The sequence below is a fragment of the Neisseria maigaei genome (assembly GCF_958267405.1).
GTDB lineage: Bacteria > Pseudomonadota > Gammaproteobacteria > Burkholderiales > Neisseriaceae > Neisseria > Neisseria bergeri.
This window is the reverse complement of sequence record NZ_CATQFT010000018.1, coordinates 1-54,514: the sequence shown is the minus strand read 5'-3', so window position 1 is coordinate 54,514 and position 54,514 is coordinate 1. Positions and strand designations below refer to the sequence as shown.

Genomic DNA, 54,514 nt, shown 5'->3' with positions numbered 1-54,514 from the left:
TGGCTTGTGCGGTTTGCCGGAAGAAGGTGCTCATGAGAAATCCCCTAAATGTCTTGGTGGGAATTTAGGGGATTTTGGGGAATTTTGCAAAGGTCTCAAAAGGAGAAGAAATATTACAAACAGCTGTTCCGTTAATTGAGCAAATCGATGAGTTATTTTTCGGAAAGTTGGATAACGACGAAGAACAATTTAAGCATTTTCTTGTTAGATTAAACAAAGAATAAGAATATTATTTATGTAGTTGTCAATTTTGATAGCTCCATACTATATTTGAAACTCAAAAATAGAGCATAGCTATAGAACAGAAATTTATTCAAGAGAATTATTTACACCAAAGTATTAGAAGTCCTCTGTTTTTATTTTCAAAAAGTAAAACAGAGAACATAAATGGTTGGCTCTTGAAAGCAATGTGTAAAAATTTTACGTTAATATTGTAAAATATAATGATACAATTACTCTGTTATCGGGGTTATTTTTACGTATTTTTAAGGAAGTTATCAATATTTGATTGCAACAAGTTGAAATAATTAGAGTTTTATTTTTTCATTCTTTCTTTATATAGAAACAACCGTTCTGAATTTTACGGTCGGACATCCTCGCGGAGGGAAATGATAAAGGACGGAGAAGCCTTAAACCTTACGGGGCAGGGTTTCTCTTTTTTGCATTTGTGCCGGCTTGTTGCCGCCCCTTGCGTTGGGCGGAACGTTGCGATTGCGCCGTTCGGGCGTTTTGGGGCAGTGATGCCTGCCGCATGTCCCCGCTGTTTTCAGACGGTATAGTGGATTAACAAAAATCAGGACAAGGCGACGAAGCCGCAGACAGTACAAATAGTACGGAACCGATTCACTTGGTGCTTCAGCACCTTAGAGAATCGTTCTCTTTGAGCTAAGGCGAGGCAACGCCGTACTGGTTTTTGTTAATCCACTATATTTTAAAATTCAGGCGGTGTTTCCAAATAGCGTGAAGCAATAGCCGGGCTTCAGCCGGTTTGTTTGAAACCAAAGGTTTGGAATCAAACGCCAAACGCTTGAACCATTATTGCCCGATGCGGCAAACCGGCATCGTCCGGCAATACGGTTGTTTAAAAATAGGAAAATCAGGATGGAAAACCAAAGGCCGCTCTTAGGCTTCGCGTTGGCACTTTTGGCGGCGATGACGTGGGGAACGCTGCCGATTGCCGTGCGGCAGGTATTGAAGTTTGTCGATGCGCCGACGCTGGTGTGGGTGCGTTTTACCGTGGCGGCGGCGGTATTGTTTGTTTTGCTGGCATTGGGCGGGCGGCTGCCGAAGCGGCGGGATTTTTCTTGGCGGTCATTCAGGCTGCTGTTGCTCGGCGTGGCGGGCATTTCGGCAAACTTTGTGCTGATTGCCCAAGGGCTGCATTATATTTCGCCGACCACGACGCAGGTTTTGTGGCAGATTTCGCCGTTTACGATGATTGTTGTCGGCGTATTGCTGTTTAAAGACCGGATGACTGCCGCGCAGAAAATCGGTTTGGTTTTGCTGCTTGTCGGTTTGCTTATGTTTTTTAACGATAAATTCGGCGAATTGTCGGGTTTGGGCGCGTATGCGAAGGGCGTGTTGCTGTGCGCGGCAGGCAGTATGGTCTGGGTGTGTTATGCCGTGGCGCAAAAGCTGCTGTCGGCGCAATTCGGGCCGCAACAGATTCTGCTGTTGATTTATGCGGCAAGTGCCGCCGTGTTCCTGCCGTTTGCCGAACCGGCACACATCGGAAGTTTGGACGGTACGTTGGCATGGGTTTGTTTTGCGTATTGCTGCTTGAATACGTTAATCGGTTACGGCTCGTTCGGCGAGGCGTTGAAACATTGGGAGGCTTCCAAAGTCAGCGTGGTAACAACCTTGCTCCCCGTGTTTACCGTAATATTTTCTTTGCTCGGGCATTATGTGATGCCTGATACTTTTGCCGCGCCGGATATGAACGGTTTGGGTTATGCAGGCGCACTGGTCGTGGTCGGGGGCGCGGTTACGGCGGCGGTGGGGGACAGGCTGTTCAAACGCCGCTAGTTTGCAGGCAACGGAAAATGCCGTCTGAACGAGGCTTCAGACGGCATTTTTATTTGAGGGAAGGATTAGCGCGGATGAACCATATCGGCGGGAACGACCAGTTCGTCAAACTCTTCGCCCGTCAACAAGCCCAACTCGATGGCGGTTTCGCGCAACGATTTGTCGTTTTTGTAGGCGGTTTTGGCGACCTTGGCGGCGTTTTCGTAGCCGATTTTGCGGTTTAACGCAGTAACCAGCATCAGGGAATGGTGCAGGAAATAGTCGATTTTTTCCGGCACGGGTTCGATGCCGACGGCGCAGTGTTCGTTGAAGCTGTTGCACGCGTCGCCCAAGAGGCGGATGGATTGTAAGAGGTTGTAGGCGATAACGGGCATATAGACGTTCAGCTCGAAATTGCCCGACGCGCCCGCCATGCCGATGGTAACGTCGTTGCCGAACACTTGGCAGCACACCATGGTCATCGCTTCGCATTGGGTCGGGTTGACTTTGCCCGGCATGATGGAAGAACCCGGCTCGTTTTCGGGGATTTTGATTTCGCCCAAACCGCAGCGCGGGCCGCTTGCCAGCCAGCGGATGTCGTTGGCGATTTTGTTCAGGCTTGCCGCCAGCGTTTTCAATGCGCCCGAAGCGGCAACGGCGGCATCGCGTCCGCCCAAGGCTTCAAATTTGTTCGGCGCGCTGACAAACGGCAGGCCGGACAATTCGGCGAGTTTGGCGGCGGCTTTTTCGGCGTATTCGGGATGGCTGTTCAACCCCGTACCGACTGCCGTGCCGCCCAAGGCGAGTTCGTACAAACCTTTGAGCGCGTCGTTCAGACGGCCTAAGCCGTGGTCGAGTTGGGAAACGTAGCCGGAAAACTCTTGTCCTAAAGTCAGCGGCGTCGCGTCCTGCAAATGGGTGCGGCCGATTTTGACGATAGGGGCGAAAGCTTGGGCTTTTTTGTCCAATGTATCGCGCAAGGCTTGGACAGCGGGGATGAGGTGGCGGTTGATTTCAATCGCGGCGGCGACGTGGATGGCGGTCGGGAACGCGTCGTTGGTCGATTGCGCGTGGTTCACATGGTCGTTGGGATGGACGGGCTGGTACGCCGCCAAACCCGTACCGGCGATTTCGTTGGCGCGGTTCGCCAGCACTTCGTTCATGTTCATATTGGACTGAGTGCCGGAGCCGGTCTGCCAAACCACTAAGGGGAACTGCCCGTCGAGCTTGCCGTTCAACACGTCGTCCGCCGCCTGCGTAATCAAATCTGCCTGCTCGGGTTTAATCCTGCCGAGGGAAACATTGGTGGCGGCGGCGGCTTTTTTCACCAACGCCAAAGCATAAATCAGCGGCTGCGGCAGGGTTTCGCCGCCGATTTTGAAATTGTTGCGGCTGCGCTGGGTCTGCGCGCCCCAATAGGCTTCGGACGGGACTTCGACATTGCCCATCGTGTCGTGTTCGGTGCGGGTGTTCATACGTTTCTCCTTTTGAAATATGAATAAGAGTGATTCGCAAATATTATAATGGAGATTGGCGGAATGAGAAAGCATCAAGGCGGGAGGGCAAAAAAAATGCCGTCTGAAAAGCGTTCAGACGGCATTTGATGCGACGGCTGCGGTTTACAGCACGGATTTCACCGTATCGGCCACATTGTCCACGGTAAAGCCGAATTCTTTGAAGAGTAAGTCGGCAGGGGCGGATTCGCCGAAGCGGTTGATGCCGACGACTGCGCCGTTCAGCCCGACATATTTGTACCAGCCGTCGGCGTGGCCGGCTTCTACGGCGATGCGCGGCAGGCCTTCGGGCAGGACGGCGGCTTGATAGGCGGCGTCTTGTCGGTCGAAGACGTTGGTGGACGGCATGGAAACGACGCGCACGGCGATGTTTTGTGCGGCGAGGGCTTTTTGCGCTTCCAAAGCCAGCTCGACTTCGGAACCGGTGGCAATGATGACGGCTTGGGCGTTGCCCCGGGCTTCGCTGATGACGTAGCCGCCGCGTTTGATGTCGTTCAGTTGTTGCTCATCACGCGCTTGAAATTTCAGGTTTTGACGGCTGAAAATCAGGCAGGACGGATGATCGGCGGCTTTGACGGCTTCTGCCCAAGCCACCAAGGATTCGGCGGTGTCGCACGGCCGCCATACGTCCATATTCGGAATCAGGCGCAGGGTGGCGGTCTGCTCAATCGGCTGATGGGTCGGTCCGTCTTCGCCTAAACCGATGGAATCGTGGGTAAACACAAATACAGGGTTGATTTTCATCAGTGCCGCCATACGCAGGGCGTTGCGCTCGTATTCGCTGAACATCAGGAAAGTTGCGCCGAAGGGTTTTACGCCGCCGTGCAATACCAAGCCGTTCATAATCGCGCCCATACCGAACTCGCGCACGCCGTAGTGGATGTAGTTGCCGCCTTTGTCGCGGGTAACGGAGACGCTGTTTGACCAGTCGGTCAGGTTGGACGGGGTCAGGTCGGCAGAACCGCCCACCAGTTCGGGCAGCTCTTTTGCCAAGATTTCGATGCTGTTTTGGCTGGCTTTTCGGGTGGCGACGGTTTCGGCTTTGGCGCACACTTCTTTCAATGCCGTCTGAACGTATCCGTCAAAGTTTTCCGGCAGCTTTTTATCCATACGGCGCACGAATTCTGCGGCTTCGGCAGGATATTTGGCTTGGTATTGCGCGAACAGTTCGTTCCATTCCGCTTCCAGTTTCGCGCCTTTTTCTTTGGCATTCCACGCATCGTAAATTTCTTGCGGGATTTCAAACGCAGGATATGCCCAACCCAAATGTTTGCGCGTGGCTTCGATTTCGTCCGCACCCAAAGGCGCGCCGTGGGTTTTGTGGCTGCCTTCTTTGTTGGCGCTGCCTTTGCCGATTAAGGTTTTGCAGCAGATGATGGACGGTTTGCCGGTTTCGGCGCGGGCGGCTTCGACAGCGGCTTGAATGGCGGCGGTGTCATGACCGTTTACGTTGGGAACGACGTGCCATCCGTAGCTTTCAAAGCGTTGCGGGATGTTTTCGGTAAACCAGCCGTCCACTTTGCCGTCGATGGAAATATTGTTGTCATCATATAAAACAATCAGTTTGCCCAAGCCCAAAGTGCCGGCGAGCGAACAGGCTTCGTGCGATACGCCTTCCATCAGGCAGCCGTCGCCCATGAAGACGTAGGTGTAATGATCGACGATGTTCAAACCGTCTTTATTGAATTCGGCGGCCAGGATTTTTTCCGCCAATGCCATACCCACCGCGTTGGCAATGCCTTGTCCCAACGGACCGGTCGTGGTTTCCACGCCGTCGGTGTAGCCGTATTCGGGGTGTCCCGGGGTTTTGCTGTGCAGTTGGCGGAAGTTTTTCAAGTCTTCAATGCTCAGATTGTAGCCGGTCAGGTGCAGCAGGCTGTACAACAGCATGGACGCGTGGCCGTTGGAGAGGACGAAGCGGTCGCGGTTGTAGAATTTGGGGTTGGCGGGGTTGTGATTGAGGAATTTCGTCCACAATGTTTCCGCCATTTCCGCCATACCCATAGGCGCGCCGGGGTGGCCGGAGTTTGCTTTTTGAACGGCATCGGCCGAGAGGAAGCGGATTGCGTTTGCCAGTTGAGACATTTTGTATTTTCCTTGCTGGTGTTTTGGATAAGTGGATAATCGGAAGGCGTTGATTATCGCCCGATTCGCTTATGCTTTCAAGGAAAGGGCGGACGCGGGGGAAGTCGGCGGCAGGGGGCGGGCGGGGAAGGGTTTTCGATTTGCGGGCGAAGCCTGCCATTATTCCTTTTGAAATAAAGCGTTATAGATTGTTTGCCGGATTGTTGATAGCGTTTGTTTATGAGCCTGCGCCGACGGTTCTGCCGATATGGGGGTGTCGGTTTTTTTAGTCTTTGTTTTTTAACCGTATTCGGATTTTGTTCGGGCGGTACGGAAAAATCCGGGCGTTTTGATGCGGATGGGAAATGTATTCGCCACATACATCCGGACGGCGCATAAAGTTGTACAATAGCGGAAATATATTTTGGGAAAAACGGATTTTCTCAAAACTTGAAACACAACGCCTTAAAAAACAAAAAAAATGCCGTCTGAAAAGCAAACGGCGGCGGTAACGGGCAAACCATCAATCAAAAATCTAAGGAATGCAGAATGACCACGGAAAACCAACCCGGCAATCCGGAATCCGGAATCGGCACGTCCGAACAAACAAAAGCCGCGCCGAAAGCGAAAAAAACATTCGATCCGCGTGCCAGCGTGATTCAAATTCATCCCGAAGGCGAACGCATCCATCCCAAAAAGGCGGAAGGGCGGTTCGCCAAACTGCGTATCGCCGCCGTATTGGCGACGCAGTTTGTGTTTTACGTCATTCCGTGGTTCAACTGGAGTGGCAGGCAGGCTGTTGTTTTCAATATCCCCGAACGGCATTTCTTCATTTTCGGATTGTCGTTGGGGATGGGCGATTTGATTTACCTTGCCCTGCTGCTGATGATTTGCGCCTTCGGGTTGTTTTGGTGGACGACGATTGCAGGACGACTGTGGTGCGGCTATTCCTGCCCGCAAACGGTTTACACCGAAATTATGCTGTGGATCGACAACCTGGTCGAAGGCGACCGCAACAAACGGCTGAAGCTGGAAAAATCGCCGTGGAATTTCACCAAAATCCGCATCAAAGCCACGAAATACCTGCTGATTTTCCTTGTCTGCGCGTGGACGGGCATCACGTTTGCCGGCTGGTTTGTCCCTATCCGCCGGTTCGTTCCCGATTTATTCACCGGAGCAGCAGGCGGCGGCGCGGTGTTTGCCGCAGCGTTTTACGGCTTTATGACCTTCTTCTTCGCCCACATTATGCGCGAAAAAGTGTGCCTGCATATGTGTCCGTACGCACGTTTCCAAAGCGCGATGTTCGACAAGGACACGCTGATTGTTTCTTATGACGCGGAACGCGGCGAACCGCGCGGCGCGCGCAAGAAAACGGTCAACAAGGAAGAGGCGGGTTTGGGCGACTGCATCAACTGCGCGATGTGCGTCCAAGTCTGCCCCGTCGGCATCGACATCCGCAACGGACTGCAATACCAATGTATCGGCTGCGCCGCCTGTATCGACGCGTGCGATGAGATTATGGACAAAATGGGCTATCCGCGCGGATTAATCCGTTATACGACCGAAAGCGCGCTGGAACACGAATATTCTGAAAAAGACATTAAAAAACGGCTGCTCAGACCGCGCGTGGCAGGTTACGGCGCGGTGTTGGCAGTGGTTGTCGCCGCCTTCCTAGTCGGTTTGTCCACGCGTAAAATGGTCGAAGTCGATATTTTGAAAGACCGTGGCGTAATGGTGCGCGAAAACGCCAAAGGCTGGCTGGAAAACGCATACAGCCTGCGTATCATCAACAACAGCGAAAAAGAACAGTTGGTTAGCGCAAGTGTCAAAGGCTTTGACGAAATCGCCCTGACCGGGCTGCCCGAAGGCGGTATCAAGGTTGCCCCGCGCGAAACGGTAACCCTTCCCGTCCAAGTGTCCACCATTCCGGAATACGCGGACAAAGGCAGCCACCCTATCGAATTTACTTTCCAATACCGCGAAAGCGGCGCGCCCGACGGCAAGCCGGTCGTCTTGGAAGAAGATGCAACCTTTATCGGAGAATAACCGTGTCTCAAAACACTCCAATCAAACCTTGGTACAAACACGTCTGGCCGTGGGTCTTGATGGCGGGGCCGATTTTTGTCGTCATTGCCAGCGTCGCTATGTTTTTTGTCGCGCAGCAGCACGCGACAGATTTGGTTACGGACGATTATTATAAAGACGGCAAGCATATCGACATCCAGCTTCATCGGGATGAAGAAGCCGTCAGACGGCATATCGGGGTGCAGGTTCTCATTTCCCCCGATATGAATGCGGCAAAAGTGTTTGTCGGCGGCGAGTTTGACGGGAATCAGCCGTTGAAGCTGCTGCTGATGCATCCGACCCGCAAGGCGGACGATCAAACCGTCGCCCTCAAGCCTGTCGGCAGCGCGCAGAACGGCAGGGCGGAATATGAGGCGGTGTTCAAAACCCTTCCGCCGACCAACCACTGGTATGTGCGCGTGGAGGACGCGGCAGGCGTGTGGCGCGTCGAGAACAAATGGATTACCAGCCAAGGCAATGCGGTCGATTTGACTCCGATGGACAAGCTGTTCAATAATGCCGGGGGCAAATAAAAAGCCGTGTTTTCATTGCATTGGTTTGTTATATGCAATGTCGGGCAGGCATTGTTTGATTATTCGGCGTGATGGTCTGATTTGTCGGACGAAAATAAATGTATCTCATCCCATTTATTTTTCAACACTATTCCGGAACACAACCTGAAAAACGCCGTTTGAAAGCCCTTCAGACGGCATTTGTGTTGTATGCCCGACATAATGCGGAAGGCGTTTTGTTCACATATAGTGGATTAAATTTAAACCAGTACGGCGTTGCCTCGCCTTGCCGTACTATTTGTACTGTCTGCGGCTTCGTCGCCTTGTCCTGATTTAAATTTAATCCACTATAAAAACGTTTTTTATTTCTCTCCGTTTTTTCAACACTATTCCGGAACACAACCTGAAAAACGCCGTCTGAAAGGCTTTCAGACGGCGTTTTGTTTGCAAATCAGATCCTACCTGATGTCAGCGTCCGAGCGTTGCAACAGGTTCGCTCCCCGTCAGCAGATATTGTATCGTCTCGCGGACGGTGCGGATGGCATTGCCGAAGGGGAGAGGGTCTTTACCCCTGAAAAACAGGCCTTTATCTACTTCTCCACGAAATGCGGCGGCAAGCTGGATGTCGATACAGAACTGTCCTGCTTTAGAGAGTCCGTCGCGCAGGCCGCAGCTGGTCAGGCAGTTTAAACCTTGGGTACAGCGGCGCGGGTCGGCTTTGGCGTTTGCCTGAAGTTTGCTTTCACGCTTGATGTAGCTGTCTAGGAATTTGGTACGTACGCCGCGTGCCGGCAAACCGGCAACAGACATAAATTCGACTACTTTTTCAGTTTCCGCACCGGCGAGCGTTTTTTTGAAGTTGAGGTGCGCATCTCCTTCTTCGGTAACGGCAAAAGCCGTACCGATTTGAACGGCGGAGGCTCCCCAGTTCTTTAGGGCGGTTTTGACTTTTTCAAAATTTGCCATGCCTCCCGCAAGAATAAGCGGGATTTTTTCGCCCTCCAGCCCCAAATTTTTAAACACTTCAAACGTTTCTTCGATGACGCGTTTGAAATCGAATTTGGCATCGTTTACGCCTTCGACGGTTGATGCGCCCAGATGCCCTGCCGCATGGGCAGGATGTTCGACTACAATCGCATCGGGCAAGATGCCTTTTTTCATCCAACGTTTCAAGACGATATTAATACCGCGCGATTCGGATAGAATCGGCAGCAGGGCAACATCTTTATGATAGCCCTCGGTCATTTCCGGCAGGTCTAAAGGCAGGCCGGCACCCATCACGACTGCATCCGCCCCTGATTCGCAAGCCTGGCGGACATACGCGGCGTGGTCTTTGACCGCCTTCATCACGTTGACCGCAATCAGTCCTTTTCCCTCTGAAGCACTTTTGGCTTTTTGGATTTCCCTGTCCAATGCGGTACAGTTCAAAGACGTATATTTCTCTTCACTCGGATTGATTTGGGATTCGGCGAGCAGGTCTTCGTGAAGGTGGCGTAAATCCACACTGGCAATCGTTCCGATACCGTTTTCACGTGCCACCGCGCTGGATAAACCCGATGCGGAAACACCGACCCCCATACCGCCTTGCACGATGGGGATAAGGGATTTTCCACGAATAATCAAAGGGTCAAAAATATTCTGCATCAGTTTCTCCGAGTATACGAATCAGTCAGGCTCATGAAAAATGGTTCTAACTGTTTTAGAACCATTGCTCAAATTTGATATTATACTCTAAATATCGCGGCGGTAAACAAGAAAGCAGCCGGAGCTTCGGGCATATGCCGTTACGCCTGTTTCGATCGGGAGAGAAAATATTAAATTTGATGATGGCATAAAAAAGCCCTTACCAGTTGCTGTCAAAGGGGATTGTTAAGAAAAGTAATGCCACGTTGATGGGGTGCAATATATCAGACGTTTCAATCGGACAAAATGTTGAACGGACACCGCATCCGGTTATGGGATATCGGTTTGCACGGCATGCTTCGCTTTCGTTATATGGCTCACTGGGATAGAGCTTGGGTGAGAGGATGTTTAGGGTTGAGATGGTGGGCATAGTTTAGAGGGGGATAAAACAAAAAAGGTAAGTGTAAGTGGTTTTAAGGCTGCCTGAAAGCGGATTAACAGCGAAAAAGAGAACGCGTGAGTGCGAGCACCCACGCTTGCTATCAGACAGACTGGCTATGCTTGTTATATATCTATATGGTTATATAGATATATAATTTTTTCACTCCATTCATTTGATTGTAGGGTATCTGTATCTTCAGCAATATACAAACCAATATCTTTTGACCAGAATGCATAAGTTTGTTGAATTATATTTATATTCTTCAGATAATTAAAATCTGAGAAAGCACCATCAAACATGCATATTATAGCTATTGGATTAAGCTGATTGATATTTAGTATTTCATCTTTAATTACATTAAATAAATCAATATTTTTGGAATATAAAAAATAAGATTCTGTTAAAAAAATATCATATTTCCACTCATTATTTTCAAGAATATATTTTTCAGATTTAATGCAACGTGATCTAGATTCCCATTGCTTTATATTTTCATGATTTCTGTCTTCTTTTAAAAAAATACCATAACACAATATAGAAAACTGGTCAGTACCATAATTTTTTAAAAAATCTATTATTTTCATTTAGTTACCACTAATTAGGTTTAATTGATTATTATCTGGAAAGGTTTGAATATACTTTGATTGCGTTTGAGATTCCGATGAAGGGGATAGGTAAAGATATGGTAATGAGTTGCCGAGACAATAAAAAATCCCTGAGAATAATCTCAGGGATTGGGAATTTGGCACGCCCACGGGGAATCGAACCCCGGTTACCGCCGTGAAAGGGCGATGTCCTAACCGCTAGACGATGGGCGCATATTGTATTTTCTTACTGGCGCACCCGGAGCGATTCGAACGCCCGACCCTCTGGTTCGTAGCCAGATACTCTATCCAACTGAGCTACGGGTGCGCTGCAAGAAAGATTTGAATTTTAGGGTAATCATCGGATTCTGTCAATTGTTTTGTTGGATGAAATGCCTTAAAAGTGTAAAATATCGGTTTGTTGTTTGAATTTAAAGAGAATAAAATGATTGTTGCTTCTCGCTGGCCCTTGCTGGAAAAGGTATTTTTACGGTTTGGAATGCCTGTTGCCGTGGTTGATTTGGAATCGACGGGCGGCAATCTGTATGAAGACAGGGTAACCGAAGTGGCTTTGGTCAAGTTTGAGCGGGGAAGGGCGGAGAGGTATGAATGGCTGGTCAATCCTCAAAAACCGATTCCGCAGTTTGTGGCGGAGCTGACGGGGATTTCAGACGGCATGGTTGCCGATGCACCTGTTTTTGCAGAGATTGCTGGCGAGTTGTTTTCGGTATTGAAGGGGTGTGTGTTGATTGCACATAACAGCCGTTTCGACTATACGTTTTTAAAGCATGAGTTTCATCGTGCGGGTATCGGATTTTCATCGCCTGCCTTGTGCAGTGTGCAGCTTTCGCGTCGGCTGTATCCGCAGTTTTACAAGCACAGCCTGGACAGCATTATCGATAGGGTGGGGATTGTTGCGGAAAGCCGGCATCGTGCGATGGCGGATGTGTCGGCGTTGTGCGATTATTTGGAATACAGTCTGTCGGAATATGATACTGACGAGTGGTGCAGGCAGTGTTTCCGTTTGATGAATCCGAAACCGCTGCCTGCCGCGCTGCCCGAACGGTTGAGGGAACAGTTGTACGGTTTGCCTGACGGTATGGGGGTGCTTGCCTGTTTCGACGGCGGAGGGAAAGTAAATTACATCGGTACGTTTGAACGGGTATATAGCGAGGTTTCGGCTTTATTGGATTCCGGAAAAGCCCCGTTTGATTGGTGCAATACGGAGGAAGTCCGTTTTTTTCCCGCATTGGGCAGCCTGCATGCATATAAGATTAAAGCGGAATTGGTCGGGCGTTATCATTCGGGTTGTTATGTATCTGCCAAAAATCTGCTTAAAACATTTACGACCGTCAGGTTTGAAAAAGGTTCAGACGGCATGTTGAATGCGAAAACAGCGGCTTTGAAAAACGGTGTGACGGATAATCCGCCTACCGGATTATTTGCCAATAAAAAGGCGGCGAGACGGGCTTTGTCGTCGTGGGCGGAAACATACGGATTGTGTCCTGCCGCGGCCGGTATCCTTCCGGACGGTTATGTAGAGGATGAACCTTGTCCCGTATATGTTTCAGGCCGATGCGATGAGGCGTGCGGCCGTTCTGACGAACAGGTTTTGGCGTTTGCACACAAACTGCCTGTTTTGGATTGGGGAAAAATGCATGAGGTGGAAATTACCGAAACCGATCCTTTAACGGGGGAAAAAGTTGTTCTGCATGGAATGGGCGGCGCATTGGAAATGGATGATGGGCTTTGGTATTTCGATAAAGATTTACCAGATGTGTTTAAGGCGAAGTTTAAAACGGACAGGAAAAATATTAAGGAAATCGGTTAAATCGATACCGGTTGGTGAAAGTCGGTAAGTATATAAACAGCCGTCACCGTATCGATTGCCTAATCGGTTTGGGTTGGAATGTGTTACCGTTTGCAGGTAATGTGTCCGAAGATGCCGTCTGAATTTTTTCAGACGGCATTTTTGCCGACACGGTTTTCGTGCCGTGTCGGTTTTCCCGTCCGAAGGCATCGGACAAGCAGGGTGGTTTTTAGAAGCCGTTTTCCATCATGATTTGACCGGGGACGCGGTTGCGGTGCATGGCGTAACCCATATCGAGCAGCGTTTGGAAGGTGTCTTTGACCATTTCCGGGTTGCCGCAAATCATAAACCGTGTGGATTCCGGGGTGAACTTGGTATGCAGCGCCTGTTCGAGGCTGCCGTTTTTTAAGAGTTCGGGAATGCGTTTTCCGCCCAATCCGTCGGGATTGGCGGCGCGGGTGGTTACGGGGACGAAACGGAATTTGTGCAGGTATTCGCCGACTAGAGGGTGTTCGGAAAGGGCAGCGAGGCGGCTGTTGAAAATCAGTTCTTCCGAGAAGGAAACGGAGTGTATCAGGCTGACAGTATCGAAACGCTGCCAGATTTCGGGTTGTTCGAGAATGGAAAGGAAGGGGGCGATGCCGGAGCCGGTGCAGAGCATCACCAAATCCTTGCCGTCGGGGAAGCGTTCGGGCAGGAGGAAGCCGGTGGCATTTTTATCGAGCAGGATGGTGTCGCCCTGCCGCATTTTGGCGAAACGGGCTGACATGGGGCCGTCTTGGATGAGTACGGCAAAATATTCGAGCGTGTCGGCATATTCTGCGGAAACGATGGAGTAGGCACGCCAAATAAAGCCTTCACCTTCGTAGAAACCGAGTCGGGAGAACTGTCCGGCTTTAAAACGGTAGGATTCGGGACGGCTGATGGCGAAAGTGATGAGTTTCGGCGTGTGGTGTTTGACCCACAAAATCTTTTCTTCAGTGAATTTTGCTTCGGGTGAGGCTGCCATGTTGTTGTCCTTGAGTGTGTTTGTGGGGATTATAGCCAATTTGGGTGTTTTTTTCCGCATTTCCTGTATTTGAATGGCAATCAGGCAATATGCCGTTATCCGTTTGCCTGTTTCCAACACCCTATTTTTGCATCTCTTCGCGGATTTTCTCTTTAACCCATTGGGAGAAGTTAACTTTATCTACAAAATCCAATAACTCTTGTTCGGTATCGCGGTTAAATGAAACGCCGCGATGCGCCCGCTTTTCCTTTTCGTATCTCTTTTTTGATTCGGCTATTTTGTCTTCTTCCATAGGTATGCTCCTTGATTTTTTATCGGATTGCGTTAAAATGGCAGCAGGTTTGAATTGGAAGGGGCGCGGTGTTCTGCCACCCCTTTGTTTAAAAGCTATTTTCTAATTACATTCTTGAGCAGTTGCAATTAGAAGAATAATCAGCAATATAAACAATTTCCAATTCATTTTTTGCTACCTTTCCATTCAGACTTAACTTGCCCCGATTGGTTGCCGCCTCTCGGGGCTAAGTGCTTTCTGAATGGTTGTATTATATTTCGTTGTTACGAAAAAGTCAAGCCTTACCTCCGATAAAATCAAAGAAAAATGCCGTCTGAAGCCCTGTTCAGACGGCATTTATGTTACTTGAGCCGATTTTTAAACTCTTTTCGGATTTGTTCTTTAACCCATTGGGAAAAATCAACTTTATTTGCAAACTCAAGTAAATCTTTCTCGGCTTCGTTGTTAAAAGAGACATTTTTTATCGTCCTCTTGGCTGCCGCCCGTTTGCGGTATTCGGCCAGTTTTTCATCAACCATAGGTAATCCTTGATTTTTAAAACTATTGTAGTAAAATGGCTCGTAGAAAGGTTGGCGAAAGGGGCGCGGTGTTCTGCCACCCCTTGTTATTTCAGTTTTTCATTAGTAGGCTGGAGCGCAAACTAACAAAAGAAACAGGAATAAAATAACTTTCGCCATTTCTTCAAGCCTCCTTTCTATCCGATAAGCCCCCGAAGCTGCCACTTCGGGGCTTTGCTTTATCGAATGGATGCATTATATTATGTATAGACATATGCCTTCACGCAAAATCATCCATATCGACATGGACGCGTTCTACGCATCGGTAGAGCTGCGCGAACAGCCGCATTTGAAAGGGCGGCCGGTGGTCGTCGCGTGGGAGGGTACGCGTTCGGTGATTTGCGCCGCATCGTATGAGGCACGGCAGTTCGGGCTGCATTCCGCGATGTCGGTGGCAACGGCGAAAAGGCTGTGTCCGCAAGCGGTGTATGTGCCGCCGCATTTCGACTTGTACCGTCAGGTTTCCGCGCAGATTCACGCCGTATTCAGGCGTTATACCGATTTAATCGAACCCCTGTCGCTGGACGAAGCCTATCTTGACGTTACCCGTAATTTCAAAAACATCCCTTACGCCAGCGAAGTTGCCAAAGAAATCCGTGCCGCCATTTTTGCGGAAACGGGTTTGACTGCATCCGCAGGCATCGCGCCGAACAAATTTCTGGCGAAAATCGCATCGGACTGGCGCAAGCCGAACGGGCAGTTTGTGTTGCCGCCGCACAAAGTCATGGCATTTTTGGAAACCCTGCCTTTGGGCAAAATCCCCGGCGTGGGCAAGGTAACGCTGAGAAAAATGCAGTCGCTGGGTATGCAGACGGCGGGCGATTTGCGCCGTTTCGAGCGCGGTGAACTCTTAAACCATTTCGGACGCTACGGCTACCGCCTCTATGATTTGGCGCGTGGTACGGACGAACGCCCCGTCAAAGCCGAACGCGAACGCCTCCAAATCTCCACAGAAATCACCCTGCCCGAAGACTTGCCGCTCGAGCAGGCTGCCGGACACCTGCCCCATCTTGCCGAAGATCTGTGGCGGCAAATCACGCGCAAAAACGTCGAAGCCCAAAGCGTAACGCTCAAGCTGAAGACCTACGATTTCCGCATCATCACGCGCACGCTGACTTATTCCTCCGTATTGCCCGATTGCGCAGCTCTGCTGCAGGCTGCGCAAATGTTGATGGCGCGCGTCCCGCCACAGACGGAAGACGCGTTCCGCCTCATCGGTATCGGTGTCGGCCGCCTTGTGCCGAAAAACCAACAGCAGGGCTTGTGGGCGTAAGCCGATTTACCACGCCGTCCAAAAAACATACCGTCTGAACGGTTTTCAGACGGTATGGCTGCTTTATAGTGGGTTAACAAAAATCAGGACAAGGCGACGAAGCCGCAGACAGTACAAATAGTACGGAACCGATTCACTTGGTGCTTCAGCACCTTAGAGAATCGTTCTCTTTGAGCTAAGGCGAGACAACGCCGTACTGGTTTAAATTTAATCCACTATACATTGTCTCCGGCTTCGTTTCCCTATCTTGGGTTAATCCGCCGGACCGCCTTTTTTCATGCTGTCGAGCCTTCCGATTATATCGGCAAGGTTGCGCCTGCCTTCTTCCTTGCTGACAATCGGCTCGCCGCCTTTGCGCCCCAGGATTTTCAAATCTTCCTGCGGCATTTCGTCTATGAATCGGCTGGGTTCGGGGAACTGCCATGTGCCTTGTTTTTTGCGTTTGACGCAGTGGGTCAGTGTGAGTTGGCGTTTGGCGCGGGTAATGCCGACGTACATCAGGCGGCGTTCTTCTTCGACGTTGCCTTCTTCGATGCTGTCGTTGTGCGGCAAAACACCTTCTTCGCAACCGACAAGGAAAACATACGGATACTCCAAACCTTTGGCGGCGTGTAGCGTGGATAGCGAGACGGCATCGGTTTCTTCTTCGTCTTTTCCTTCCAAAAGCGTCATCAAGGCGACGGTTTGGGCGAGTTCGATGATGTTTTTGCCGTTTTGCTCGCCTTTGCGCTCTAGCCAGCCGGTCAGGTCGGTAACGTTGCGCCATTTGATTTCGCCTGCTTTTCCTTCTTCGTTGTCCAACAGGTGGTTTTCGTAGTCGATTTCTTTCAGTAAGTTATGAATAAGCTCGCCTGCTTCGCTGGTTTCGGCTTTGGCGCGGTAGTTTTCAATCATATCCATGAAGGCTTGCAGGTATTGGCGGTTGGTATGGTTCAACAGGGCAAGCGCTTCTTCGGTTTGCGCGGCTTCATATAGGCTGCATTCGTGTTCGTGCGCGTAGGTATTGAGTTTGCCCAACGTTACATCGCCGATGCCGCGTTTGGGTGTGGTGACGGCGCGTAGGAAGGCAGGATCGTCGTTGGGATTGGCAAGCAGGCGTAAGTAGGACAAAACGTCTTTGATTTCGGCTTTGTCGAAAAAGCTTTGTCCGCCGGAGAGTTGGTAGGGAACGCGTGCGCTGCGCAAGGCTTCTTCAAAAATCCGCGCCTGATGGTTGCCGCGGTATAAGACGGCGAAATCGGCGTATTGGGTTTTGTCGCCGCCGACCAGTTTCTGCTTGACGATTTGGCTGACAACCCAGTCGGCTTCGTGCTGCTCGCTTTGACAGGCAACGACTTTGACAATTTCGCCTTCGCCAAACTGAGACCAAAGTTTTTTGGTGAACAACTTGGGATTGTTTTCAATCACTTTATTGGCGATTTTGAGAATCCGCGCGGTGGAGCGGTAGTTTTGCTCCAGCTTGATAACCTTCATCTGCGGATAGTCTTCCTGCATTTTACGCAGGTTTTCCATGTTCGCGCCGCGCCAAGCGTAGATGGACTGATCGTCATCGCCGACGGCGGTAAACATACCTTCCGCGCCGGTCAGAAGTTTCATCAACGTAAATTGGCAGGTATTCGTATCTTGGCATTCGTCAACCAACAGATAACGCAGCCGCCGCTGCCATTTGTTGCGTACTTCGCTGTTTTGCTGCAACAGCACGGCGGGCAGGCGGATTAAGTCGTCGAAGTCCACTGCCTGATAGCTTTGTAAGGTTTCCTGATAACTTGCATACACGCGCGCGGTTTGTTGTTCCCACGCATTAGAGGCCGTCTGAACGACATCTTCAGGCGTTTTTAAATCGTTTTTCCACAGGGAAATCTGGTGTTGCGCTTTGAATACGGCTTCTTTGCCCGTACCGCCCAGAAGTTCGCCGATGATTTTCGCGCTGTCGGTGGAGTCGAGGATGGAGAAGTTTTTTTTGTAACCGATATGGTTCGCCTCTTCGCGCAAAATCTTCATGCCTAAAGAGTGGAACGTGCAAATCGTCAGCCCGCGCGTTTGCGACTTGGGCAGCATTTTGGCGACGCGCTCCTGCATTTCCGCAGCGGCTTTGTTGGTAAAGGTAATTGCGGCGACGGTATGCGGCAGATAGCCGACATTGACAATCAAATGCTTGATTTTTTGCGTAATCACGCCGGTTTTTCCGCTGCCCGCGCCTGCAAGGACGAGCAGGGGACCGCCGAGGTAACGGACGGCTTCGAGTTGTTGGGGATTGAGTTGCATTGTGTTTTGATGCCGTCTGAAATCAGTCCGCGCCGCTTTCGAGGCAGTCAAGTGCCGCACGGAGGGCGGATACGCCGATTTGCCCGGGCGCGGAGTTTTGCGTTCCCGAACCGAATGTGATGCTTGAGCCGAACGTTTGTCCGGCAAGGCGGCTGACCGCCCCCTTTTGCCCCATCGACATCGTAACAACCGGTTTGGCGGCAAGCTGTTTCGCTTCGAGCGTGGCAGAAAGCAAAGTCAGCACATCTTCCGCGCTTTGCGGCATCACCGCAATTTTGCAGATGTCCGCGCCGCAGTCCTCCATCTGTTTCAGACGGCATACGATTTCTTCTTGCGGCGGCGTGCGTTGAAACTCATGATTGCAGAGCAGGGCGGCGATGCCGTTTTTTTGAGCATCCGCCACGGCGCGCCGGACGGCGGTTTCGCCGGAAAACAGCTCGATATCGATAATGTCGGGCAGGCGGCTTTCAATCAGCGCGTCGAGCAGTTTGAAATAATAACCGTCCGAACACGGGAACGCGCCGCCTTCGCCATGCCGTCTGAACGTAAACAGCAGCGGTTTGTCGGGCAGCGCGTCGCGGACGGTCTGCGTGTGGCGCAATACTTCGCCGATGCTGCCCGCGCATTCCAAAAAGTCGGCGCGGAACTCGACGATGTCGAAGGGCAGGTTTTTGATTTGGTCAAGTACGGCGGAAAGTTCGGCGGCATCGCGGGCGACAAGCGGCACGGCGATTTTGGTGCGTCCGCTTCCGATAACGGTATTTTTGACGGTAAGGCTGGTGTGCATGGCGGTTGTTGCGGCTGAAGGGAACGGTAAAGACGCAATTATAGCAAAGGCACAGGCAATGTTTCAGACGGCATTTCTGTGCGGCCGGCTTGATATGAATCAAGCAGCATCCGCATATCGGAATGCAGACTTGGCACAAGCCCTGTCTTTTCTAGTCAGTCCGCAGTTCTTGCAGTATGATTGCACGACACGCCCTACACGGCGCGTGCAGGATACGGCGGCAGACCGCCGGTCGGAAACTTCAGAATCGGAGCAGGCATCATGTTGACCCCCACGCAGCAAGTCGGTTTGATTTTACAGCACCTCAAAACGCGCATCTTGGACATCTACACACCCGAACAGCGCGCCGGCATCGAAAAATCGGAAGACTGGCAGCAGTTTTCGCGCCGCATGGATACGCATTTTCACAAATTGATGAACGAACTCGACAGCGTGTACGGCAACAACGAAGCCCTGCTGCCTATGCTGGAAATGCTGCTGGCGCAGGCATGGCAGAGCTATTCCCAACGCAGCGCGTCCCTGAAAAACATTGACATCGAACGCGAAAACAACCCCGATTGGATTTTGTCCAACAAACAGGTCGGCGGCGTGTGCTACGTTGATTTGTTCGCCGGCGATTTGAAGGGTCTGAAAGCCAAAATCCCTTATTTTCAAGAGCTTGGTCTGACCTACCTGCACCTGATGCCGTTGTTCAAATGTCCCGAAGGCAAAAGCGACGGCGGCTATGCGGTCAGCAGCTACCGCGATGTCAATCCGGCACTGGGCACAATAGGCGACTTGCGCGAAGTCATTGCCGCGCTGCACGAAGCCGGCATTTCCGCCGTCGTCGATTTTATCTTCAACCACACCTCCAACGAACACGAATGGGCGCAACGCTGCGCCGCCGGCGACCCGCTTTTCGACAATTTCTACTATATTTTCCCCGACCGCCGGATGCCCGACCAATACGACCGCACCCTGCGCGAAATCTTCCCCGACCAGCACCCGGGCGGCTTCTCGCAACTGGAAGACGGACGCTGGGTGTGGACGACGTTCAATTCCTTCCAATGGGACTTGAATTACAGCAACCCGTGGGTATTCCGCGCAATGGCGGGCGAAATGCTGTTCCTTGCCAACTTGGGCGTTGACATCTTGCGTATGGATGCGGTTGCCTTTATTTGGAAACAAATGGGTACAAGCTGCGAAAACCTGCCGCAGGCGCACGCCCTCATCCGCGCGTTCAATGCCGTTATGCGTATTGCCGCGCCCGCCGTGTTCTTCAAATCCGAAGCCATCGTCCACCCCGACCAAGTCGTCCAATACATCGGGCAGGACGAATGCCAAATCGGTTACAACCCCCTGCAAATGGCATTGTTGTGGAACACCCTTGCCACGCGCGAAGTCAACCTGCTCCATCAGGCGCTGACCTACCGCCACAACCTGCCCGAGCATACCGCCTGGGTCAACTACGTCCGCAGCCACGACGACATCGGCTGGACGTTTGCCGATGAAGATGCGGCATATCTGGGCATAAGCGGCTACGATCACCGCCAGTTCCTCAACCGCTTCTTCGTCAACCGTTTCGACGGCAGCTTCGCGCGTGGCGTACCCTTCCAATACAACCCCAACACGGGCGACTGCCGCGTCAGCGGTACGTCCGCCGCATTGGCAGGCTTGGCTCAAAATGACCCCCACGCCGTCAGCCGCATCAAACTTCTGTACAGCATCGCATTGAGTACCGGCGGGCTGCCCCTGATTTACCTCGGCGACGAAGTGGGCACGCCCAACGACGACGGCTGGGCGCAAGACGGCAACAAAAGCGACGACAGCCGTTGGGCGCACCGTCCGCGTTATAACGAAGCCCTGTACGCGCAACGCAACGATCCGTCGACCGCAGCCGGGCAAATCTATCAGGGCTTGCGCCATATGATTGCCGTCCGCCAAAGCAATCCGCGCTTCGACGGCGGCAGGCTGGTTACTTTCAACACCAACAACAAACACATCATCGGCTACATCCGCAACAACGCGCTTTTGGCATTCGGCAACTTCAGCGAATATCCGCAAACCGTTACCGCGCATACCCTGCAAGCCATGCCTTTCAAGGCGCACGACCTCATCGGCGGCAAAACTGTCAGCTTGAATCAGGATTTGACGCTTCAGCCCTATCAGGTCATGTGGCTCGAAATCGCCTGACGCACGCTTCCCGAATGCCGTTTGAACCGTTTCAGACGGCATTTGTGCCGAAGCGGACGGTAGTCCCCAAAAGGGAAACATGCGATAATAGCCGCCCATCACATCCCGCGCCGCAGCCCGTGTTGCGCCGCATCCTACATACCGCATTTGTTCCGGAGTAACCCCAATGTCAGACGACAAAAGCAAAGCCCTTGCCGCCGCACTGGCGCAAATCGAAAAAAGTTTCGGCAAAGGCGCCATCATGAAAATGGACGGCAGCCAGCAGGAAGAAAACCTCGAAGTCATTTCCACCGGATCGCTCGGATTAGACCTCGCCCTCGGAGTCGGCGGCCTGCCGCGCGGGCGCATCGTCGAAATCTTCGGCCCCGAATCCTCCGGCAAAACCACCCTCTGCCTCGAAGCCGTCGCCCAATGCCAGAAAAACGGCGGCGTGTGCGCCTTTGTCGATGCCGAACACGCCTTTGATCCCGTTTACGCCCGCAAACTCGGCGTAAAAGTCGAAGAGCTTTACCTGTCCCAGCCCGATACCGGCGAACAGGCTTTGGAAATCTGCGACACGCTCGTCCGTTCGGGCGGCATAGATATGGTAGTCGTCGATTCCGTAGCCGCACTCGTCCCCAAAGCCGAAATCGAAGGCGATATGGGGGACAGCCACGTCGGACTGCAGGCGCGCCTGATGAGCCAGGCTTTGCGCAAACTGACCGGACACATCAAAAAAACCAATACGCTGGTTGTATTCATCAACCAAATCCGGATGAAGATCGGCGTAATGTTCGGCAGCCCCGAAACCACCACCGGCGGCAACGCCCTCAAATTCTACTCCTCCGTCCGCCTCGACATCCGCCGCACCGGATCCATCAAAAAAGGCGAAGAAGTATTGGGCAACGAAACCCGCGTCAAAGTCATCAAAAACAAAGTCGCCCCCCCGTTCCGTCAGGCAGAGTTTGACATCCTCTACGGAGAAGGCATCAGTTGGGAAGGCGAATTGATCGACATCGGCGTGAAAAACGACATCATCAACAAATCCGGCGCGTGGTACAGCTACAACGGCGCGAAAATCGGTCAGGGCAAAGACAACGTCCGCGTCTGGCTGAAAGAAAACCCCGAAATTGCCGACGAAATCGACGCAAAAATCCGCGCCCTCAACGGTGTAGAAATGCACATCACCGAAGGGACGCAGGACGAAACCGATGGCGAACGTCCCGAAGAATAAAACCTGAAATCCCGATAAACGGTACTTCTGCTGCGAAGTACCGTTTTTTTGAGCCGCCTCCGAACGGCTTGATTTGAGTTTTGGTATTTTTGCCCGACATGGTGAAAAATACAGTTGCTACGCCTTACCCTACACACTTGTCCCGCGTCCTCTGAAATACACATCCGCCCGTTATGCGATACGGTTTTCCCGTTGCGAACCATCGGACGGGGCAATAAAAATGCCGTCTGAAGCCTTTCAGACGGCATTTTTCAACGCTTCTGGGTTGTTACCAGATATAGCCCACGCCGACACCGCCGCCGGCTTTGCTTCGGGTATTGATGTTGAGCTGGCCTTTGACCACCCATTTGCCGTTGTCGCTGATGCTGGAGTAGCCGACGGCGAGTGCGCCTGTCGAACCGTATGCGCCCGTTGCGGCGGAAATCATCGATTTTCCGGGCAGGTACGATTGCGGCAAGGCGGCTGCGGCATTCGCACCGGCGGCAACGCCTTCCAGTTCGCGTTTCAACGCCCTGACCATACCGACGGCCTGATCGGCGATGCCTTTGGTTGCCGCATACAGCTGGCTGCCGTTAATCGCATCGGTGGAAGTGGCGGAAATTTCGCCTGCCGCAACGTTTTGGATACGTCTTTCTTCGCCGCTCGCGCCGACAGAAACCGCACCGTGCGCCGTCGCGCCGGCAAAGCCGTTTACCGTACCCGTCGCGCCGGCGGTTGTGGTATTACCCGCCGTGCCGTCGGATTTCAGGTTGCTGCCTGTATCTTTTGTCGCGGTCGATTTATTACCCAGATAAACAGAGTTTTCAACTGTAGCCCCTAACGCTTTAGGAACGGTAACGGTAGTCTCTTGACCGTCTTTGTCCTTAACGGTTGCGGTTTCGGTATCAACTTCTCCATTGGCTTTATATTTCGCATTAACCCCATTACCCAACACAAACGTGTTTTTAGAAGTAATACGGTTATCGTTACCGAAAGCGTAGCTGCCGCTTGCACCATCTTCGATGTAGTTCGGATCGCCGAATGCGCCGGATTTTTCCGCATTCACAACGTTGCCCGTACCAATCGCCACTGTGTTATCGCGCAATGCTTTTGAGCCGTAGCCGAAGGCAATGGCATTTTCGCCTGCCGCATCGGCTTTCGCACCAATCGCCGTTGCATATTTGCCACTTGCGCTGGAATCGATTTCATTGCTTCGTTCGATTCTGCTAGTCGCTTTGCCGTCGTTGGAGTGGAAGAACTTAATCCCTTGCTCATTCATATTGTAGATGGCTTCGACCACCGAATTGGTGATCACTTCTTTTCTGCCTTCCACATTATAAGTGGTCAATAACGGGGTTTTACCGTCTTCGCCCACCACGACGTTGTGATACGTTTTGTTGGTATCGTTCGCGTTTCCGGCTGTGCCGACGTTTACCGTTTTACCATCCTTATCTACCGTGATACTCGTGATATTCGGTGTTTTGTTGCCGGTCAATGCGAAAATCTGGCTGCCGTTTACCGCCTGTTTGCTGGTTGGCGAAATATCGCCATTGGCCACATTGTCAATCACCACGCCTTTGCCGTTCGATTGATTGTTCGGATCAAGGCTGACAACGTGTTTTTCATCGGTGGAAACTTTTGAATTATCAACCGCTTGTGTTGATTTATCCGCAGTACCGTCAGCTTTGGCGTGATACCACTTGTCATCGTTGTCTTTCACAACTTTCTTGCCGTCTGAATCCACGTTACCGAGGGTAACTTCTTTGCTCGTATCAGCCGTACCGTCAGTTTTCAGTTCATACCATTTTCCGTCAGCATTTTTAACGATTTTCTTACCGTTTGCATCGGTGTTGTAGATTTGCGTTAAAGGCAATTCCACATCGGTTTTCACAAAGGTTGTGGTTACTTTTTCGCCGTTTGCATCGGTGCTTTCCACCGTTGCCGCGCTCACTTTGGTATTTTTGCCGTCGGCAAAACGGACTTTATCGTTGGCATTTACGGTTTCCGCCTTATCTTTAGACAATTGCTTGTCTTTTGCGCTTTCCGCAAAGGCTTTTTCAGCTTCCGCCGCATCAGCCAAACCAAGCTCAAAGCCTGATTTCGCAATCGCATCAGCCACTTGGTTACCTGTAACATAACCGGAACCTTTGTTGTCTGTTGACTTAATATCTGTAGATGAAATTTCCTTATCTAATTTAGGCTTACCGTTTTCATCACGTTCATAGTATTTCCCATCGATAACAACCGCTTCAACAGTAGAATTATCGTTCTTGGTTACACTGACTTTATTGGTTACTTCGCCTTTAGCCAATTCAAAGGTAATTTCGCGTGTACCGTTATTCAATGTTTTACCGGATACATTGATACCGTTGCCGCTTTTGAATTTCACTTCGTTCGCATTCCGCACCTGAGCGTGATATTCCGTTGAGCCGCCTGTGGTTTTGTCCGCAGAAATGACCCAGCCCAAGCCGCGCAAATCGCCCACGGTTGCGGCGGTATTGTCGGCAACAGTCGGATGATTATCCGCGCCTTTTTCATCCAAATTGGTCAAGCCTTTATAGGCAGTATCATTATGCTTTTCAAAATCTGCAATAGTGCCATTTGCCAACATATGACCATCACCAAATTTCTTCAGTCCGCTCACAACGTTTTTAACCGCTTTATTACCCGCGCTGATGCCGTCTGAACCGATTTTAACTTTATCGGCATCAGTTACATTACCGCCATTCGCGCCGGTTGCCGGCGTAAAGGTCAAGCCGTCTTTGGTAATCTTCGTGCTTGCACCGTTTGCACCATTCGCCGTGTCTTTAAACTCCACGCTCTTCACGCCCGTCAATTCATCTTTGAGCGCGTAAGTGAAGTTTGTGCCCTCTTGTTTGACCTTCAGATTATCGCCGGCTTTCAAAGTTACTTTATCGCCCGACTTCACTAAAGTATCGTTGGATGTGCCATCGGTCGCTCCCGTGCCGTCAGTGCCGGTGCCGACTTTCCAACCCAGTTTGTTCAGGCTGTCTACCAATTTTCCAGCCTCAACCAAACCGTTAGTAGAATTTGCACCATTCAGAATCGTAGCCTTACCGTCTGCGCCAACCTGAACAGAACCCTCTTTCGGCGTAAAGGTAACTGTGTCGCCGGTCGCACTAATTTTCAACAACTCGCGGTCTGCGGATTTAAATTTAAAATTCAAACCATTGCTTAAAGTTTGAGTTGCTTCGCCGTCGTTGGTATCTGCACCGCCATTGGCATAAGCATTGCTCGCAGTTAAAGTAACCTTTTGGTCTTTCAAGGCTTTCAACTGCTTAAAGCTGACCGCATCGGTATCTTCCGTGCCGTCCGCAACATTGGTGATTTTCACCGGATCTTTACCGCTTGCCGATACCAATTTCACTTTGGTTTTCGCCAGCTTGTCGGTGTCGACTGTTTTAGCCATATCCGCCGAACCGTCATCTTTGGCTTCGTAATACTTATTGCCCACTTTCACAACGGTTTTGTCGTCTTCCGTAACATATTGGACCGGCAAGCCCGTTACATCCACACGGACGGTTGTCTTTTTGTGATTTGCATCGGTTGTAACGGTTACATTTGCGTTTGCGCCGCTGGCAAATTCAACGGTGTCATAAGGTGAAACAAAATCAACATTATCAACTGTACCGCCAATCGTTTTTGCGCCGCGAATATTCCAACCTGCATTTAATACATCCCCCACGCTTGCAGCACGATTGCGTTCTGCGTCATTGATTGCTTTGTCCAAGTGTGCAGTTTTTCCACCTACACGAGGGTCATCCAAAGTCGAAGCAATACCGTTTAAGTGGACATTGCCGTTTTGACCATTCGCACCCGGTTTCGCGAAGTTCAACCCTTTACTATCACTAGTAATATCAACCTTATCCGCATCTTTACCGATGGACAGCTTCTCACTCAAAGTCGCGCTGTCTGTCTCAATGCTTTTCGCCAAAGCAAAGGTAACGGATTTGCCGGTCTTATCCAGCTTGGCTTTTAAGTTTTTGCCTGCTTTAAAGGTTAAGGTGTCGCCTGCTTTAAGGGCTTGGTCTGCATTATCAGCTTGTTGATTGTCCTCAATTTCATCTTCTGTGCTTTCCACTTTCACAAAGGTTGCCGCACTATTGATAGCATCCGCAACATCGCCGACAGTTGCCACTTTTTTCTTGTCAGTCTCGGTTGGTTGCTCGCCATTTGCATCAGTAGCTGAAGCCTTAACAACCACTTTACCGCGATTAGTATCCGCAGTTTGACCTTGCGTAGGCGCATTAGTGTTTACGTCAGCAAAGCTACCTTTGGCAACAGACGCACCGTCAGCATCTACAGTTAATAAATTATCCTCGCCAGTTTTAGTTTTAACCTTGAGTTTGATTTTGCCATCAGCAGTATCTTTCTCAAGACCATCGCCAACTTTGGTTTCTGCCACATCAATGGTAATGGTGTGTTTGCCGTTTGCAGAAGTGGAAGTAACCTTCGCACCGCCTTTGCCTTCAAACAACACTTCATCCGCCTGTTTGACTTGTTGGTTTGGATCATCCGCCGTACCGTTTTTGGTTGACAATACCCAGCCCAATTTACGCAAATCGCCTACGGTTGCCGCCGTATTATCGGCAACTAAGAAGTGTTGCTTATCTGCACCTTTTTCATTCAGATTTAATAAGCCTTTATAAGCGTCTTGAACGTGTCTTTCTGAATCTGCTATCGAATTATCAGCTAACTTAAAATTCGCATCGCCATAAGCATTCAAACCGCTTGTAATATTCTTAACGGTTTTACCGCCGACGCTAATGCCATCTTTGGTTACGCTGATGGCGTTTCCGTTAGACGCACCTGTGCCGCCCGCACCATTAGCTGCTGGAGTGATGGTTAAGCCGTTTTGGTCAATCTTGGTGCTTGCACCGTTTTTACCGCTATTCGCTGTACCTTTAAGCTCAATGCTGGTCAGGTCTTTCAGCTCTTTTTTCAGCGAGTAGGTGAAGTCTTTGCCGCTTTGTTTGATTTTCAGGTTGTCGCCCGCTTTAAAGGTTACTTTGTCGCCAGCTTTGACTTCTTGTTCGGTTGCGTTACCCTCTTTTTCACCACCGTCTTCTGCACCAGCAGTCGCCGTCCAGCTTAAGCTGTTTAAGGCAGTTACCAAATCGCCTGCTTTAACCAGTTTTTTCTTGTCGTCTTCAGAAGTAATCTCTTTGACTTTACCTTTCGGAGTTGTGTTATCAACAGCACCATTTGCAGCCGCTCCATTCACAGTAAGCGTGGTCGTATCTGCAACGATTTTTTTGTTATTGTCAAACTTCAAGCCGTCGCCAACTTTCGCTTCGTATTTAACAGTAATACCACCAGCATCAGTTTTAGTTACAGTTGCTTTAGTTCCATCGCCATCATCAAAGGTTACATTTGTGCCTGATGTAACGGTTTCAAAATTATCTCCGGCTTGACCAGCTTGACCATTGGCAGCGGTTGTTTTAATTCTCCAACCCGCCTTGTTTACTGCATTAATCACAGCTTTTGCAGTAACCAAGCCGTTGCCGGTGTCTTTGCCATCATCTTCACTAACGGTTGCACCATTATTCGCATCTTTCAGGTCTTTGCCTGTAAACAGTTTGCCGTTGTGGTCTTTGATAACGGAAGTCTTCGCACCGATTTTAACGTCAGCACCTTTGCCATTCTCTTTTTGGGTTACAGTTACTGTCGTTGTGCCTTTACCATCATCTGTAAACTCCACAGTATCGTAAGTCGCAACAAAATCAACATTATCAACCGCACCGCCTACAGTCTTAGCACCTTTAATATTCCAACCTGCACGCAACACATCTTCAATGCTTGCCGCGTGAGATTTTTTCGCTGCATCCACATTTAAATCAACGTGTGAAGACTTCGCTCCTGCACTTGGCTCAGTTAAAGTAGTTGCAATACCATTTAAATAAATTCTCGTATCAGGCGCACCACTTCCTGCTACAGGTGTTCCATTTTCTTTTGTAAAGGTCAAACCGTCAGCCGTACTGGTTACATTAACTTTGTTCGTATCTTTACCAATCGACAACTTATCGCTCACGGTCGCGGTTTTCACATCAAGGTTTTTCGCCAAGTCAAAAGTAATTTCTTTTCCACTACGTTTAACTTTCAGGTTTTTACCTGCTTTAAAGGTCAAGGTATCGCCTGCTTTAAGGGCTTCTTCGGTATTATCTGCCTCATTGGCTGCTGCATCTTCAATATCTTCAGTAGAATTTTCTACTTTTACGAAAGTTTCTGCTTTGTTAATAGCGTCGGCAACATCCTTCACTGTTGCCACGTCCTTATCGGTAGCATCAGTTCCATTCGCACTTTTCGCTTTTACCTGACCTTTCTTGTCGCTATTGGCTGTGGTGCTTACAACTTCAAGCTTGCCTTTGGCAACAGATGCGCCGTCAGCATCCACAGTCAATAAGTTGTCATTGCCTGTTTTTACTTTCAGTTTGAGTTTGCCGTCAGTAGTCTTCTCGATGCCGTCTGAAGCCTCGATTTTGGTTTCTGCAACATCAATCGTTACGGTATGTTTGCCGTTTTCGGTTTTTGCGGACACGGTGGCTTTGCCTGTGCCTTTGAACTCGACTTCTTCGGCGTTTTTAACGGCGGCGTGGAATGCCGTACCGTTATTATCTGTAGTTTTATCAGCCGAAAGCACCCAGCCGAGTTTACGCAAATCGCCTACGGTTGCGGCTGTGGTGTCGGCTACGGACGTGCCTGTGCCTGCCGCTCCGGTATTCGGTTGGCTCAAGTCAATCAGTCCGTTTTTGGCGGCGGCAACGGGATTGCCTGCTTGTCCTGCCGCATTGGCTTGATTGTCCCCGTAGGTTTTCAAACCGCTTGCAACGTTGGTAATGGCTTTATTACCCGCACTAATGCCGTCTGAACCGATTTTGACTTCGGTAGCCGTACCGCCATTTGCCGGGGTGGTAGAAACAGTTAAACCATTTTCAGTAATTTTGGTTGTGGTTTTGCCGTTTCCAGCCGTACCCAAAGTAATGCTGGTCAAGCCTGCAAGTTCGTCTTTCAGCGAATAAGTAAAGTCTTTTCCAGACTGTTTCACTTTTAAGTTCTTACCTGCTTTGAAGGTTACGGTTTCTCCTGCTTTAACCTCTTGAGGAGTTTGATTTGCAGTAGGTTCAACTTCGCCATCAGTATCCGCTTCAGCTTTTGCTTTCCAGCTTAATTTGTTTAACGCATCAACTAAATCGCCTGCATTAACCAGTTTTTTCCCATTTCCATTGGTTGCGTCAGGGGCAGTAACTTTACCGTCTGTTACGGTAAGCGTGGTCGTGTCTGCAACGATTTTTTGGTTATCAACCTTCAAACCGTCGCCAGTGTTTACAGTGATTTTTTTATCATCGCCAATCTTCAAGCCATCGCCTGTATCTACAGTGATTTTTTGATTATCAAGCTTCAAGCCGTCTCCGGTGTTTACATCGTATTTGACGTTGATGTTGCCTGCATTATCTTTGCTTACGGTTGCTGTGGTCGCATTGCCGTTTTTGAAGTTCACGCTCGTGCCGGATGTAACGGTTTCAGGACTGTTCGCATTCACGGCGGTTGCACCGGTTTCGGCAGTCGTCCCCTCGCCGGTTACCCTCCAACCGCTTTTGTTCACGGCATCAATTACGGCTTTTGCAGTAACCAAGCCGGTGCCGGTGTCATTGTCGTTAGTTGCATCAGGTTTGGCATTATCTTTACCATTTTGACCTGTAACCAACTTACCGTCTTTTTCTTTGATAACAGAGGTTTTCGGTGTGAATTTTACTTCGGTTGTTTTACCGTTATCTTTAGCTGTTAATACGACATCAAGCGTATTTTTATCGCCTGTAATAAATTCAACATTGTCGTAACCCGCCACCAAATCAACATTCTCGGTATTACCGCCTGCAACTTTAGCCCCTTTAATGTTCCAGCCTGCATTTAAAACATCTTTCAAGGTAGCCGCTCTCGTTTTTTCAATCTCACTAGGCGAGAAGGTTACTGAAGTTGATGAACCTGTATTTGTAGTTACATCAGGCAAAGTTGAATCCAAACCATTCAAATGAACATTTCCGTTACCTGCTTTAGCCAATTTCAAGCCATCTGCATCGCTGGTAATATCAACCTTATCCGCACCTTTACCGATGGACAGCTTCTCACTCAAAGTCGCGCTGTCTGTCTCAATGCTTTTCGCCAAAGCAAAGGTAACGGATTTGCCATTCTTATCCAACTTGGCTTTTAAGTTTTTGCCTGCCTTAAAGGTCAAAGTGTCGCCTGCTTTGAGGGCTTGGTCGTCAGTGGTGTTTCCGTTTGCAGCATCATTTTCAATATCATCAGTAGTGCTTTGTACTTTCACGAAAGTTGCCGCATCGTTAATCGCTTTGGCGACATCAACCACCGTGGCGACTTTTTTCTTGTCGTCATCGGTTGCATTCGCAAGGTCTGCTACATTTTTTACAGTTACCTTACCGCGATTATCGCCATTAGCTTGTCCTGCATCGGTTGTTACGTCATTAAACTCCCCTTTTCTAACAGTAACAGCGCCTTGGTTACCTGAGACTAATAAGTTTGTTATATCTCTCTCATCTAGTATGTTTAACTTAAGTTTGCCATCATTACCTGTTGTAAGACTTCCATCAGTTTTCACTTCATACTTAACAGTGATATTTCCACTTCCATCTTTAGTTACAGTTGCCTTCGTGTTATTGCCATCGGCAAAGGTTACATTTGTGCCTGATGCGACAGTTGTAAAGTCGCCATTTTGACCATTAGCATCTGTCGTTTTAATTCTCCAACCAGCCTTGTTTACTGCATTAATCACAGCTTCCGCAGTTACTAAGCCTTTGCCTTCGTCTGCATCTTCAGTTGCATTTGCTGGCGCGCCAGTATTTGCATCTTTCAACTGTTTACCAGTAACCAACTTACCGTCTTTCTCTTTGATAACAGAAGTCTTCGCACCGATTTTAACTTCGGTTCTCTTGCCGTTGTCTTTGCTTTCCACATTAACAGTCGTTGTTTCCGTATCTGCGCTCAAGAACTCGACTGTGTCGTAAGTGCGGACGAAATCAACGTTATCGGAAGCTGTTGTACCGGGGTTAACGCCTTTAATGTTCCAGCCTGCGTTTAATACGTCTTTGACGCTTGCCGCACGTTTTTTCTCGTCATCCGTAACGTTGCCGCTGGTTACGTTTATGGTCGAGCCGGTATTCAGCAGCGTATCGGTCAAAGTCGAACCGATACCGTTCAGATGAACCGTGGTGTCGCCGTTTGCCCCGGCCGTTTCTTTCGCGAAATTCAAGCCTTTGGCATCGCTTGTGATATTGACTTTATCGCCGTTTGCGCCAAACGATAATTTTGCAGTTTCAACACCGTTCAAGCCTGTAAGATTTTTTTTCAGGGAGTAGGTGAAGTCTTTGCCGTTTTGTTTGATTTTCAGGTTGTCGCCTGCTTTGAGGGTAACTTTTTCGCCTGTATTGACATCTTGTTCGGTAGGTGCGGTGTTTGCAGGGTCAAGTTCGCCGCCGTCTTCTTTATCGGCGGTGATTTTCCAAGAGCCGCCTGTGTTTGCGCCTTGGGTTTGGGCGGCTCTGATGGTAACGGTGTGTTTGCCGTTAGCAGTTGAACTGGTTACGGTAACGCCGTCTTCGCCTTTAAATTCTACTTCGTCGCCGTTTTTGACGGTCGAGGACGTGCCGTTGCCGGCTGCGGCAGCACCGTTGGTGGTTTTAAGCTGCCAGCCTAATTTGTTTAACTCGGTTGCCAAATTGCCTGCGGTGACGAGTTTTTTCTTGTCATCGTCTGATGCAGGGGCGGTTACTTTGCCGTTGGTAACGGTAAGATCAACGGTATCGGCAACGAGTTTGTCGGTTTGAGTGTCAATCTTCAAGCCGTCGCCTGCTTTTACTTTGAACTTGGCGGAACGTCCCTCTTGGTTGATTTCAATCCCGCCGTCTTCGCGGAGGTAGAGGTAGCTGCTTTTATACTGAGGTTTAGCTTCTGAACTTTCAGAGTTTTCTACTGAGATGGTAACCTTTCCCTGATCGTTATCAGTGTTACCAAAGTCAGTTTTTGTCGTTCCATCCTTACCCACAACAACAAGACCAAACTTGTAATTAGAGTTACCACTTTCATCATCTGTCTGATAATCATCTGTAAAACTCGGGTTATCAGGGTCAAAGTTGTTATCCGGTACGGTACCCCCCCCGAACCGTTGGTGCTCGCCTGTGCCGTTGCGGACAAGAGGGTCGCCAATACGGCAACCGCCGCCGTCGCGGAGGCGCGTTTGGTGTGGTTGCGGGTGAGTTCGGATACGACTACCCAGGCATTGAGGGCCGAATTCCAAATGATGCGGTATATTTTGTTCATTTTGTTTTCTCTTTCTGTTTGTTTGAATGGTTAAAAAGGGGTTTGGGGGCGGATGGTGCGGCATCCGCCCGGTGTTTTTTGGGGGTTGGGGTTTTTCAGGGAAATTCCCTCAACTTGAAATCCCGTCATTCCCGCGCAGGCGGGAATCTAGTCCGTTCGGGTTGGGGTTTTTCCGATAAATTCCTGTTGCGTTGCGTTTCTGGATTCCCGCTTTTGCGGGAATGACGGTCGGTGGGGGTTTGTGTGGTTGTTGGCGGATTGGTGGGCTGAAGCCCACCCTACAGCCCACCTTACAGCCCAGCCTACCGGATTCCCGCGTTCGCGGGAATGACGAAGTTTCAGACGGCATTGCCCTCCGTCATTCCTGCCTGCGTGGGAATGACGGTCGGGGGTCAGCGGAAGAAGTCGCCCACTCCGGGGGGCAGACCTTGTGTGAATGCGCCCATTGTTTTGTTTGCGGTTTCTTCGGCTTTGCCACGGGCGGATTTGAGGGCGGCGAGGATGAGGTCTTCGAGCATTTCTTTGTCGTCGGCGGCTTCTTGAATCAAATCGGGGCTGATGTCGATTTTGCGTACTTCGTGCGCGCAGGTCATTGTGATTTTGACCAATCCGTTGCCTGCTTCGCCTTCTACTTCGGTTTCGGCAAGTTTGGCTTGTGCTTTTCTCATATTTTCCTGCATTTGCTGCGCCTGTTTCATCAGGCCGCCTAATCCGGCTTTTCCGAACATTGGTAAAACTCCTGTCTGTGTTGATTGGATAAGGGAAACGGCAATGCCGTCCGAAGGGTTCGGGCGGCATTATATCTGCTTATGGCCGGTTTGCCGCCAATTCCAGTGATTCGGGCTGCCATTGCGCGCCGAATGCTTGGAGAATTTTTTGTGCGGCGGGGTCGGCTTCGAGCAAGGCTTGTGCTTTTTGCCTGCCTTCGGCTTGGGCGCGCTTGTCCTGCATCGCGGGGGTTTCCCGGCCGGCTTCGTCGCGCCAGTCTTCGGTTTGCAGGGTGAGTTGCAGCCCGTAGGCTTGGGCGAGGGTGTCGCGGATTTTGTCGAGCCGTTTTTTGTCGGCGGTGGCGCGGGCTTCGGCGGTCATTGCCAAAACCATCAGTCCGGTGTCGGGATGGTATTCCGTCCACGCGGAGTGTTGCGCCGGCATTTGCGCCGCGCCGAGTTTGCGGGCGAAGTGCCGGACGATGGCTGCCCAGTTTTCGGTGGAAAATTCGGGCGGCGGGTCGGACGGCGTGTTGTTTCCGCCGATGCCGCCTGCTTCTGCTTCTTCGTCCGCGCCTCCGCCTGCGGTATCGGCAGGGAGGACATTTGCCCAATCGGGCGGCGGGATTTCTGCGCCGTCTTCTACGGGGCAGTCATTATCCGGAAAGCCGTAACCGTAGAAAGGTTCTGCAGGGGCTTCGTGTGCAAATGTTTCCGTTTCAACGGTTTCATCATTCGGTGTTGCCTGAATGGGGTTTTCAGACGGCACTTCGGACAAGGATGATCCGGTTTCGTTGTTGGTCGCCTTGTTTTGGGAAACTTGATTTTCGGGCGGCATTCCGGCTTCGGATGCCGTCTGAATGTTTTTTGCCGATGCCTGCGCCGTGCCGTCTGCGGTTTGGGCTTCGTCCGGCGTGTTTTCCCAAGGCGGAACATCGTTGTTTTCTTGATTGGTAACGGGTCCGGCGGTTTTGCCTTCAGACGGCATTGCCGCTGCGGATGCCGTCTGAACGGATGTTTGGGCGGTTTCTGCTTCAGGGTGCGGTTGGGGCTTTTTTGCGGCGGTTTCCTTTTCGGTGGTTTGTGCCGATGGGGATTTAAATTCTGTATTTTCAATCACGGCGTTTGCATCACACGAAGCTGCCGCCAAGGGTGCGAACGCGAGCATACGCAGCAGGGTCATCATAAAGCCGGCGTATTCGTCGGGGGCGAGGCCCAGGTCGCGTTTGCCGTGGACGGCGATTTGGTAGTAAAGCTGGATTTGTTCGCCGCTTATGGTTTGGGCGAGGCGGTGCAGAATATCGGAATCGGGGTCGTCGTGCGCCAAGGCATTCGGCACTGCCTGTATCAGGGCGAGGTGTTGCAGCAGTATGGCAAGTTCGCCCAAGGCATTGTCAAAGCCGACGGCACGCGCCGCCATTTCCTGCGCTTTTGCGGTCAGGGCCGCGCCGTCTTGGTTGACGATGCCTGTCAGCAGTTCGTACAGGTATTGTTTGTCAACCGCGCCGATCATTTGGCGGACATCGTTTTCGGCAACTTTGCCCGAACCTAGGGCGATGGCCTGGTCGAGCAGGCTCAAGGCATCGCGCATCGATCCGGCGGCGGCGCGCCCCAAAAGTTGCAGGGCGGGGGGTTCGTAGGCGATTTTTTCGCTGTCGAGGACGTGGGCGAGGTGGTCGGCAACCTGTTGCGCGGTCATATTGCGTAAGACGAATTGCAGGCAGCGGCTCAAGACGGTAACGGGGACTTTGTGCGGATCGGTGGTGGCGAGGATGAATTTGACGTGTTCGGGCGGCTCTTCCAGCGTTTTGAGCATGGCGTTGAACGCGCTTTTGGAAAGCATATGCACTTCGTCGATGATATAGACTTTGTATTTGCCGGCGGTCGGCGCGTATTGGGCGTTTTCCAAGACTTCGCGGATGTTGTCGATGCCTGTGTTGGAGGCGGCATCGATTTCGAGTAGGTCGACATAGCGTCCGGCATCGATCTGCGTACAGCTTTCGCACACGCCGCAAGGTTCGCCGTGTTGCGCGTTTTCGCAGTTGAGGCTTTTGGCAAGGATGCGGGCGATGGTGGTTTTGCCTACGCCGCGCGTTCCGGTCAGCAGGTAGGCGTGGTGCAGCCTGCCTTCGTCCAAGGCATTTTGCAGGGCTTTGACGACGTGTTCCTGACCGACTAAGTCGGAAAAGGTTTTGGGCCGCCATTTTCGGGCGAGAACTTGATAGGCCATGTTTTTCTCTTGGTTTCGGTCGTGATGTTTCTGTCGGTGTGTCGGAATGCCGTCCGAACGTCGGCTTCGGGCGGTGTATTCTAGCACTTTCGGCTTACTGTCCGCGCAAGAACAGTGCGTCCAATTCTTTCAAAGTCAGTTTGACCCAAGTCGGCCTGCCGTGGTTGCATTGGTTGCTGCGCGGCGTGTTTTCCATATCGCGCAGCAGTGCGTTCATTTCGGGCAGGGTAAGCCTGCGGCCGGCGCGAATCGAGCCGTGGCAGGACATGGTGGCGAGGATATGGTTTTCGTGTTCTTCGATGGTTTGGCTGCTGCCGACTTGGGCAAGTTCGCCCAATACGTCGCGGGCGAGCGAGACAACGTCGGATTTGCCCAACATTGCGGGTGCGGCGCGGACGGCGAGGGTGTTGCCGCCCATATCGGACAATTCCAAGCCGAAGCCTGCCAGCGTTTCGGCATAATCGGCGAGGGCGGCGCATTCTTCGTGGGATGCGGCAAAGGTTACGGGAATAAGCAGGCGTTGGCTTTGCAGCTTGCCGTTTTCCTGCCGCTGGCGTTTCATTTTTTCGTAGTTGACGCGTTCGGCGGCGGCGTGCATATCGATGAGCAGCAGGCTGTCTTCGGCTTGGGCGAGGATGTAGATGCCCAATAATTGGGCAATGGCGAAGCCGAGCGGCGGCAGTTCGGATTGGGACGGGATGCCGTCTGAAAGCGGCGTATCTGTTTTGGGGATAGGTGTTTCAGACGGCATATTGCCGAAACGTGCCTGCCCTAATCGGCTCAATTCAAGGTCGATGTCGCCGGTTTTTTTGTAGAGTTCGGCGTAAGTATTCATTGCCGTGCGGCTTTCGCGCAGGGACAGGCTGTGTTGTTGCGGCGCACGCGCGGCTTGGTAAGGCATAGGCGCGGTTTTGCCTGATGAACCAAAGGCATTGCGCGTATCGGGTTTGTTGCCCGCCGGGTAGTCGGATGCGCGATCAAACAGATTTTCGCCGCCGCTTTCAGACGGCATTTGGTTGGAGACAACGCCGGTAATGTCATGCAACACTTCGCCTGCGTTGCCGACGCTTTCGGTTAAGTCGGCGCGCGTGTCGGCAAGGGCTTTGTTGAGCGTGTGGAACACGAGTTGGTGCACCTGCCGGCTGTCGCGGAAGCGGATTTCGGTTTTGGTCGGATGGACGTTGACATCCACGGCTTCGGGCGGCAGGTCGAGAAAGAGGACGAAAGCAGGCGTCAGCGCGTTGTGCAATACGTCGCGGTATGCCTGCTTGACGGCATGGAGCATGACTTTGTCACGGACAAAACGATGGTTGACGAAGCAGTATTGTTTGTCGGTTTTGCCTTTGGCAAAGGTTGGCTTGGCAATCGCGCCATAGAGCCGCAATGCGCCGTTGCCGCTGTCGATTTCCAGGGATGCCGTCTGAAAGTCATCGCCGACAATGGCGGCAATCCGTTCATGCAGGCTTTGGGCAGGAAGTTTGAATACTTGTTTGCCGTCGCGTTTGAGTGAGAAGGCGATGTGCGGATGCGCCAGCGCGAGGCGTTCGAGCATGGTGGCGCAGTGGGCGTATTCGGTGTTTTCGGACTTGAGAAACTTGCGCCGCGCGGGGGTGTTGAAGAAGAGTTCGGCGGCTTCGATGGTGGTGCCGACGGGGTGGGCGGCGGCGGTGGGGCTGCTGAGTTTGCCGTCTTCGGCTTTGACTTGGGTCGCGTGCGAACTGTCTTCTTGACGGCTGGTCAGGGTCAGGCGGCTGACGGAGGCGATACTGGCCAAACCTTCGCCGCGAAAGCCCATGCTGGCAACGTGTTCCAAATCGTTTAAGGTTTTGATTTTGCTGGTGGCATGGCGGTGGAGCGCAAGCCCGATGTCGTCGGGGTGGATGCCGCCGCCGTTGTCGCTGACGCGGATGAGGCGGATGCCGCCGCCCGCCAGCTCGACATCGATCGCCGTCGCGCCTGCATCGATACTGTTTTCAACGATTTCTTTCAAGGCGTTGGCAGGGCGTTCGACCACTTCGCCGGCGGCGATTTGGTTGACAAGATGGTCGGGCAGGGCGGCAATGCGTGGCATAAGGTAGGCTTCCGTTGCAAAAAACGTCTTATTCTATAATAAAACCCCTCATCTTTCTGCCCGTATTCTTGATAAAAGCCGTTTATCCCGTTTGGAAAATACCAGTATAATCACGCCGTATCCCGTAAAATTGGAGCACAAAGATGTACCACTACCAATCCGATGCCACACAATTCCTCAACCGCCTGATTGAAGAAAAACCTGAATTGGCGCAAGAACGTTTGAAAAACCGAGGGCTTTTGTGGGATGTCGAACTTAGTCCCGAAGAACAGGAAAACTTCGAGGCGGCAAAAGTAGCGAAAAAACCTTATACCTATTACCAAGACTGAATCCGCCGAAATGACGACCAATCTGTCCAATGTCGCCCCCGACCTGCAAAACTATTTGAACAGCATCGGCGAACCTGAACATCCCGTTTTGACGCGGCTGCGCGAGAAGACCGGGCATCACCGTATGGGCAAAATGGCGATTGCGCGCGAACAGGCGGCGGTTTTGGTTTGGCTGGCAAAGCTGATTCGCGCGGAAAAATATCTGGAAATCGGCGTGTTTACCGGATACAGCAGCACCGCGCTTGCATTGGCGTTGCCCGAACACGGGCGGATTACCGCCTGCGACATCAATGTAACCTTTACCGATACGGCGCGTCAGGTTTGGAACGAGGCAGGCGTGGCACATAAAATCAGCCTGCACCTGCAACCCGCATTACTGACATTGGATGATTTGATTGCACAAGGCGAAGCCGGAAGCTACGATTTGGCACTGATAGACGCAGACAAACCGCCCACGCCGCAATATTTCGAGCGTTGCCTCAAACTTGTCCGGCAAGGCGGCATTATTGCCATCGACAATATTTTGTTGAACGGAAGGGTGATGCGCGAAGCGGCTTCCGATGCGCCGCCCAGCGTCGGCATCCTCAAAGATTTCAATCAAAACCTGCCGAACGACCCGCGCATCGTCCCCATCACCCTGCCCGTCGGCGACGGTTTGACCCTGCTGCTGAAAAAATAATGAAGACCCGATTACTGCTTTTTATTGTTTGGCTGACCGTATCCGCCGCCTGTGCTTCCAGTTCACCCGTTCCGACAGGCAGCCGAACCGAAATGCCGACACGGGAAAATGCTTCAGACGGCATTCCCTATCCCGTTCCCACTCTGCAAGACCGTTTGGACGATTTGGAAAACAGGATTATCCGCCTGTCGAACGAAGTGGAAACCTTAAACGGCAAAGTCAAAGCACTGGAGCATGCGAAAACACACCCTTCCGGCAGGACATACGTCCAAAAACTCGATGACCGCAAGTTGAAAGAGCATTACCTCAATACCGAAGGCGGCAGCGCATCCGCACATACCGTCGAAACCGCACAAAACCTCTACAATCAGGCACTCAAACACTATCAAAACGGCAGGTTCGCCGCCGCAGCCGCCCTGTTGAAAGGCGCGGACGGCGGAGATGGTGGCAGCATCGCGCAACGCAGTATGTACCTGTTGCTGCAAAGCAGGGCGCGTATGGGCAACTGCGAATCCGTCATCGAAATCGGAGGGCGTTACGCCAACCGTTTCAAAGACAGCCCAACCGCGCCCGAAGCCATATTCAAAATCGGCGAATGCCAATACAGGCTTCAGCAAAAAGACATTGCAAGGGCGACCTGGCGCGGACTGATACAGGCTTACCCGGGCAGCCCGGCGGCAAAACGCGCCGCCGCAGCCGTACGCAAACGATAGTTTTTCCATTTTTCCGCTTTTTACCCCATCCGCACCAAGGAGGATTTATGATACAAATCGGCATCATTATGGGCAGCAACAGCGATTGGCCCGTTATGCGGCAGGCAGCGCAGTTTCTTGAAGACTTCGGCGTGAAATACGAGGCGCGCGTCGTTTCCGCACACCGTACCCCGGATTTGATGTTTGAATACGCCGAAACCGCACGGGCGCGCGGCATCAAAGCCATCATCGCGGGTGCAGGCGGCGCGGCGCATTTACCCGGCATGGTTGCCGCCAAGACCACCGTCCCCGTTTTGGGCGTACCCGTCCCCAGTAAATACCTGCGCGGCGAAGATTCGCTTTTATCGATTGTACAAATGCCCAAAGGCGTACCTGTCGCCACATTCGCCATCGGCGAGGCAGGCGCGGCCAATGCGGCATTGTTTGCCGTTTCCATGCTGGCCAATGAAAATCCCGAACTGGCGCAAAAACTGGCAGACTTCCGAGCAAAACAGGAACAAACCGTTTTAAACATGGAATTGGAACAGATTTAAAACCCGCCGTCCGCAAATACACAAATGCCGTCTGAAGCCCTATTTCGGGTTTCAGACGGCATTTTTCCATCTTATATTTTCACAATATTATATTTAATATTATTATCGATAGCTTCCTTAAAAATTAGTATACTATTTTCAATTATCTTCTTCTCTAATTCAAACTCAAATAAATCGTTGCAATCGTATTCATAGCTATAATTTGAAAATGTATTTTCACGTAATTTCCATAAAAATGAAACACGATTTTTATTATTAAAATAATACATTTGATAATCATCAAATGAATCCCCAAGCCCTACAATATATTCACTAGTGGTCTCATCATTGATTAGATAATAAAATTTCCTATTGGTATTGGAATTAATAATATCTTCCGGTAATCTAATTTGATTCGATAAACATCGCTCAAGGCGGGCTATAAATACGGGAATATAGGTCTCATCATTAAATGTTCCTAGCGGTATAGAATTTATCCAAATTCTCAATGGTATTGTGGAATAATAGGATTTTATTGGTAGCTTGGTTACTTCAATAGCAAAAAATTTCTTACATCCAAATATCATAATTAGTATCCTTTTCGTATTTCTTTGGGGATTGTGCCTATATTATTGCGATCCATTCCACTAGCCGTTTCCGCTGTTTCGGTCAGCGAAGAGAACACTTCAAAATAAGTCGGGAAGGTTTTATGGGTGCATTTCGGATCGTTGATGACGACGGGTACGCCCAACAGGGAAACCAGCGAGAAACACATTGCCATGCGGTGGTCGTCGTAAGTGTCGATGACGGCGTCGGGTGTCAGCGTTTCAGGCGGGGTGATGTGAATCGCTTCGGCTTCTTCGACGACTTTTGCACCGAGTTTGCGCAACTCGTTCGCCATTGCGGCAATGCGGTCAGTTTCCTTGACGCGCCACGAACCGATGTTGCGCAGCGTGCAGGTTTGCCCTGTGGCAAGTGCGAGGATGGCGAGGGTCATGGCGGCATCGGGGATATGGTTCGCATCCAAATCAAAGGCTAGGACGACACGTTCTTTCGGGCGCGAGACTTCGACGAAGTTTTCGCCCCAAACCACGTCCGCACCGATTTTTTCCAGCTCACGGGCAAAGGCGACATCGCCCTGTATGCTGTTTGCGCCGATACCGATAACGCGGATGGGCGTGGCGGCAATCAAACCGGCTGCGAGGAAGTAGGACGCGCTGGAGGCATCGCCTTCGACGTGCAGGTGTTCGGGCGCGTGGTAGTGCACATCGGCGGGGATTTTGAAAACGCGGTAGCCTTCATTGATAACCTGTACGCCGAATTGCGCCATCAGTTTCAAGGTAATGTCGATATAGGGCTTGGAAATCAACTCGCCGACCATACGGATTTCAAATGCCTGTCCGGTCAGCGGCAACGCCATTAAAAGGGCGGTCAGAAACTGGCTGGACACATTGCCTTTAATCGGAATCACGCGCTCGCCGCGGTCTTGACGTTTGCCAATATGAAGCGGCGGATAGTGTCCGTTGCCGAGATATTCGACATCGGCGCCGGCAATCCGCAACGCATCGACCAAATCGCCGATGGGGCGTTCGTGCATACGAGGCACGCCGTGCAGATGATAATCGCCGCCCAAAACAGCCAGCGCGGCGGTCAGCGGACGGAACGCCGTGCCCGCATTGCCTAAAAACAAATCGGCAGTCCGATTGGGGAAACGTCCGCCTGTGCCGTGCACTTTCAGACGGCCTTCGGCAAGATATTCGATTTCAACGCCGAGTTTATCAAGTGCTTCCAACATACGACCGGTATCGTCGGATTTGAGCAGGGAATGGATTTCACAAGTATTGTCGGACAAGGCGGCGAGCAGCAGGGTGCGGTTGCTGATGCTTTTGGAGCCGGGCAGGGCGACGGTGGAAGGTTTGAGACGGGCGGCGGGGAGGCGGACGGATTCGGTCATGGCAAAACGTAAATATAAAGATAAAAACAGCCTGCATTATACTGGTGCAAATGCCGTCTGAAAAATCTCAGGTTTGGCATTTTCGGTTTTAAAGTCCGTAAATGTGGTTTTTTGTGCCGAAAATTGATTATTTTTAAATTTTTTGTTTCTAAAATTTTTTTGCCGATATATTTTCGGCTTTTGTTGCGGGCAGGTGGCGTTTGCAGACGGTACGGTACGATTGCCAATTTCATAGAATTTGGTAGAATAGCCGCTGTTCAACGACAGACAAGCCGCCGATTTTCCGGGCGGCTTGTGTTTTTATTTTAATATCCGGACGCACAAAGCAAGACGGTACGCGGTATGCTTGCTGCCGCAAACCGGTGTGCCGGAATATGGAGAAAAAAGACCGATGCAAAAAATCCCCCTGACCGTACGCGGTGCGGAATTGCTGAAACAGGAATTGCAGCAGCTCAAAAGCGTGGCGCGTCCCGAAGTGATCGAAGCGATTGCCGAAGCCAGATCGCACGGCGATTTGTCCGAAAACGCCGAATACGAAGCCGCCAAAGAACGCCAAGGTTTTATCGAGGGCCGCATTTCCGAGCTGGAACACAAACTTTCCGTTGCCCACATCATCAATCCGACCGAAATCCATGCCGAAGGAAAAATCGTGTTTGGTACGACGGTTACGCTGGAAGATTTGGAAACGGAAGAACACGTTACCTACCAAATTGTCGGCGAAGACGAAGCCGATATCAAACAGGGCAAAATCTATGTCGGCTCACCGATTGCCCGCGCCCTAATCGGCAAGGAAGAGGGCGATACGGCGGAAGTCCAAGCACCGGGCGGCGTGCGCGAATACGACATTATCGAAGTCCGGTATATTTGATTCGGCGGTAAAATGCCGTCTGAAGGCCGACCTTCGGTTTCAGACGGCATTTTCCATGCTGCTTCCCCTTTTCATGCTTAGGTTAAACATGCTATATTTCCGAATCTTTTAAACTGTTTTCCACGAGGTGGCGAAATGAGCGAAACTGCTAAAATCAAAGTCAACGACTTGCCTGAAGATGCAGAAAAAACAAATGAAGAAGTCGAATTGCCCGTTGCCGGCGACGATAAAAAAGGCGGACACAGCGAGGGCGGCTGCTGCGGTGCGTGCGGCGGTTGATTCGAATTTGTCAAATCGGGGCATCTGAAAAGTTTTGCAAAATTTTCAGGTGTCCTTTTTTATTTCCAAAGTAAATGAATGAAATAATGCGGGTAGAAGATTTATTTGACCATGGGCTTGTGGTAGATTTGGTACCGTATTTGATATGATTTTAACAAATCGGGAGGGGCAATGTTTTGGTATGTAGTCGGTTTTTTCGCCTTTATCGTTTCGCTGCTGTCGCTGTGGGTCAATGCCAGCGCATTCGGCATGCAGGAAGACGATACCCCCCAATCGGATTATGAAAGACGTTTGGGCTTGGGTGCGAAGCTGAAAAACAAAAATACGCCGAAAGCAGGGGAAAAACGGCAATAAAGACAGCAAATGCCGTCTGAAAGGTTTTCAGACGGCATTTGCTTTGAAGCACGGGAAACAGTCAAACATTCATCTCATACTCGAATGCGCTCAGGATTTGGCGGACTTCATCCGCATCCTTAACCGTTCGGACGCGGTCAAACAGCGTCTGCGCCGGGGCGAACGTTTTTTTCATCATGCCCAGCCATTGCTTAAGGCGGGCAATCGGGTATTTGTTGTTTGCCTCTTTTGCCAGGCATAAATCGAAAAAGAGCCGTATCCATTTGGAAATTTCGGCAAAATCCGTGTCTTTGACCGGCCCGCCGTTCTCGTATTGCTTGATTTGCTGCGCCAAGTCGGGGCGGATGACCGCGCCTCGCCCCAGCATGACGCTGTTGCAGCCGCTGATTGTTTTGATGCCGATATAGTCTTGCAGGCTGAAGACATCGCCGTTGGCGGTAACGGGAATATTGACGGTATCGCGGATTTTGCGTATCCATTCCCAATGCGCCGGCGGTTCGTAACCCTCGGCTTTGGTGCGCGCGTGCACGGTCAGTCCGCATGCGCCCCCTTCGGCAATCGCACAGGCGCATTCCAAAGCAGGGCTTTTGTCTTCATAGCCGAGCCGCATTTTCCCCGTCAACGGAATATGTGCGGGCAAACGTCCGCGCAGCGTTTTGACGATATGAAATATCAGTTGCGGCTCTTTTAAAAGTATTGCGCCGCCTTTGTGTTTGTTGACGGTGGGCGCGGGGCAGCCGAAGTTCAAATCGATTTTGTCCGCACCGAAGCGGACGGCTTCCAGCGCATTCTCTGCCATATTGTCCGCATCGCTGCCCAAAAGCTGAACCGTGCACGGGGTACCGGAAAACGTTTTGTTTCCGTTGGCGATTTCGGGGATATATTTTAACCATGTGGCGCGGGAATGCACGGTATGGGTAATGCGTACAAATTCGCTGACGCATTCGTCGTAGCCGCCTATCCGTGTCAGCAGGTCGCGCATCACATCGTCTACCAGCCCTTGCATGGGGGCAAGGATGATTCGGGTTTTTTGTTTGGGTTCGTTTGTTTGTCTGTCAATCATGATTTGGGTAGGTATAGTGGATTAACAAAAACCAGTACGGTGTTGCCTCGCCTTAGCTCAAAGAGAACGATTCTCTAAGGTGCTGAAGCACCAAGTGAATCGGTTCCGTACTATTTGTACTGTCTGCGGCTTCGTCGCCTTGTCCTGATTTAAATTTGATCCACTATATTTGGTTCAAACGATGCCGTCTGAAGGCTTTCGGCGTTCAGACGGCATTTCCGTGTCCGTTGTTACAGCAACACTTTCTCTACGCCGCCGTTGTTGGCTTTTTTGACGAACTCATCCAGCCAGTTTTCGCCGAGGATGTGTTTCGCCATTTCGATGACGATGTAGTCGGCAGGCATATTGTTGTCGTCGGCGTAGCGGCTCAGACCTTGCAGGCAGGCTGGGCAGGAGGTCAGCATTTTGACGGGTTCGCCCTGCGGCAGCTCTTTGAGGTTTTTCTCAATTTCCTCTTGTTTGCGGAATTTGACCTGTGTGGCGATGTCGGGGCGTTTGACGGCGAACATGCCGGATTCGCCGCAGCAGCGGTCGCTTAAGACGACTTTCTGCCCCATCAGGCTGCTGGCCATTTGGGTGGCGTTCATGGTTTTAATCGGTGTGTGGCAAGGGTCGTGATAGAGGTATTGCTGACCTTTCACGCCGTCGAGTTTCACGCCTTTTTCGAGCAGGTATTCGTGGATGTCGATGATGCGGCAGCCGGGAAAGATTTCCTCGAAGCGGTATTTTTCAAGCTGGTCGTAACAAGTGCCGCAACTGACGACGACGGTTTTGATGTCGAGGTAGTTGAGGGTGTTCGCCATACGGTGGAAGGCGACGCGGTTGTTGGTGCTCATTTCTTCGGCTTTTGCCTTGTTGCCGCCCGCGTCCTGCGGATAGCCGCAGCACATATAGCCGGGCGGCAGGACGGTTTGTACGCCGACGTGCCAGAGCATGGCTTGAACGGCGAGCCCGATTTGGCTGAACAGGCGTTCGGAACCGCAGCCGGGGAAATAGAACACGGCCTCGGCATTTTCAGGCGTGGCAGGGTTGCGGATGATGGGAATACTCTTGTCGTCTTCTATACCTAGCATGGAGCGCGGTGTTTTGGCGGGCACACTTTTGGGCAAAGGACGGTTGATGAAGTGGATAACCTGTTCTTTGATTGAGGAGGTACCGACGGTGGCTTTCGGTTCGGCTTTTTGCTTTTTAGTGCCAATCGGAAGAAGCTTGCCGATTTTGTAGGCAAAGTTCTGCGCAGGGAAGCCGGTTTGTATCATGGCGGCGCGAAGGGCTTTGATGGTTTTTGGGCCGGTGGCGTTCAGAAATGCCATGCCCATTGAAGCCGCAGGCGCAAAGCGTTTATGACCGGAATCGGCAAGGTAGTTGCGGATGGCCACGGTTACGTCGCCGAAGTCGATGTTGACGGGGCAGGGTTTGACGCAGCGGTGGCACACGGTGCAGTGGTCGCCGATGTCCATGAGTTCTTCAAAGTGTTTGATGGAAACGCCGCGGCGGGTTTGCTCTTCGTATAAGAAGGCTTCGGTCAAGAGCCCCACGCCGAGGATTTTGTTGCGCGGGCTGTACAACAGGTTGGCACGCGGAACGTGGGTGGAGCAGACGGGTTTGCATTTGCCGCAGCGCAGGCAGTCTTTGACGGAATCGGCGATGGTGCCGAGGTCTGATTTTTCCATAATCAGCGATTCCGCGCCCAAAAGCTCGAACGACGGCGTGTAGGCGTTGCGTAAGTCCGAGCCTTTCATCAGTTTGTGACGATTGAAGGTATGTTTCGGATCGACTTGGTTTTTGTAGTCCCAAAACGGTTGCAAATCTTCATCGGTCAGAAATTCGAGCTTGGTGATGCCGATGCCGTGTTCGCCGGAAATCACGCCGCCGAGCGAACGGGCGATTTTCATAATGCGTTCGACCGAACGATAGGCCGTCTGAAGCATTTCGGCATCGTCCGAATTGACCGGAATATTGGTGTGGACGTTGCCGTCGCCAGCGTGCATATGCAGGGCGACGAAGACGCGGCTGCGTACGGTTTTGGCATGGATTTTGCCCAAGCCTTGGATAATTTTGGTATCTGTTTTGCCGCTGAAGATTTCAGAAAGCGGCTTCATTACGTCCGCTTTGACAGACACGCGCAGGCGGAAATCGCGGAAGGCAATAAAGCAACTTTCATTGTCTTTGGCTTCGGGCGCGGCATGGACGGCTGCGCCATAGCGAGCCTTATAGTCGGCAAGCGGCGTGTCTAAATTGTCAAGCAGCCATTCCCAACGTGCTTTGACGGCGGAAACGTGGGCCAGGGCGTGTTTGCCGCGTTCGCCCAAAAGCTCGGCGGTCGGCAGGTCGGTGCCCATTTTGTCGATGGGGAGTTTGCCCGAAAGATATTGCTCTAAGGCGGCACAGAGTTTGAGTTTGTTTTGGATGGAAAGCTCGATGTTGATGCGTTCGATGCCGTCCGAATACTCGCCCAGCCGCTCCAGCGGAATCACTACGTCTTCGTTGATTTTAAAGGCGTTGGTGTGCTTGGCGATAGCGGCGGTGCGGCTGCGGTCGAGCCAGAAGGTTTTGCGCGCTTCGGGCGACACGGCGATAAAGCCTTCGCCGTCGCGGGCGCGGGCAAGTTCGCAGATGTGTTCGGCGGCTGCCTGTACGGCGGCTTCGTCGTCGGAAACCACGTCTGCCAGCAAGACCATTTTAGGTCGGCCTTTACCTGCCGCTTTGGTGGCATAGCCGACAGCGCGGACATAACGCCAGTCCAAATGTTCCAAACCGGCAAGGCGTACACTTTCATGTGCAAGCAAGAAATCGCGGATTTCGACAATGGACGGCGTAGCGGTGGCGACCGTGCCGAAAAACTCCATACACACGGTGCGCGTGTATTTCGGCATTTTATGCAACACGAAGGCAACGCTGGTGATGATGCCGTCTGTACCTTCTTTTTGCACGCCGGGCAGGCCGCTCAAGAATTTGTCGGTAACGTCTTTGCCCAAACCGACTTTGCGGAATTTGTGGCCGGGGATTTCCAAGCGTTCGGTTTTAACGACATTGATGCCGTCTGAATCCAACGTGTGAACGTCGAACACGGCGGTTTCTTCATCGTGGATTTTGCCGAAATTGTGGCGCACGCGTTCGATGCGCAGCCATTCGCCCTGCGGGTTGACCATCTGCCAGTAGGCGAGATTGTCCAACGCCGTCCCCCACAGCACGGCTTTTTTACCGCCCGCGTTCATCGCCACATTACCGCCCACGCAGGACGCATCGGCGGAAGTCGGATCAACGGCAAATACCAAACCTGCCTGATGCGCGGTTTCTTCTACTCGGCGCGTAACCACGCCCGCGCCGCAATGGATAATCGGATGTTTGCCGTCCAAGCCCGCCAGTTCGACAAATTCCACGCCGCGATGCTTGTCGAGTTTTTCGGTATTGATGACTGCGCTGTTTGCATCCAAAGGTACTGCGCCGCCGGTATAACCTGTACCGCCGCCGCGTGGGATAATGACTAAGTCCAACTCGATTAAGGCGCGCACCAAAGGCGCGACTTCCGCCTCCGTGTCGGGATTGACGACGACAAACGGATACTCCATGCGCCAGTCGGTCGCATCGGTAACGTGCGTTACGCGCGCCAATCCGTCAAACATGATGTTGTGCGGCTTGGTAATTTTGCTTAAGCGTTCCAAAATCTGCTGCCGCTTTTGGCGCGTTTCATCAAAACTGCTATCAAAACGCCCGACCGCCTTTTCCGCCGCCGCAATCAAGACATCGACTTGCCGATTATCGTCGCGGCGTTTGCGGATTTCGTTCAACCTGTGGCGCATTTCGCGTACCAGCGCGGCGCGGCGTTTCGGATGCTCCAGCAAATCATCGACCAGATACGGATTGCGCACGACCACCCAAATATCGCCCAACACTTCAAACAGCATCCGCGCCGAACGCCCGGTTTTGCGCTGTCCGCGCAAGTCCTGCAGAATCTGCCACGCCTCGCCGCCCAACAGGCGGATGACGATTTCGCGGTCGGTGTAGGAAGTATAGTTGTAGGGGATTTCCCGAATACGCTGCGGGGCGGTAGTCGTGGTCATGGTGTGTCCGTGTTTGGCAGTTTTTATTTGAATGCCGTCTGAAAGTCGGTTTCAGGCGGATTTGAAAAGGCGATAATGTAGTTCAATTTTTGATATTTTTCAATGTCGGAATGGGAAATATGCCCATATAAACAAAATGCCGTGCGGAAATATTGTTGACAATATCGCCGAATTTGGCGTTTCGGGCGGTATGATTGCGCCGAAACGGTTGAGTTTTTCCCAAAAACCGCTATAATGTGCGGCTTCTTGAGGCGGGTCTCCCCGCATGGCAAGTCGGAACACCGGGTCAGGGGCGGAAGCCAGCAGCCCACTTCGATGCGCCAGTGCCGGGGGTTTGGCCCGCCGCCCTATTTGAAACGCCGGAGCTTTAATGTTCCGGCGTTCCCGTACCGCACCGATGCCGTCTGAAAGCCGTTCAGACGGCATTTTCTTTACTTTGCCATAACGCATCATTACAATGTATCCATACAGGCCAATGAAGAACCGGCTTCATAAAAATGAAGTATGGTTCAATTTCAAGTTATATGACGAACAGGGCAGTTTGATTAAAGACTAAAGGAGTAGGCAAATGAAAAAACTTCTAATGATAACCCTCACCGGTATGCTTGCAGCTTGCGCAACAGGTGTCAATGTCGGCAGGCTGATGGTTGAAATGCCGCAGGGAGAACGTTCTGTCGTTGTTCAGGTTCCCGCGACAAATAACCCGCTTTCCGATGTGGTGGCTGTCGGAATGATTAAAACATCCGGATCGCCTTCGGCATCAAATATGATTGAAATGCTCGGCGCGGATAATATCAACGTCGGCGTGGTGGGAAGCAGCCAAATGCTTAATAAGGCGACCGCACTTTATTCCTTAAACCATGTAAAGAAAGTCGGAAACAATGTCAGTGTCTATATGATGGGCGACAGCGAAAGCGACAAGGCCGATCTGGAAAACGCGGCAAATGCCAAAAATATCAAATTGCATTATTTCTTTAACTAAAAATAATTTGCAGGGTGCAACTTGCCGCACCAAAATATTCAAATTGAACATACGGCGGCGTACCGGGATTTGCGCCGCCGCTTATCCCGATAGGAAACTGCCATGAGCGCATCACAATTACTGTCAAGTCTGACCCAAATCACCGGCGAAAAATACATCATTACCGACCCCGCGAAAACCGAACAATACCGCCAAGGTTACCGTTTCGGCGAGGGCAGGGCGTTGGCGGTGGTTCGCCCCGGAACCATTCTGGAAATGTGGAAAATTTTGCAGGCCTGTGTTGAAGCGGACGTGATTGTGATTACGCAGGCGGCGAATACTGGTTTGACGGGCGGTTCGACCCCCGACGGCAACGATTACGATCGCGACATCGTGATTGTGAACACCATGCGGATGAACATCATCCAAACCATCAACAACAATGAACAAGTTGTCTGCCTGCCCGGCTCTACCCTGAACCAGCTTGAATTGCTGCTGAAACCTTTGGGGCGCGAACCGCATTCGGTCATCGGCTCATCCTGCATCGGCGCGTCTGTCTTGGGCGGCGTGTGCAACAACTCTGGCGGAGCATTGGTGCAGCGCGGCCCGGCCTACACGGAAATGGCGCTGTTTGCCCAAATCAACGAAGAGGGCAAACTGGAGCTGGTCAACCATTTGGGCATAGATTTGGGTAGTACGCCCGAAGAAATCCTGACCAATCTTCAAGGTCATCATTATCAAAACAAAGACATTACGCAAGATGCGGGCAAAGGACACGACCACGCTTATTGCGAACACGTCCGTCAAGTGGACGAACCGACCGCCGCGCGTTTCAATGCCGACCCCGCGCGTCATTACGAAGCCTCGGGCTGCGCGGGCAAACTGATGGTTTTCGCCGTCCGCTTGGACACCTTCCCGCAAGAAAAACAAACGGCCGTGTTCTACATCGGCACGAATGACATCAACGAGCTGACCGACATCCGCCGCGCCGCCTTGGGCGAATTTGAAAGCCTGCCTGTTTCCGGCGAATACATCCACCGCCACGCTTTCGACATTGCCGACGTGTACGGCAAAGACACGTTTTACGTCATCAAAAAATTCGGTACGCACCAACTGCCGAAATTATTTGATTTGAAGGCGCGCGTGGACAGGTTCGGCAAAAAAGTCAGCTTCCTGCCCAAACATTTTTCCGACAAGGCAATGCAGTTCGTCAGCAAATTCCTGCCCGACCACCTGCCCAAATCCATGCGCGATTACCGCGATAAATACGAACACCATCTGATTTTGAAAATGGGCGGAAAAGGCGTGGATGAAGCGCGCGCGTTCCTGAAAGAATATTTTGCACACCACGGCGGCTCGTTTTTCGAATGCAACGCCGAAGAAACCCAAGCCGCCATGCTGCACCGTTTCGCCGTCGCTTCCGCCGCCATCCGCTACCGCGCCGTGCATGACGACGAAGTGGAAGACTTGGTTGCGCTCGACATCGCCCTGCGCCGCGACGACCGCGACTGGTTTGAAAAACTGCCGCCGGAAATCGACAATAAAATCATCCATAAATTGTATTACGGGCATTTTATGTGCCACGTTTTCCATCAGGATTACATCATCAAAAAAGGCAACGACTGTATGGCGTTGGAACACGAAATGCTGCATCTTTTAGACCAACGCGGCGCGCAATATCCTGCTGAACACAACGTCGGCCATTTGTACGAAGCCAAGCCCGCGCTCAAACAGTTTTACCGCAAACTCGACCCGACCAACAGCTTCAACCCGGGTATCGGCAAAACCAGCAAAAAGAAAAACTGGGCGGAATAAGCGCGTCCGCTTTGAAGGCAGGCAATGCCGTCTGAAGGCAAAACACCGTTCAGACGGCATTGTCGGGTTTGCGTTCCCCGACGGGCATGTTCAAGCCGTATGCCGGCACACGGGTGCAACCTTCCGGCAGCCGCCCCCGATTCTGCCCGAAGGCGAGTTTGAAGCATTAAGGAAACACGATGAAACCATACAAAATCTACACCCATCCCGCCCTGCCGCCCCAAGCCGTCAAACAAGGCTGGTCGTGGCCGGGCCTCTTGTTCGGCACGCTGTGGGCGTGTTTCAAAAGAATGTGGGGTTTGGGGCTGGGGCTGACGGGCGCGATGTTCGTGTTGGCGGTGTTTGCCCAACTGGTTTACGGCGACACGCCCGCCACAGACTCGGCGTTTAACGTATTGGGCTTGGCGGTTTCCGTCTGGTTCGGCGCAAAGGGCAACAGCCTTTATGCCCGCCACCTTTTATCGCGCGGCTATACCGAATTGCCCGAAACAGTCGAAGCCGCCAACCCCCAAGCCGCATTGGCGCAATATTTCGGGCGCGGGGGCAGGTAGGCGCGTTTCCCGGCAATGCCGTCTGAAAGGCTTCAGACGGCATTTCTTATAACTTTTTGTTTGCAGCACATAACCAATCAGTCTTTCCTATTCCGTTCCGAAATGCGTACTATGCGCCCGTCCCCAATATTTGCAAACAAGGAAAGAAACATGGCACGTTTAACCGTACACACCCTCGAAACCGCCCCCGAAGCCGCCAAAGCGCGCGTCGAGGCGGTACTCAAAAACAACGGCTTCATCCCCAACCTTATCGGCGTATTGGCAAACGCCCCCGAAGCCTTGGCGTTTTACCAAGAAGTCGGCAAGCTCAACGCCGCCAACAGTCTGACCGCTGGCGAAGTCGAAGTGATCCAGATTATCGCCGCGCGCACCAACCAATGCGGCTTCTGCGTGGCAGGGCATACCAAACTCGCAACCCTGAAAAAACTCCTTTCCGAACAATCCGTCAAAGCCGCGCGCGCTTTGGCGGCAGGCGAATTTGACGATGCCAAACTCGGCGCGCTCGCCGCCTTCACCCAAGCCGTAATGGCGAAAAAAGGCGCGGTATCCGACGACGAACTCAAAGCATTTTTCAATGCGGGCTACAACCAGCAGCAGGCAGTCGAAGTCGTAATGGGCGTTGCCTTGGCAACCCTGTGCAACTACGTCAACAACCTCGGACAAACCGAAATCAACCCCGAATTGCAGGCCTATGCCTGATACGGCAAACCGCCCGAATATCGGGCGGTTTTTCAAAAACACCCCCTCAAACAAAAACAAGCCGCCCAAGCGGCAGGGGAAGCAGCCGCGCATCAGGCGCGCCCCCGATTCCCCCGCGAACCTTAAGGAACAAAGATGAACGCCCAAACCCTGATTGCCAACGTTGCCGAACTCGTCAAAACCAAGCTCAAACCCATAGTGGACGACATCGACCGCAAAGGATACTACCCCGAAGCATTTATGCGCGAACTCGGCGCAATCGGCGGATATGCCTCGGTCGGTACAGAAGCCGAAGGCGGCAACGGTTTGGGTTTGGCAACGCAAATCGCCGTATTGCGCGAAATCGGCAAAGAATGCGGCGCAACCTCCTTCAGCGCGTGGTGTCAGGCGGCTTGCGCGTGGTATCTGCACCAAACGCCCAACCAAGCCGTCAAAGACAAATACCTCGCCGACATCCTGCAAGGCAAAGTATTGGCGGGCACCGGAATGTCCAATACCGTCAAACACCTTGCCGGTATTGAAAAACACAACCTTCAAGCCGAACGCGTGGACGGCGGCTACAAAGTCAACGGCGCGCTGCCGTGGGTATCCAACATCGGCGAAGACCACATCTGGGCGAATACCGCCCAAATCGGCGACGGTTACGTTATGTTTATCACCGGCGGACAATGGGAAGGCGTAAGCCTGCAAAACTGCCCCGAATTTTGCGCCCTCGAAGGCACGCGCACCTTCAGCCTGAACTTCAAAGACGTATTTATCCCCGACGAAGACATCATCGCCGCGCCCGAACAGTTTGCCGACTACATCCAAAGCATCAAAGCAGGCTTTATCCTCCTGCAAATCGGCATCGGCGCGGGCGTGATAGACGGCAGCCTCGGCATCATCCGCCTCGCCAACATCGTCAATGCAGAAGTCAACAGCTATCTCGACGACGGCTACGACAGCCTCAAAGCAAGGTTGGACGGCGCGTGGGCAGAAACCGAACGGCTCGCCGGATTGGCGTGGGACAACACACCCGACAACCTAGCCACCCTCAAGCTGCGCGAAGCCGCCGCCGTACTGGCACTTGCCGCCGCGCAATCCGCCGCCCTGCATTCCGGCGCAAAAGGCTACCTGATGCGGAGTCCCGCCCAAAGGCGCGTCCGCGAAGCAATGTTTGTCGCCATCGTAACCCCCGCGATCAAACACCTGCGCAAAGAAATAGCGGCAATCGAAGCCGCAAAATAAACAGGCGGAAAATGCCGAAACCCCCACCGCGTCATTCCCGCGAAAGCGGGAATCCAGCCCCCAACGCAACAGGAATCCATCGGAAAAAACAGAAACCCCCAAACCGTCATTCCCGCAAAAGCGGGAATCCAGCAAACGAAAAATCACAGGAATCCATCGGAAAAACAGAAACCAAACAGACTAGATTCCCGCCTGCGCGGGAATGACGCGGGAGCGGGGGTCGTCATTCCCGCAAAAGCGGGAATCCAGCCCCCTAACGCAACAGGAATCCATCGAAAAAACCGAAACCTCCAAACCGTCATTCCCACGGAAGTGGGAATCCAGTAACCGAAAAACCACAGGAATCTATCGAAAAAAACCCCAACCCCCAAAAAAACCGGGCGGATACCTCACCATCCTCCCAAACCCTGATTTATAGCGGATGAACAAAAATCAGGGCAAGGCGGTGAAGCCGCAGACAGTACAAATAGTACGGGTGCTTCAGTACTTTAGAGAATCGTTCTCTTTGAGCTAAGGCGAGGCAACGCCGTACCGGTTTTTGTTAACCCACTATACAAAAAACAAGGAAACACAAATGGCGCAATATATGTGCGGCCCCTGCGGCTGGATTTACGATGAAGAACACGGCGACCCCGAACACGGCATCGCCCCCGGGACAAAGTTTGAAGACATCCCCGACGACTGGAAATGCCCCGAATGCGGCGTAGGCAAAGAAGATTTCTACCTGTTGGATTTCGTGATATAGCGGCAGCCGAATCCCTCGGAAAATCCCAGCGTTCCGCCTGCGGCGGCAGGGAACACCGCTTTATCCCTTTCAGCCCGCCAAGCCGTGTTGCACAGATGCGACACGGCTTTTTCCTTTTAACCGCCCGAATGTAAATTTTCGTCAAAAAACATCAAAAATCACCCCCCCCCCCCCCC

37 protein-coding genes, 2 tRNA genes, 1 other RNA gene, 4 pseudogenes and 1 other annotated feature are annotated in these 54,514 nt (G+C 51.7%); of the genes and pseudogenes, 22 read left to right on the top strand and 22 right to left on the bottom strand.

The window, feature by feature from the left end:
* The first annotated feature begins 1,101 nt into the window (after window positions 1–1,101).
* Window positions 1,102–2,025 carry a DMT family transporter gene (locus Q3O06_RS05190; RefSeq protein ID WP_301817977.1) on the top strand — a complete coding sequence of 308 codons (924 nt, stop codon included), beginning with the start codon at window positions 1,102–1,104 and terminating at the stop codon, window positions 2,023–2,025.
* Window positions 2,026–2,090: 65 nt separating this feature from the next.
* On the opposite strand, the gene fumC is transcribed toward Q3O06_RS05190, so the two are convergent.
* Window positions 2,091–3,479, bottom strand: coding sequence for a class II fumarate hydratase (gene fumC, locus Q3O06_RS05185; protein WP_301817976.1), 1,389 nt, complete (start codon window positions 3,477–3,479; stop codon window positions 2,091–2,093).
* 144 nt (window positions 3,480–3,623) lie between these two features.
* Window positions 3,624–5,603 (bottom strand): transketolase, encoded by a 1,980-nt coding sequence (gene tkt / locus Q3O06_RS05180; protein ID WP_301817975.1) that lies wholly within the window; start codon window positions 5,601–5,603, stop codon window positions 3,624–3,626.
* A 528-nt stretch (window positions 5,604–6,131) separates the two neighbouring features.
* Between tkt and ccoG the strand changes: the two genes are divergently transcribed.
* The 3 genes from ccoG (at window position 6,132) to Q3O06_RS11170 (ending at window position 8,490) form a co-directional block, all read left to right on the top strand.
* Window positions 6,132–7,628 carry a cytochrome c oxidase accessory protein CcoG gene (ccoG, locus tag Q3O06_RS05175; RefSeq protein ID WP_301817974.1) on the top strand — a complete coding sequence of 499 codons (1,497 nt, stop codon included), beginning with the start codon at window positions 6,132–6,134 and terminating at the stop codon, window positions 7,626–7,628.
* Window positions 7,629–7,630: 2 nt separating this feature from the next.
* A complete protein-coding gene (locus Q3O06_RS05170) occupies window positions 7,631–8,179 on the top strand; it encodes a FixH family protein (RefSeq protein WP_301817973.1) in 549 nt (182 codons plus the stop codon).
* Between the two features lie 98 nt (window positions 8,180–8,277).
* Entirely contained in the window at window positions 8,278–8,490 is a 213-nt protein-coding gene (locus Q3O06_RS11170) for a hypothetical protein (RefSeq protein ID WP_373323495.1), read from the top strand.
* Here Q3O06_RS11170 and Q3O06_RS05165 read toward each other — a convergent pair.
* From Q3O06_RS05165 to Q3O06_RS05145, 5 genes and pseudogenes are all read right to left on the bottom strand, one after another.
* Window positions 8,400–8,582: pseudogene (locus tag Q3O06_RS05165) on the bottom strand (IS5/IS1182 family transposase); the annotation flags it as partial. The gene Q3O06_RS11170 and the pseudogene Q3O06_RS05165 overlap by 91 nt on opposite strands.
* Before the next feature lie 44 nt (window positions 8,583–8,626).
* On the bottom strand, window positions 8,627–9,802 hold the full coding sequence (locus tag Q3O06_RS05160; RefSeq protein ID WP_301817972.1) for an NAD(P)H-dependent flavin oxidoreductase: 1,176 nt from the start codon (window positions 9,800–9,802) through the stop codon (window positions 8,627–8,629).
* A 543-nt stretch (window positions 9,803–10,345) separates the two neighbouring features.
* On the bottom strand, window positions 10,346–10,807 hold the full coding sequence (locus Q3O06_RS05155; protein WP_301817971.1) for a hypothetical protein: 462 nt from the start codon (window positions 10,805–10,807) through the stop codon (window positions 10,346–10,348).
* A gap of 159 nt (window positions 10,808–10,966) precedes the next feature.
* A tRNA-Glu gene (locus tag Q3O06_RS05150) sits at window positions 10,967–11,041 on the bottom strand.
* Between the two features lie 17 nt (window positions 11,042–11,058).
* A tRNA-Arg gene (locus tag Q3O06_RS05145) sits at window positions 11,059–11,135 on the bottom strand.
* 117 nt (window positions 11,136–11,252) lie between these two features.
* Here Q3O06_RS05145 and Q3O06_RS05140 point away from each other — a divergent pair.
* On the top strand, window positions 11,253–12,638 hold the full coding sequence (locus Q3O06_RS05140; RefSeq protein WP_301817970.1) for a 3'-5' exonuclease: 1,386 nt from the start codon (window positions 11,253–11,255) through the stop codon (window positions 12,636–12,638).
* Window positions 12,639–12,846: 208 nt separating this feature from the next.
* On the opposite strand, the gene Q3O06_RS05135 is transcribed toward Q3O06_RS05140, so the two are convergent.
* From Q3O06_RS05135 to Q3O06_RS05125, 3 genes are all read right to left on the bottom strand, one after another.
* The gene (locus tag Q3O06_RS05135) at window positions 12,847–13,626 is read right to left on the bottom strand and encodes a ferredoxin--NADP reductase (protein WP_301817969.1); all 780 of its coding nucleotides are present in this window, start codon (window positions 13,624–13,626) and stop codon (window positions 12,847–12,849) included.
* Between the two features lie 121 nt (window positions 13,627–13,747).
* Window positions 13,748–13,918 carry a hypothetical protein gene (locus Q3O06_RS05130; protein ID WP_021439734.1) on the bottom strand — a complete coding sequence of 57 codons (171 nt, stop codon included), beginning with the start codon at window positions 13,916–13,918 and terminating at the stop codon, window positions 13,748–13,750.
* Window positions 13,919–14,259: 341 nt separating this feature from the next.
* The gene (locus Q3O06_RS05125) at window positions 14,260–14,436 is read right to left on the bottom strand and encodes a hypothetical protein (protein WP_167435370.1); all 177 of its coding nucleotides are present in this window, start codon (window positions 14,434–14,436) and stop codon (window positions 14,260–14,262) included.
* Between the two features lie 253 nt (window positions 14,437–14,689).
* Between Q3O06_RS05125 and dinB the strand changes: the two genes are divergently transcribed.
* The gene (dinB, locus tag Q3O06_RS05120; RefSeq protein WP_301817979.1) at window positions 14,690–15,748 is read left to right on the top strand and encodes a DNA polymerase IV; all 1,059 of its coding nucleotides are present in this window, start codon (window positions 14,690–14,692) and stop codon (window positions 15,746–15,748) included.
* Window positions 15,749–16,000: 252 nt separating this feature from the next.
* On the opposite strand, the gene rep is transcribed toward dinB, so the two are convergent.
* On the bottom strand, window positions 16,001–18,013 hold the full coding sequence (gene rep / locus Q3O06_RS05115) for a DNA helicase Rep (RefSeq protein ID WP_301817968.1): 2,013 nt from the start codon (window positions 18,011–18,013) through the stop codon (window positions 16,001–16,003).
* 22 nt (window positions 18,014–18,035) lie between these two features.
* On the bottom strand, window positions 18,036–18,800 hold the full coding sequence (aroD, locus tag Q3O06_RS05110; RefSeq protein WP_301817967.1) for a type I 3-dehydroquinate dehydratase: 765 nt from the start codon (window positions 18,798–18,800) through the stop codon (window positions 18,036–18,038).
* A gap of 261 nt (window positions 18,801–19,061) precedes the next feature.
* Between aroD and Q3O06_RS05105 the strand changes: the two genes are divergently transcribed.
* Together Q3O06_RS05105 and recA are read left to right on the top strand one after the other, a co-directional pair.
* Window positions 19,062–20,972, top strand: a complete 1,911-nt coding sequence (locus tag Q3O06_RS05105; protein WP_301668188.1) for an alpha-amylase family protein — start codon at window positions 19,062–19,064, stop codon at window positions 20,970–20,972.
* Window positions 20,973–21,138: 166 nt separating this feature from the next.
* On the top strand, window positions 21,139–22,185 hold the full coding sequence (gene recA / locus Q3O06_RS05100; protein ID WP_002223618.1) for a recombinase RecA: 1,047 nt from the start codon (window positions 21,139–21,141) through the stop codon (window positions 22,183–22,185).
* 268 nt (window positions 22,186–22,453) lie between these two features.
* Here the strand turns inward: recA and Q3O06_RS05095 are convergent, their stop codons facing one another.
* The 6 genes and pseudogenes from Q3O06_RS05095 to mutL all read right to left on the bottom strand — a co-directional run bounded on the left by Q3O06_RS05095 (window position 22,454) and on the right by mutL (window position 37,525).
* Entirely contained in the window at window positions 22,454–31,528 is a 9,075-nt protein-coding gene (locus tag Q3O06_RS05095) for a Hia/Hsf adhesin N-terminal domain-containing protein (protein WP_441338286.1), read from the bottom strand.
* A 270-nt stretch (window positions 31,529–31,798) separates the two neighbouring features.
* Window positions 31,799–32,242, bottom strand: a pseudogene (locus tag Q3O06_RS11160) (hypothetical protein); the annotation flags it as partial.
* A gap of 122 nt (window positions 32,243–32,364) precedes the next feature.
* Window positions 32,365–32,517: pseudogene (locus tag Q3O06_RS11155) on the bottom strand (ESPR domain-containing protein); the annotation flags it as partial.
* Window positions 32,518–32,909: 392 nt separating this feature from the next.
* A complete protein-coding gene (locus Q3O06_RS05075; protein WP_301817965.1) occupies window positions 32,910–33,245 on the bottom strand; it encodes a YbaB/EbfC family nucleoid-associated protein in 336 nt (111 codons plus the stop codon).
* A gap of 79 nt (window positions 33,246–33,324) precedes the next feature.
* Window positions 33,325–35,454 (bottom strand): DNA polymerase III subunit gamma/tau, encoded by a 2,130-nt coding sequence (gene dnaX / locus Q3O06_RS05070; RefSeq protein WP_301817964.1) that lies wholly within the window; start codon window positions 35,452–35,454, stop codon window positions 33,325–33,327.
* Window positions 34,226–34,265: a sequence feature (This ribosomal frameshift element is known only in the genus Neisseria.), on the bottom strand. Its footprint overlaps the gene before it by 40 nt.
* Window positions 35,455–35,548: 94 nt before the next feature.
* Window positions 35,549–37,525, bottom strand: a complete 1,977-nt coding sequence (gene mutL, locus Q3O06_RS05065) for a DNA mismatch repair endonuclease MutL (protein WP_301817963.1) — start codon at window positions 37,523–37,525, stop codon at window positions 35,549–35,551.
* 143 nt (window positions 37,526–37,668) lie between these two features.
* On the opposite strand from mutL, the gene Q3O06_RS05060 reads away from it, so the two are divergent.
* Genes Q3O06_RS05060 through purE form a run of 4 tightly spaced genes read left to right on the top strand, consistent with a single transcriptional unit; the run spans window position 37,669 to window position 39,779 of the window.
* The gene (locus tag Q3O06_RS05060; protein ID WP_301817962.1) at window positions 37,669–37,854 is read left to right on the top strand and encodes a DUF3460 family protein; all 186 of its coding nucleotides are present in this window, start codon (window positions 37,669–37,671) and stop codon (window positions 37,852–37,854) included.
* 10 nt (window positions 37,855–37,864) lie between these two features.
* On the top strand, window positions 37,865–38,533 hold the full coding sequence (locus Q3O06_RS05055; protein ID WP_061727091.1) for a class I SAM-dependent methyltransferase: 669 nt from the start codon (window positions 37,865–37,867) through the stop codon (window positions 38,531–38,533).
* A complete protein-coding gene (locus Q3O06_RS05050; RefSeq protein ID WP_301817961.1) occupies window positions 38,533–39,246 on the top strand; it encodes a tetratricopeptide repeat protein in 714 nt (237 codons plus the stop codon). Before Q3O06_RS05055 ends, Q3O06_RS05050 begins: the two co-directional genes overlap by 1 nt.
* Window positions 39,247–39,293: 47 nt before the next feature.
* Window positions 39,294–39,779, top strand: coding sequence for a 5-(carboxyamino)imidazole ribonucleotide mutase (gene purE / locus Q3O06_RS05045; RefSeq protein WP_301817960.1), 486 nt, complete (start codon window positions 39,294–39,296; stop codon window positions 39,777–39,779).
* 71 nt (window positions 39,780–39,850) lie between these two features.
* On the opposite strand, the gene Q3O06_RS05040 is transcribed toward purE, so the two are convergent.
* Entirely contained in the window at window positions 39,851–40,345 is a 495-nt protein-coding gene (locus Q3O06_RS05040; protein WP_301817959.1) for an Imm42 family immunity protein, read from the bottom strand.
* A 68-nt stretch (window positions 40,346–40,413) separates the two neighbouring features.
* Window positions 40,414–41,712 (bottom strand): annotated as a pseudogene (gene aroA / locus Q3O06_RS05035) (3-phosphoshikimate 1-carboxyvinyltransferase); the annotation flags it as partial.
* Window positions 41,713–42,103: 391 nt separating this feature from the next.
* Here aroA and greA point away from each other — a divergent pair.
* The 3 genes from greA (at window position 42,104) to Q3O06_RS05020 (ending at window position 43,213) form a co-directional block, all read left to right on the top strand.
* A complete protein-coding gene (greA, locus tag Q3O06_RS05030) occupies window positions 42,104–42,580 on the top strand; it encodes a transcription elongation factor GreA (protein WP_002216944.1) in 477 nt (158 codons plus the stop codon).
* Window positions 42,581–42,715: 135 nt separating this feature from the next.
* Window positions 42,716–42,859, top strand: coding sequence for a hypothetical protein (locus Q3O06_RS05025; protein WP_019272407.1), 144 nt, complete (start codon window positions 42,716–42,718; stop codon window positions 42,857–42,859).
* Window positions 42,860–43,030: 171 nt separating this feature from the next.
* Window positions 43,031–43,213, top strand: a complete 183-nt coding sequence (locus Q3O06_RS05020) for a hypothetical protein (RefSeq protein ID WP_301817958.1) — start codon at window positions 43,031–43,033, stop codon at window positions 43,211–43,213.
* A 61-nt stretch (window positions 43,214–43,274) separates the two neighbouring features.
* Here the strand turns inward: Q3O06_RS05020 and Q3O06_RS05015 are convergent, their stop codons facing one another.
* Together Q3O06_RS05015 and Q3O06_RS05010 are read right to left on the bottom strand one after the other, a co-directional pair.
* Window positions 43,275–44,276 (bottom strand): tRNA dihydrouridine synthase, encoded by a 1,002-nt coding sequence (locus Q3O06_RS05015; protein ID WP_301817957.1) that lies wholly within the window; start codon window positions 44,274–44,276, stop codon window positions 43,275–43,277.
* A gap of 230 nt (window positions 44,277–44,506) precedes the next feature.
* Complete coding sequence (locus tag Q3O06_RS05010) at window positions 44,507–48,340, bottom strand: DUF3683 domain-containing protein (RefSeq protein ID WP_301817956.1); 3,834 nt, start codon at window positions 48,338–48,340, stop codon at window positions 44,507–44,509.
* A 250-nt stretch (window positions 48,341–48,590) separates the two neighbouring features.
* Here Q3O06_RS05010 and ffs point away from each other — a divergent pair.
* The 7 genes from ffs (at window position 48,591) to Q3O06_RS04975 (ending at window position 54,338) form a co-directional block, all read left to right on the top strand.
* An RNA gene (ffs, locus tag Q3O06_RS05005) (signal recognition particle sRNA small type) lies at window positions 48,591–48,687 on the top strand.
* A 221-nt stretch (window positions 48,688–48,908) separates the two neighbouring features.
* Window positions 48,909–49,322 (top strand): hypothetical protein, encoded by a 414-nt coding sequence (locus Q3O06_RS05000; protein ID WP_301817955.1) that lies wholly within the window; start codon window positions 48,909–48,911, stop codon window positions 49,320–49,322.
* A gap of 102 nt (window positions 49,323–49,424) precedes the next feature.
* Window positions 49,425–51,116, top strand: a complete 1,692-nt coding sequence (dld, locus tag Q3O06_RS04995) for a D-lactate dehydrogenase (RefSeq protein WP_301817954.1) — start codon at window positions 49,425–49,427, stop codon at window positions 51,114–51,116.
* Between the two features lie 179 nt (window positions 51,117–51,295).
* A complete protein-coding gene (locus tag Q3O06_RS04990) occupies window positions 51,296–51,667 on the top strand; it encodes a DUF2628 domain-containing protein (RefSeq protein WP_114935473.1) in 372 nt (123 codons plus the stop codon).
* Between the two features lie 150 nt (window positions 51,668–51,817).
* A complete protein-coding gene (locus Q3O06_RS04985; protein ID WP_301817953.1) occupies window positions 51,818–52,366 on the top strand; it encodes a carboxymuconolactone decarboxylase family protein in 549 nt (182 codons plus the stop codon).
* A 135-nt stretch (window positions 52,367–52,501) separates the two neighbouring features.
* A complete protein-coding gene (locus tag Q3O06_RS04980; RefSeq protein ID WP_118811623.1) occupies window positions 52,502–53,593 on the top strand; it encodes an acyl-CoA dehydrogenase family protein in 1,092 nt (363 codons plus the stop codon).
* A gap of 574 nt (window positions 53,594–54,167) precedes the next feature.
* Window positions 54,168–54,338, top strand: coding sequence for a rubredoxin (locus tag Q3O06_RS04975; protein WP_002217326.1), 171 nt, complete (start codon window positions 54,168–54,170; stop codon window positions 54,336–54,338).
* The last annotated feature ends 176 nt before the right edge of the window (window positions 54,339–54,514 follow it).

What these genes read in the sequence shown, in the direction of transcription:
- Q3O06_RS05190 (WP_301817977.1), top strand. Translation starts at nt 1,102, where the DNA reads ATGGAAAACCAAAGGCCGCTCTTAGGCTTCGCGTTGGCACTTTTGGCG.
- fumC (WP_301817976.1), bottom strand. Translation starts at nt 3,479, where the DNA reads ATGAACACCCGCACCGAACACGACACGATGGGCAATGTCGAAGTCCCG.
- tkt (WP_301817975.1), bottom strand. Translation starts at nt 5,603, where the DNA reads ATGTCTCAACTGGCAAACGCAATCCGCTTCCTCTCGGCCGATGCCGTT.
- ccoG (WP_301817974.1), top strand. Translation starts at nt 6,132, where the DNA reads ATGACCACGGAAAACCAACCCGGCAATCCGGAATCCGGAATCGGCACG.
- Q3O06_RS11170 (WP_373323495.1), top strand. Translation starts at nt 8,278, where the DNA reads ATGTATCTCATCCCATTTATTTTTCAACACTATTCCGGAACACAACCT.
- Q3O06_RS05160 (WP_301817972.1), bottom strand. Translation starts at nt 9,802, where the DNA reads ATGCAGAATATTTTTGACCCTTTGATTATTCGTGGAAAATCCCTTATC.
- Q3O06_RS05155 (WP_301817971.1), bottom strand. Translation starts at nt 10,807, where the DNA reads ATGAAAATAATAGATTTTTTAAAAAATTATGGTACTGACCAGTTTTCT.
- Q3O06_RS05140 (WP_301817970.1), top strand. Translation starts at nt 11,253, where the DNA reads ATGATTGTTGCTTCTCGCTGGCCCTTGCTGGAAAAGGTATTTTTACGG.
- Q3O06_RS05135 (WP_301817969.1), bottom strand. Translation starts at nt 13,626, where the DNA reads ATGGCAGCCTCACCCGAAGCAAAATTCACTGAAGAAAAGATTTTGTGG.
- Q3O06_RS05130 (WP_021439734.1), bottom strand. Translation starts at nt 13,918, where the DNA reads ATGGAAGAAGACAAAATAGCCGAATCAAAAAAGAGATACGAAAAGGAA.
- Q3O06_RS05125 (WP_167435370.1), bottom strand. Translation starts at nt 14,436, where the DNA reads ATGGTTGATGAAAAACTGGCCGAATACCGCAAACGGGCGGCAGCCAAG.
- dinB (WP_301817979.1), top strand. Translation starts at nt 14,690, where the DNA reads ATGCCTTCACGCAAAATCATCCATATCGACATGGACGCGTTCTACGCA.
- rep (WP_301817968.1), bottom strand. Translation starts at nt 18,013, where the DNA reads ATGCAACTCAATCCCCAACAACTCGAAGCCGTCCGTTACCTCGGCGGT.
- aroD (WP_301817967.1), bottom strand. Translation starts at nt 18,800, where the DNA reads ATGCACACCAGCCTTACCGTCAAAAATACCGTTATCGGAAGCGGACGC.
- Q3O06_RS05105 (WP_301668188.1), top strand. Translation starts at nt 19,062, where the DNA reads ATGTTGACCCCCACGCAGCAAGTCGGTTTGATTTTACAGCACCTCAAA.
- recA (WP_002223618.1), top strand. Translation starts at nt 21,139, where the DNA reads ATGTCAGACGACAAAAGCAAAGCCCTTGCCGCCGCACTGGCGCAAATC.
- Q3O06_RS05075 (WP_301817965.1), bottom strand. Translation starts at nt 33,245, where the DNA reads ATGTTCGGAAAAGCCGGATTAGGCGGCCTGATGAAACAGGCGCAGCAA.
- dnaX (WP_301817964.1), bottom strand. Translation starts at nt 35,454, where the DNA reads ATGGCCTATCAAGTTCTCGCCCGAAAATGGCGGCCCAAAACCTTTTCC.
- mutL (WP_301817963.1), bottom strand. Translation starts at nt 37,525, where the DNA reads ATGCCACGCATTGCCGCCCTGCCCGACCATCTTGTCAACCAAATCGCC.
- Q3O06_RS05060 (WP_301817962.1), top strand. Translation starts at nt 37,669, where the DNA reads ATGTACCACTACCAATCCGATGCCACACAATTCCTCAACCGCCTGATT.
- Q3O06_RS05055 (WP_061727091.1), top strand. Translation starts at nt 37,865, where the DNA reads ATGACGACCAATCTGTCCAATGTCGCCCCCGACCTGCAAAACTATTTG.
- Q3O06_RS05050 (WP_301817961.1), top strand. Translation starts at nt 38,533, where the DNA reads ATGAAGACCCGATTACTGCTTTTTATTGTTTGGCTGACCGTATCCGCC.
- purE (WP_301817960.1), top strand. Translation starts at nt 39,294, where the DNA reads ATGATACAAATCGGCATCATTATGGGCAGCAACAGCGATTGGCCCGTT.
- Q3O06_RS05040 (WP_301817959.1), bottom strand. Translation starts at nt 40,345, where the DNA reads ATGATATTTGGATGTAAGAAATTTTTTGCTATTGAAGTAACCAAGCTA.
- greA (WP_002216944.1), top strand. Translation starts at nt 42,104, where the DNA reads ATGCAAAAAATCCCCCTGACCGTACGCGGTGCGGAATTGCTGAAACAG.
- Q3O06_RS05025 (WP_019272407.1), top strand. Translation starts at nt 42,716, where the DNA reads ATGAGCGAAACTGCTAAAATCAAAGTCAACGACTTGCCTGAAGATGCA.
- Q3O06_RS05020 (WP_301817958.1), top strand. Translation starts at nt 43,031, where the DNA reads ATGTTTTGGTATGTAGTCGGTTTTTTCGCCTTTATCGTTTCGCTGCTG.
- Q3O06_RS05015 (WP_301817957.1), bottom strand. Translation starts at nt 44,276, where the DNA reads ATGATTGACAGACAAACAAACGAACCCAAACAAAAAACCCGAATCATC.
- Q3O06_RS05010 (WP_301817956.1), bottom strand. Translation starts at nt 48,340, where the DNA reads ATGACCACGACTACCGCCCCGCAGCGTATTCGGGAAATCCCCTACAAC.
- Q3O06_RS05000 (WP_301817955.1), top strand. Translation starts at nt 48,909, where the DNA reads ATGAAAAAACTTCTAATGATAACCCTCACCGGTATGCTTGCAGCTTGC.
- dld (WP_301817954.1), top strand. Translation starts at nt 49,425, where the DNA reads ATGAGCGCATCACAATTACTGTCAAGTCTGACCCAAATCACCGGCGAA.
- Q3O06_RS04990 (WP_114935473.1), top strand. Translation starts at nt 51,296, where the DNA reads ATGAAACCATACAAAATCTACACCCATCCCGCCCTGCCGCCCCAAGCC.
- Q3O06_RS04985 (WP_301817953.1), top strand. Translation starts at nt 51,818, where the DNA reads ATGGCACGTTTAACCGTACACACCCTCGAAACCGCCCCCGAAGCCGCC.
- Q3O06_RS04980 (WP_118811623.1), top strand. Translation starts at nt 52,502, where the DNA reads ATGAACGCCCAAACCCTGATTGCCAACGTTGCCGAACTCGTCAAAACC.
- Q3O06_RS04975 (WP_002217326.1), top strand. Translation starts at nt 54,168, where the DNA reads ATGGCGCAATATATGTGCGGCCCCTGCGGCTGGATTTACGATGAAGAA.